This is a genomic window from Nocardia nova, assembly GCF_002933465.1.
GTDB lineage: Bacteria > Actinomycetota > Actinomycetes > Mycobacteriales > Mycobacteriaceae > Nocardia > Nocardia nova_B.
Genome location: NZ_PSZE01000024.1, coordinates 1 through 57,671, shown reverse-complemented (window position 1 = coordinate 57,671; position 57,671 = coordinate 1). Strand labels below are relative to the sequence as shown.

Genomic DNA, 57,671 nt, shown 5'->3' with positions numbered 1-57,671 from the left:
TGGCCTTCGCCGAGCGCTGGCTGGGGACGTTGCGCTGGATCATGGTCTTCGCCTGCGGCCACGTCGGCGCCTCGATGATCGTGGTCACCGGCATCGCCTTCGCGGTGCGCCACGAGCTGATTCCGCTGCGCATCGCGGTGGCCTCCGACGTGGGGGCCTCCTACGGCTTCACCGCGGTGCTGGCCGCGCTGAGCTTCCATCTGCGCGGCACACCCCGTGCCGTGTGGCCGCTGGGGTTGCTGGCCTGGTTCGGCTTCGCCGCCTGGCACGGGCGCACGTTCACCGATTACGGCCACCTGACTGCACTGGTCATCGGCTTCGTGGTCGCCGCGATCGCGGTGGCGTTGTCGCGACGGCTCGAGCGGATCCGCGACCAGCGCCCCGCCGACACCCGCCGCGCACCGGGCGATACCGCACCCCGGCCGATCGACCATCCCGCGGCAGCCCTGGTGCGCGAGAACGAGCCCTCAGCCGACGGCCGGAGCGAGCCGACGCTGCATTGAGCGCACCACGGGTTCGACCACACGCGCCGCGACCGGTCCGAGGATCGCCATCAGCAAGACGTAGGCCGAGGCCAGCGCCGCCAGCTTGCCCGGTACCGCACCCACCGAAACGGCAAGTCCCGCAATGACGATCGAGAATTCACCGCGTGCCACCAACGCCGCACCGGCGCGCGCCCGGCCGAGACGGCCGATACCCTGCCGCTTGGCCGCGTACCAGCCGGTGGCGATCTTGGTCAGGGTGGTGATCACGGCCAGCAGCACCGCCCAGCCCAGGACCTGGGGGATTTTCCCCGGATCGGTGCTGAGGCCGAAGGCGACGAAGAAGATGGCGGCGAACAGATCCCGCAGGGGTTCCAGCAGTTTCGCGGCGCTCTGGGCGGTGGATCCGGAGATCGCGATGCCCAGCAAGAACGCGCCGACCGCGGCCGAAACGTTCAGCGCCGAGGCGACGCCCGCCACCAGCAGCGCCGCCCCCAGCAACTGCAGCAAAAACACCTCGCGATCCTTGCTGTCCACGATCGAGGACACGAAGCGCCCGTAGCGCAGCGCGATGACGAGCACCACCGTGATCACGAGCAGGGCGATCGCCAGCGAGCGCAATCCAGCCAGCCAACCGACCCCGGCAAGGATGGTGGTCAGGATCGGCAGGTAGATCGCCATCGCCAGATCCTCGAACACCAGAACCGACAGGACAACCGGCGTCTCCCGGTTACCGAGCCGTCCGAGATCGTTGAGCACCTTCGCCGCGATGCCGGAGGACGAGATGTAGGTGACGCCGGCGAGTGTGATAGCGCCGGTCGGTCCCCAGCCGAGCAGCAGCGCCACCACTGCCCCGGGCGTGGCGTTCAGCACGATGTCGAGCAGACCCGCGAGCCAGGACTTGCGCATGCCCGACATCAGTTCCGGCGCGGTGTATTCCAGGCCCAGCAGCAACAGCAGCAGCACGACGCCGATTTCGCCTGCGAGATGGCCGAATTCGGAGGCAGCCTTGACGGTGAGCACACCGCCGTCGCCGAAGGCCAGGCCGCCGAGGAGGTAGAGCGGGATCGGGGACATGCCGAAACGCCCTGCGACGCGCCCCAGGACACCGAGGGCGAACAGGACCGCTCCGAGCTCGAACAGGGCTAGTGCGGTCGACTCCACCGGCTCACCCGCCGGTCAGAATCTCGAGCGCCTCGTCGAGGCCCTGCGGGGTTCCGACCACGACCAGCAGGTCGCCCGCGACGAGCACGAAGTCCGGACCGGGCGAGGGATAAATCTGCCCGGCCCGCATCACGGCGACGATCGACGCCTTGGTGCGGGTGCGCATGCGGGTGTCGCCGAGCGCACGCCCCGAATACGGGGATTCGTCACCGATCGGGAGCTGGCGGGTCGTGATGCCCGGCAGATCGCGATGATCGTCCTTGAGCTTCTCCACCAACTGCGGTGCGCCCAGCAGATTGGCGAGTACGGCCGCCTCGTCGACGGTCAGCGGCACCTGGGCGGCGCAGTCGTCGGGATCCTCGTGTTTGGCGACGATGAGGTCGATACCACCGTCCCGACGCGCGACAACTCCGATCCGGCGTCCGGACCGCGCCTCGAAGTCCTTGCGGACGCCAATCCCGGGCAGCTGTGTCACATCGACGTTCACGAAATCCAGCCTAGATCAAGCACTTCGAGAGGCCGGCCACTGATCCGGATCGGCTGTAAGTGCCGGAAATGTCCCTTTTTCATCAGGGAGATAATAACTGGTGCGCACCACCGCCGTGACGGGGAGTGGGCCGTAGAGGTGCGGAAAGCGCATCGAACCCGGATCGTCGGCCACACCCGGCTCCCAGCGCAGCGGCGCGCTCAGGCGGGTGAGGTCGATCCAGAGCAGCAGCATATCGTCGCGCCCGGCGAACAACCGGTTCGCCGGCAGATGCACCTGGTGCGGCGCGGACAGATGAAGGAACCCCTCGGTCTCCAGCGAGGGTGCCACACGTTCGCCGATTCGCTGCGCCTGCTCCCATTCCGCGGGCGTACAGAGATGAACCAGCATGCGCCCGTTGGTGTTTTCGGTATTCGCGGCGGCGGGGGCAACATTGTCGGCAGTCACGGCTGCACCATACCCAGCGTGGCGCGCGCGACCCGCCGAACAGAACGAAGCGGACGGTTGATTGAGCGGTTGATTGTCGGTGGGCGCGGGTAATCTGCGAGCAGACAACTGGATCGGCCTTTTTCCGAAGTGTTGAACCACAGGTGGTGAACCGAGGTTCCCAAGGATGGCCATGGTGTTCGCCCACAGCGAAATACCTGGTCATGTTAGGGAAAACACATACAAACATCTTCGGGAACAAAGCCCCCGTCCCGAACGTCTGACAGAGTAGTCATCAGCCACTGCTGGGAAGTAGCGGTAGCGAGCCCGCGGAAGGGACCGCGGGCCCCACACCAGGTGAACGGCTTTCTGCGCCGGGAGCCAGGACGGAGGAGTCATGCCAGGAACACTGACAAGCACCCCACTGACTGCGGTCGATCGTTGCGACCGCTGCGGCGCGGCCGCGCGCGTGCGCGCGACACTTCCCGCCGGTGGCGAGTTGCTCTTCTGCCAGCACCACGCGAACGAGCACATGGAGCGTCTGCGCGAACTGGAGGCAGTCATCGATACCGAGTCGGCACCGGCACTGTAGGCCGGCTCCTCACGTCCCCTGTCAGCCAAGGGCGGCCTCCGGGCCGCCCTTTTCGTGTCTCAGATCACAGGCGCTGGGGTGCCAGCCCGTCCAGCAGGCGGGCCAGTCCGTACTCGAAGGCACCCTCGGGATCCCCGGGGGCCTGATACTGCTCCCCCACCGCGCTGCCCACCCGCTCCGCCAGCGGAAACCACTGCCCCGTCATGGCCTCGGTGAGAACCGGCCCGTGCGCCTCCCACCACCGCGCATCGCTCATCTCCTCGGCGCCGCGCCGGGCCGCGACCGCCGTGCGAGCATTGCCGGTGGCGAAGTCCGACAGCACAGCAATGGTCCGATCCATGTCGATATCGGACAGCCCCGAACCTTCCAGCGCCCCCAGCTGCCGTTCGTAGCGTCGCAGCCGCCCCGGACCCAGATCCAGCCGCCACGGCGGTACCTCCAGTAGCCACGGATGGGTGAGCAGTTCCGCGCGCACACCGCGAGCAATGGCCGCCAGACGCTCACGCAGGGGTGCGGCCGGGTCGAGCGGCACGTCCTCGCCGGCCACCCAGTCGACCATCGCGATGATCAGCGCCTGCTTGTCCGGGACGTAGGTGTAAAGACTCATCGGCCGCAGCCCGAGCGCCGCCGCCACCGCCCGGACGGAGACCGCGCAGTAACCGTCGCGGTCGGCGATCCGGACCGCGGTGCGAATCACCTCGTCCACCTCGACCGTCTGCTTCGGCCCGCGCACGCCCGGGCGGGCCGGAAGTTCGCGGCGCCACAGCAGGGCGATCACCTGTCGCGCCCGGTCGGAGGCTGATTTCTGGGCCACAACGCTCCTCGGGGAATCCATTACACCGTACGGGGTTATAATACTCCGTACGGCATACGTAGATAAGCGAGGGTCCTCTGCACACGACACACGCGACCTATCTGCCCGACCGCCATGCGTTCGCCCTGTGGAACTGGGACGGCGCGGCCACCGAAGCCCCGCCACCCGGTGTGCGCGATACCGTCCGGCTCGCCCTCCCGGATCCCGGCGGCACCGCTATCGGGGTGAGCGAGGTGGCCTGCACCGTGGTCGACGGCGACCGACTCGGCGGGGTCGAGGTGGGCCGCGCCGGTTCCTCACTGTCGGCCTGGCAGCGCGTCGCACGAGAGGCAGGCGGGCCGGAGCTGTTGCCCGCCGCCGCCCACGCCGTACCCAATGCCGCGGCCACCGCGATCATCTCCGCCGACCGAGCGGTGCGGGCCTACCGTGAGACCGAGGGCATCGTGCGGGCGTTGCGCGAACCGCTGCACACGCGGTTGCGGCCCTATCAGGCGCGCGGGATCTCCTGGCTGCACCGCACGACCGCCGACTACGGCGGCGCGGTGCTCGCCGACGAGATGGGACTGGGAAAGACCGTGCAGGCCATCGGCTTTCTTCTCGGACGCGCCGCATCCGGCCCGCAAGTGGTGGTCTGTCCGACCTCGCTGGTCGGCAACTGGATACACGAGATCACCCGCTTCGCGCCCGGACTGCGCCCGCTCGCCTGGCGCGGCGGCGAACTCGGCGAGCCCGGGCCCGATGCGGTGCTCGTCATCGGATATCCGACGCTGCGCGGCCACGGGCCGGCACTGACCGATATCGACTGGGCCACCGCGATATTCGACGAGGCGCAAGTGCTGAAGAATCCCCGCACACAGGTCTCACGAGCGGCGCGCGCCGTGTCCGCGCGAGCGCGGGTCGCCTTGACCGGCACGCCCGTGGAGAACCATCTCGACGAACTCTGGGCACTGCTCAATCTGGTCACGCCCGCGGCGTTCACACACAAGGCGCAGTTCCGGCGGCGCTTCGTCCGTCCCATCGAGGAGGGTTCCACCGCCGCCGTGCAGCGACTGCACGACACCATCGAGCCGATCGTGCTGGCCCGCCGCAAGATTCAGGTGGCCGCGACCTTGCCGCCGAAGATCCACACCGACCTGGTCTGCGATCTGACCGCGGAACAACAGCGCCTCTACGACGAACTGCTCGACCGCGCCGAGGCCGACGGATTCGGTGTGGGCGCCGAACGCAACGCGCGCGTCCTGGCCGCGCTGACCGCCCTGAAGCAGGTGTGCAACCATCCCGGGCTGGTCACCGGCGATCTCGACGAACTCAGTGGGCGTAGCGGAAAATTCGACGTCTGCTCCGATATCCTCGCCAACAACCTCGAACTGGACTGCCCGACATTGGTTTTCACCCAGTATCGGCGCACCGGGGAGTTACTGGCACGCCACTGCGCCGAGCGGTTCGGAGTCGAGGCGCCGGTATTCCACGGCGGTCTGTCGCAGGGCGAACGCGGTGCGATCGTCACCGCTTTCCAGAGCGCTCACGGCCCGCCGATCCTGATATTGAGCCTGCGAGCCGCCGGAACCGGCCTGACCCTGACCCGCGGCGCGGACGTGGTGCACTACGACCGCTGGTGGAATCCCGCGGTCGAAGCGCAGGCGTCGGACCGCGCACACCGCATCGGGCAGACCCGCCCGGTCACGATCACCACACTGACCAGCGCTACCACCGTCGAGGAACATATCGCCGGCATGCACGATCGCAAATCCGCGCTGGCCGGACTCGGCGCCGGCGACGGACGTTCGGCGGTGGCCGGGCTGGCCCGGTTGGACGACGACCACCTCTTGGCCGTATTGCGCCGGAAGCGAGGTAATTGACATGCCCGACAGCGAATTCGGTTACACGCCATGGGGTATGGGGTGGGTGCGGCTGGCGGAGCCGATCCGGACGGCACGCCCCGAGCCGCTGCTGCCCCGTGCACGCAGTATCGCCCGCAACGGCGGCGTGCACCTGAAGATCGACGGCACCACGGTCGCTGCGCACATCCATCGTGGCGGGCAGGCATCGGTGACGCTGCTGGAGATCGCACCGCTGCCGGCGTCCGTAGTGAGCGCCATGGCCGCGCACATCCCCGCGCAGCTGGTCCAGCTCACCGATGAGGTGCACGCCGCCCTCACCGCCGCCGGCCTGGCCCCGATACCGCGACTCGGTGCGACCGACTGCTCGTGTTCGGCCCGCAACCCACGCTGCCTGCACCTGCTGGCCAGCTGCTATGCCCTCGCCCGAGCTGTGGACGAGAACCCTTGGCTGTCACTGGATCTGCAGGGCTACCGGTCCGGGGGCGCGGCGGAAAGCGGAACGGCGGACGCCCCGCCCGCGCGGTGGACACCGCTCGATTCTCTCGACCCCGCTACGTTTTTCACCGGCGTGCCGACGGGTGAGCGAGTGCGGCGACGCTCCTCCACCGGTTAGGCGGCGCCGCTGCCGTCCGGCTCGGGGCAGGCACCGTCGTGCGGACCCGCACAGTCCGGCCCGCACGACGGGAGTTCAGGCGTTGGTGCCGCCGTCGACGGTGAGGGTCGCACCGGTCAGGCGGGCGCCGGACGGGCCGGCGAGGAAGGCGACGACACCCGCGACGTCGTCGGCCTCGCCGAACCGGCCGAGTGCCGAATGCCGTAGCTGGTTTTCGGCCTGGGACGACGCGGCCGGATTCATATCGGTGTCCGTGGAGCCCGGCTGTACCAGGTTGACCGTGATCCCGCGCGGACCCAGTTCCCGTGCGAGGGCTCGGGTGAATCCGTTGAGTGCGGATTTGCTCAGGTTGTAGAGCGTCAGCCCCTCGAACAACGCGCGTTCGGACAGGTTCGACCCGATGCTGATGATGCGCCCGCCGCGATCCATGTACGCCAACGCGGCCTGTGCCGCGACGAAAGCGGCGCGGGCGTGGATGTGCAGCGCCTCGTCGATCTCGGCAACGGTGAAGTCGGTGAACGGCCTGGCCGGGAAGATGCCCGCGTTGTTGACCAGGATGTCGACCCCACCCAGTTCCGCGGCGGTGCGATGGACCGCCGCGGCGACCTGCGCGGCATCGGCGCTGTCGGCTCGCACCGCGATCGCGCGCCGCCCGAGAGCCCGGATATCGGCGGCCACCGCCTCGGCCGACCGGGCCGCGCCGCGGTAGGTCAGCGCCACATCCATGCCGTCGGCGGCCAGGCGCCGCGCGATCGCGGCGCCGATGCCCCGGCTTCCTCCGGTCACAAGAGCCACGGCGGTCGACTCGCTCATCTGCACTCCAATTCTGTGTTGATCAATATAAAAATAGACAAGCAGTTCGGCAGACGGGCGTCAAGAGATATATTTAGTGATCGACACAGAAAGAGGATTCGATGGCCGAACGCGGACGACCGCGCGGATTCGATCGCGACTTCGCGCTGCGGCGCGCCATGGAAGTGTTCTGGGAACACGGCTACGAAGGCGCCGCGATGAGCGATCTGACGTCCGCGATGGGGATCAATTCCCCCAGTCTGTACGCCGCCTTCGGATGCAAGGAGCAATTGTTCCGTGAAGCCGTCGAGCTCTACGGCCGCACCGAAGGCGGATACACCGCCCGTGCGCTGCAGACCGCGCCGACCGCTCGCGCGGCCGTCGAGGCGATGCTGCGCGACAACGCGGCCGCCTACTGCGACCCCGCCACGCCGCGCGGATGTTTGGTGGTGGTCGCGGGCAATACGGCGGGCCCCCGCCACGGCGCCGTCCGCGATCTGCTCGCCGAACGCCGTCGCCACACCACCGAGGCGGTGCGGCAGCGACTAGAGCGCGGCGTTCACGACGGCGATCTGCCGGCCGACACCGACATCGACGGTCTCGCCGATTTCTACACCGCCGTGCTGTTCGGACTGTCGGTGCAAGCCGGTGACGGCGTGGACCTGCACCGGCTCGGCCGGACCATCGACCGGGCACTGCAGGCATGGCCGGAATCGACCCGCATAGAACAGCGCTGAAGCCGCAGCGTGCTACATGCGCCGCAGTGCCGCGATGCGCTGAGACAGCTGATCGGCGGTCGCCAGCGCTGTCGGCGGCCCGCCGCACTCGCGCCGGAGCTCGCCGTGGATCACCCCGTGCGGCTTACCGGTGCGGTGATGATGCATGGCGACCAGCGAGTTGAGTTCGCGCCGCAGCTCCCCCAGCCGATCGGCGGTCGCGACGCGTTCAGCCGCCGCCGCCGCGGAGGGGCCGGCGTCGGGCGCCTCGGCCACCGAGACGGCGGCGCTGCGTTCGCGGATCTGGCGGCTCTGGCGGTCGCGCAGCAGGGCGCGCATCTGATCGGCGTCCAGAAGGCCCGGAATGCCGAGGTAGTCGGCCTCCTCGTCGCTACCGGAGAACGTCGCGGTGCCGAACGAGTCGCCGTCGTAGATCACCTGATCCAGTTCGGCATCGGCCGCCAGCGCGACGAAGGCGCGTTCCTCCTCGCCCGGTTCGTCCTTCTGCTTGTTGGCGTCGATCAGCAGCTCGTCGTCGAGGGCGTTCTTCTCCCGATGCGGTTTGCCGATGACGTGGTCGCGCTGCACCTCGAGCTGGGCGGCCAGATCGAGCAGCACCGGCACCGACGGCAGAAAGACGCTCGCGGTCTCCCCGGTCCGGCGCGCACGCACGAAACGGCCGATGGCCTGGGCGAAATACAGCGGGGTCGACGCGCTGGTGGCGTAGACGCCGACGGCCAGGCGCGGCACGTCCACACCTTCGGACACCATGCGCACGGCGACCATCCACGGGTCGGTGTTGTTGCTGAACTCCCCGATCCGCTGGGAGGAGGTGGGGTCGTCGGAGAGGACCACCGCCGGTTTACTGCCCGAAATATGTTCCAGCAGTTCGGCGTAATCGCGGGCCTTCTCCTGATCGGTCGCGATCACCAGGCCACCCGCGTCGGGTATGCCGGTGGCCCGCAGCTGCCGCAGCCGGGTGTCGGCGGCGGTCAGCACCTTCGACATCCAGTCACCGGCCGGATCGAGGGCAGTGCGCCAGGCGCGTGCGGTCTGTTCGGCGCTCAGCGGTTCGCCCAGCCGGGCGGAGTACTCCTCGCCCGCGCTGTCGCGCCACTGCGCCTCACCGGAGTAGGCGAGGAAGACCACCGGCCGGACCACACCGTCGGCCAGGGCCTCGGAATAGCCGTAGGTGTAGTCGGCACTCGACCGCGGAAATCCGGACTCGTCCGGTTCGTAGTTGACGAACGGAATCTGCGAATCGTCACTGCGGAAGGGGGTACCGGTGAGCGCCAGGCGGCGGGTGGCGTCGCCGAACGCCTCGGCCACCGCATCACCCCAGCTCTTGGCGTCACCGGCGTGGTGGATCTCGTCGAGAATTACCAGGGTCCGGCGATTCTCGGTCCGCACCCGGTGCTTGAACGGGTGCGAGGCGACCTGGGCGTAGGTGACCACGACGCCGTGGAAATCGCCGGAGGTGCCTCCGGTGCTGTTGGAGAAGTTCGAATCCAGCTGAATGCCGATCCGTGCCGCCGCCGCCGACCACTGATGCTTGAGATGTTCGGTGGGCGCGACCACGGTGACCTGGTCGACGGTGCGGTCGGTGAGCAGTTCGGTCGCCAGCCGCAGCGCGAACGTCGTCTTACCCGCCCCGGGCGTGGCCACGGCCAGGAAGTCGCGTGGTTTGGTCGTCAGATATCTGGTGAGTGCTCTGCGCTGCCATGCTCGTAACGAACCGCCACCACCCGAAGTCACTCGACAGAGAGTAGCGACCGGCACCGACACCTAGCCAATTCGACACCACCTCATCTGCCCGGAATCCGATGGCCGCCCGGCTCACCTCGCAGATCACCGCGGGCCTGTGCGACAGAACACTGACGACACGTTCACCGCCCGTTGCTGCCGTCGCGCCCTCGGTGGGCAATGCTGTACTGACGATGTGTTCCGACCGACCGGCCTCGACCTCCGGCGCAGCGCGATCCCGGCAGCGGCTGCGCGGTCGAGTCGTGGCCGCGCTCCGGCGCATCTGGCGAGTGATCACGCGAGTCGCCGAGAAGGCGTGGGCGGATTCGATCTTCGCCAAATCCGCCGCCGCCGCGTTCTGGCAGACCCTCTCGCTGGCGCCGCTGCTACTCGGACTGCTGGGCAGTATCGGTTATGTCGGCGGCCTGTTCGGTCCCGACACCGTCCACATCGTGGAGGGCAAGATCGTCAGCTTCAGCCGCAATCTGTTCAGCGCCAACGTCGTCGACGAGATGATCGCGCCGACCGTGCGCGACGTGCTGCAGCGCGGCCGCGGGGCGGTGGTCTCGGTGGGGTTCGTGCTGTCGCTGTGGGCGGGGTCCTCGGCCATGGCGACCTTCGTCGATTCCATCGTCGCCGCGCACGGCCAGGCCGATGCCCGCCATCCGGTCTGGCAGCGCATCTTCGCGCTCGGGTTGTATCTGCTGTTCCTGGTGGCGGCGGTGTTCGTGCTGCCGCTGGTGGCGTTGGGCCCGACCCTGATCGGCCGCGCGCTGCCGCCGAACTGGCGCGAACCCGGGTTACGCCTGATCGACAACTTCTACTATCCGGCGGCCGGACTGCTGCTCATCGTCGGCCTGACCACGTTGTACAAGCTGGCGCTGCATCGGTCGCTGCCGTGGCACCGGCTCTTCGGCGGGGCCCTGGTGGCCGGCATCTTCTTCATGGCGGCCAGCGACATCCTGCGCCGCTACCTGACCTACGCGGCGCGCGCCGGCGTCAGTTACGGGGCACTCGCGACGCCGATCGCCTTCCTGCTCTTCACGTTCTTCCTGGCCTTCGCGGTGATCCTGGGCGCGGAATTCAACGCCACCGTGCAGGAGTTCTGGCCGGCCCGCGCGACCCGGTTCGAACAGTTCAAACAGTGGTGGGCCCGGCGCAAGCACCGGCACGACGGCCGTGGCGACGAGAACGAGACCGCGGGGAGCGAAGCCGAGCCACCCGCGGATCTGCCGTGGACTGAGCTCGGTGACCCGCGAGCCGCGAAGGCGCAGCACTCGGAGAATCCCCAGAACTCGGAAGACCCCCAGCACTCTGAAGACCCCCAGCACTCTGAAGACCCCCAGCACTCGGAAGACCCCCGACACCCGGAGCGCCCCCAGCACGCGCGACATTCGGAGGGTGCGCCGTCGACCAGGCAGTCCGACGAGCCCGCCGGTGGTTCCGCCTACCACGCCGACACCCGCCCACCGTCCGTCCGCGATCAGGGCCGGATCCGCCCCGCCGGATAGCCGCACCGGCGATGATCGAGCCATCGATGGACGTCGGTAAGCCGGTCCGCTCGCTCGATGCCGTTCGGCGCGTCGCCTACTCGCCGGCGCGCGCAACGGGTGGTCGCGGAAGAAGTCCCAGCGGATCCGGTTCGCGCTGATCGCTGTCGTGGTGCGGCCGACCAGCGGTTCGGGGAATCCACCCCCCATCGACAGCGCGGTCACAGCGCGGTCACATAGACGCGGCGTTCGTCCACGCACCGGGTGGCTTCGACATGTGTCAGCACTTCGGACAAGTAGGCGATATCGGCGCTGTGCAGAGCGAAATCCCATCGCGGCAGACCGGATTGGTCCAGCTGCGGCATGACCGTCGCGAATCCGTTCGCCATGCCGAAGGCGCCCCGGCCCGTGCCGACGTACTCGAGTGCGGCCGGTTCCAGATAGCTGTGCAGATCGACCAGCGGCAGCGGCACGGTGGCGGCGGGGACGTCGAGAATGTAGGTCCCGGATTTCCCGGCCGCCGCGAAGTTCTCATTCGAGGTGCCGGTGGGATGCCGCGCCGAACATCCCGGCGACGGCCGCGCCGCCACATTCTCCGGCTCGCCGGCGCGGGCGGTGGTCGCGGTCGAGAAAAGCGGCAGCCGTCACGAGAGCCGCCACGAGGCAGGAGACGGTGCGAAACCACCGGGACGTCGCGATTTTCGTACACTGCCCACCTCGCGGAAAACATCGTTCTCGTCAGGGAGAACAATGATCAAACAAGCGGGGCGGACGCAGACGCAGACGAACGAGACAGCCGGAAACCGCCGCTGGCCTCGATCCCTCCTGCGGCTCGATCCTTCCTGCGGCTCAGTCCTTCTTCATCATTTCGTAGATGCGCTTGCAGTCCGGGCAGACCGGCGAGCCGGGCTTGGCCGAGCGCGTCACCGGGAACACCTCGCCGCACAGCGCCACCACATGGGTGCCCATGACGGCGCTTTCGGCGATCTTGTCCTTCTTCACGTAGTGGAAGTATTTGGGAGTATCGCTGTCGGTCGTCTCGTCGGTGGTCGTATCCGGACGAACCAGGGTGTCGGTGCTCACCTCATCGATTCTGCCATCGCCGCGCGAGGGTGGTGAGCGGGTGTCGCCAACCTCATCGAATACCCGCGGCCCGGCCGTGCTTGCGCAGCGCAAGGCGCGTGTGCATTCGATCATGCGGAGTGGAAGACTCGACATATGCAGCGTGACGGCGACTCCTCCGACCTACCACCCGAGTCCCGGACGTCGGGCCCCGGACGGGTCGGTTCGGAGCACCACGACGCACGCGCGGCCGAGCCCGCCGGCTCCGCGAACACCGCCGAGGGGAACACCGCCGAGGGCCCGGAGGTTTCGGCGCCGGCGGACGACCCGCGGCCTTCGGGCGCGACGTTCGAGCGCCGGCCGCCCGGCTCGATCCCCCGGCCCACTCGCGCCTCCACCGGCTATTTCCCCGGTGAGGACAAGCATCCGGTGTTGATCACGGAGGCCGCGCCCTCCCTGGACCAGCAGCACCGCGCTCGCGTCAAGCGCTACATGATCCTGATGGCCTTCCGCATTCCCTGCCTGGTGCTGGCGGCGGTGGCCTACGGCCTGTGGAGCAATGCGCTGATCTCGCTGGTCATCATCGGTGTCTCCATCCCGCTGCCCTGGATCGCCGTCCTCATCGCGAACGACCGGCCGCCGCGAAGCAAAGACGAGCCCAGCCGCTGGGACGAGCGCCGCGCGGCGAAAGCGCTCGAATCGGGACAGCATCGGTCCATCGACGGCTGAACGACGCGAGCGACCGCCCGGACCCGGCGAGCACGGCACCCCGTACCAGGTGGCAGAGTTCTCGTGTGCCTGCCGACCGGACCACCGCCTCCCTGCTCACCGCTCTCGCACCCACGCTGCGCACCGCGCTGACCCGGGTCCGCTACGACGCCGACACCGTGCTCGAGGCCATCGGCGCCGATGCCCACACCGCCCTGGGACGCTCCGAACCGGTGCCGGTACGCCGGGCCGCGCGCGACGCCGGTGAACTCGGCACACTGATCCGGCTACTGCTGCTCGGTGACGCCCTGCCCGAACTGGAGGTGGCCGCGGCTTTCGCACCGCTCGATCTCGACCGAGCCGTCGCCGCCGGTCTGCTCGAGCGCGACGGCGATTCGATCCGCGCCGCCCTGGATCTGCGCCCACTGGACCTGGGATCGGGCACTCGCTGGGTGCTGTCGGATCTCGACGACTCGATGCGGCGCCGCACGCTCAGCGCCGACCACGTCCTGGGCGTGGGCCAGGCGTCGCTGTCGCTCCTGCGCGCCACACCCACCGAACCCGTCGGATCGGTCCTGGATCTCGGCACCGGATGCGGTGTGCAGGCAGTGCACGCCGCGGGCTATGCGACGACGGTGACCGGGACCGACGTCAGCAGCCGGGCGCTATGGCTGGCCGAGGCGACCGCCGCGCTCAACGACCTGGAGATCGAATTCGCCGAGGGCTCGTGGTTCGAGCCGGTGGCCGGGCGCCGCTTCGATCAGGTGGTGGCCAATCCTCCGTTCGTGGTCGGGCCGGCCCGGATCGAGCACACCTACCGCGATTCGGGCCTGGCCCTGGACGGCGCCAGCGAACTGGTCGTCTCCCAGGCGCCCGGCCTGCTGAATCCGGGCGGTATCGCGGCGATGCTTGCCTCCTGGGTGCATGCCGGCGGTGCGGACTGGCGGACCCGGGTGGCGAGTTGGCTGCCCGACCACGGGGTCGACGCCTGGATCGTGCAGCGCGATGTGGCCGATCCGGCGCTGTATGTCGGCACATGGCTGCGCGACGCCGGCCTCGATCCGCGCGATCCCGAAGCGCAGCAGCGGGCCGAACAGTGGCTGGCCGCCTTCGATGCGGCGGAGGTGGAGGGTATCGGCTTCGGCTTCGTCTATCTGCGCGCGATCGACGGGCCCACCGAAGTGCTCGCCGAGGATCTCACCCATGGTTTCGACGACCCGCTCGGCGCGGAGGCACCGGCCTACTTCCACCGCTCGGCGTGGCTGCGGACGGTTCTGGCGGACAACGACGTCGCGTGGCGTGCCCGATTCACCGTCGACGCCGCCACCGCGCTCGAACGCGTGCTGCTGCCGGGCGCCGAGGGCTGGCAGCAGCGCGTGGTCCGGCTGCATCGCGGTGACGGCCCCCGCTGGCAACACGAGATCGACGACACTCTGGCGGCGCTGCTCGCGGGAATGCGGCCCGGCGGACTGCCGTTGGAAGAACTGGTCGAATTGCTCGCGATCGGCCACACCGGCGATACCGCCACACCGCAATTCCGAGCCGAGGCGTTGTCGGCGGTCACCGGACTGGTCCGGCACGGACTGATCACACCGGAAGAACTCGACGCGACCGCGACCGACGCCGGACGTGCGTCCGCGTCCTCCCCGCAGTCCTCGGAGTTCCCTTCTTAAGAACTTCTCAGACGGAGGATGTGAAAGCCGCAGCTCAGCACGGTTTATCGGTGCCAAGCCGGGGAACTTTCCCAGTGTCGGGTCCGTTGTTCGGAGTGAGACACCACCGACAGGAGGCAAGTCATGACAAGCCCCGCCACCACTGGAGTGCGCGCCATCGATTCGGACCTCGACGCCCAGAGCCCCGCAGCCGACCTGGTACGTGTGTACCTGAACGGGATCGGTAAGACCGCGCTGCTCACGGCCGCCGACGAGGTCGAATTGGCCAAGCGCATCGAGGCGGGCCTCTATGCCCAACACCTGTTGGAGACCGGCAAGCGGCTCTCGGCGACCCGCAAGCGGGATCTTGCGATCCTGGTCCGCGACGGCCAGGCCGCCCGTCAGCATCTGCTGGAGGCCAACCTCCGCCTGGTCGTATCGCTGGCCAAGCGCTACACCGGCCGCGGTATGCCGCTGCTGGATCTGATCCAGGAAGGCAACCTGGGTCTGATCCGCGCGATGGAGAAATTCGACTACGCCAAGGGTTTCAAGTTCTCCACCTACGCCACCTGGTGGATCCGTCAGGCCATCACCCGCGGTATGGCCGATCAGAGCCGCACCATCCGCCTTCCCGTGCATCTGGTGGAACAGGTCAACAAGCTGGCCCGGATCAAGCGGGAACTGCATCAGCAGCTCGGCCGCGAGGCCAGTGACGAGGAACTGTCGGCCGAGTCGGGTATTCCGGTGGAGAAGATCGCTGATCTGCTCGACCACAGCCGCGACCCGGTGAGCCTGGACATGCCGGTCGGCAACGACGAGGAAGCCCCGCTGGGCGACTTCATCGAGGATTCGGAAGCGACCTCCGCCGAGAGCGCCGTCATCGCCGGGCTCATGCACCGCGACGTGCGCAGTGTGCTGGCCACCCTGGACGAGCGCGAACAGCAGGTCATCCGGCTGCGTTTCGGCCTCGACGACGGCCAGCCGCGCACTCTCGACCAAATCGGCAAACTGTTCGGTCTCTCGCGTGAGCGAGTGCGCCAGATCGAGCGCGAAGTCATGGCCAAGCTCCGCAAGGGTGAGCGTGCGGACCGCCTGCGCGCCTACGCCAGCTAGGTCACACAGACGCTGGGCCGCCCGGAATCCGGCCCAGCACCACCACGGTGACTGGATAACGTGGTCACCTCCGCTGCGCCGGCCGACGCCGGTGTGCCCTCCCCCTCCGGGGCACATCCGTCGGCCGGCGTGCTGTATCGCGATCCGCCACGAAAGTCGTTGCGCTCCTGCGAATCGCGCAGGCTATCCCGAATTGCGCAATGCGGTGGCGAGGCCGTTCATGGTGAGCAGAATGCCGCGCTCGATCAATTCCGATTCGTCCCCGGCGCGCCTGCGCCGCAGCAAGTCCACCTGCATCTGGTTCAACGGTTCCAGATACGGGAACCGGTTGTGGATGGACTCGGCCAGCGCCGGATTGTCCGAGAGCAACCGATCGCTGCCGGTGATCGCCGCATGCACCTCCACGGTCCGATCGAACTCCTCGCGAATCATGCCGAAGATGGTGGTGCGCAACGTCGCATCGTCGACCAGCTCGGCGTAGCTGGCGGCGATATCCATATCCGCCTTGGCCATCACCTGCGCCAGATTCGACATCACGGTGCGGAAGAACGGCCACCGCCGGTACAGGTCCCGCAGGGTCTGCCAGCGATCGGAATCCGTACCGGCCCACTCCTGGATGGCGGTGCCGGTGCCGTACCAGCCCGGCAGCATCACCCGCGACTGGCTCCACGCCATCACCCAGGGAATCGCCCGCAGATCCGACACCGAGTTGGTGGGCTTGCGCGAGGCGGGCCGGCTGCCGAGATTGAGGTCGGCGACCTCCGCGATGGGCGTGGAGGCCCGGAAATAGTCGACGAAGCCGGGCGTCCGATGCACCAGCCGCGCGTAGGCCTCCCGCGCGGCGTCCGCGAGCTCCTCGAAGACTTCGTATGCCGCCTCGGCGCCGGACCCCAAACCCTCGACATCCAGCAGCGACGATTCCAGCGTGCCCGCGACCAGCGATTCCAGATTGCGGTGGGCCGAACCGGATTCGGCGTACTTGGTGGAGATCACCTCCCCCTGTTCGGTCAGGCGCAGCGAACCGCGCACCGCGCCCGCCGGCTGGGCGAGGATCGCGTCGTAGCTGCGGCCGCCGCCGCGACCGACGGTCCCGCCCCGGCCGTGGAACAGCCGCAACCGGATTCCGGTCTTGCGCGCGGTTTCCACCAGATCGAGTTCGGCGCGGTACAAGGCCCAGTTCGCCGCCAGATATCCGCCGTCCTTGTTGGAGTCGGAATAACCGAGCATCACCTCCTGCGCCATCGCGCGGGCGGCGACCAGCCGGCGGTACGCCGGAACCTCCAGTGCCGCGGACAAAGTCGCCGCACCACCGCGCAGATCGTCGATAGTCTCGAACAGCGGGACCACGCCGACCGGGGAGTGGGGTGGGGTCTGTTCGTCGCCGGGATCGAGAATTCCCGCCTCTTTCAACAGCAGCGCCGCCTCGAGCATGTCACTCACCGAGGTGCACATACTGATGATGTAGTTGGGCACGGTATCGGGCCCCAGCGCGTCGATCGCGGCGCGGGCCGCGCGAACCACACCGAGTTCCTTGGTGGCGAGTTCGCTGAGCCGGGCGTGCGGGCCCAGCAGCGGGCGGCGCGTACTCAATTCATGTGCCAGCAGCTCGATACGTTCCGGTTCGGAGAGGCTGCCGTAATCCGGGTGCACGCCCGACCACGCCAGCAGTTCGGTCACGACCTGCTCGTGCACCTCCGAGTTCTGGCGCATGTCCAAGCCCTGCAGGTGGAACCCGAACGTCTCCACCGCGCCACGCAGCGCGGCCAAGCGGTCGTCGGCCAGCAGGCCGTCACCGGATTCGCGCATGGAGGCGTCGATGATGGTCAACTCGTCCAGCAGCTGCGCCGGGCCCTCGTATGCAGCGACGCGGGCTAGCTGCTCATCGGACAGTTCGAGCACCGAGGGGAATTCGGCTGCCGAGCCGAGCGCGCGCTGCGCGGTCACGGCCACCCGAAGCCGAATGCCGCGGATCGCGCGACGGTACGGTTCGTCGGCGCGCTGCGGCGAATCGTCATCCGCGGCATCGGCCAGCCGGGACATTTCCGGGCTGATCGCGACCAGCCGGATCGACTGCGACAGCGACTTCTCCAGCGCGACAAGCTCTTTCAGATAGTGGCCGAAGATCACCGTAGCGGCCCGGCGGGTGGCGCGTTCCACCACCTCGCCCGTCACGTTCGGGTTGCCGTCGCGGTCGCCGCCGATCCAGGAACCGGGCCGCAGGATCGGCCGGGCGAGCAGATCGTATCCGGGCCACCGCGTCCGTAGCGCCTCGCGCACCTCGGCGTTGATGCGCGGAATCACCTCGAGCAGGGTGAGGTCGTAGTAGCGCAATCCGACCTCGATCTCGTCGGAGATCCGCAACCGCGCGAGGCGGATCAGCGCGGTGCGCCACAGGGTGAGGATCTGGCGGCGGATGTCGTGGTCGATCGCGGCGTACTCGGGTTCGTCCTCGCCGTAGCGCGCCCGCCGCCGCATCAGTTCGGTGATGCGGGCCTGGACGTCGAAGACGGTACGGCGCCGCGTCTCGGTCGGATGAGCGGTGATCACCGGCGAGACCAGCGCGTCGTCGAGGACGTCCGCGGCGACCGCGCCATCGACGCGGGCGTGGTCGAGGGCCTGATAGGTCGCGGCCAGGCTGGATTCCTGAGGGGGCTCGCCAGCGGCGACGTGGACCGCGCGGCGGCGGTCGCGCTGTAAATCCTCAGCGAGATTGGCCAGCAACAGGAAATGGCTGAACGCCCGGATCAGCGGGATCGCCACCCGCAGCTCGGTATCGCGCAGCATCTCCGCGACCGCGCTGCGTTCCACTTCCGATCGCCGCACCCGGAAGGCCTCGACCCGCACCCGTTCGACGAGGTCGAACACCTCGGGGCCTTCGTGGTCGCGGATGGTCTCGCCCAGGATCGCGCCGAGAAACCGAATATCGTCCCGCAGGGGCGCCGTAGCGCTCTCGATCTGATCTTCGCGCATACGGCCAGTATCGACCATGCCGCCCGACCGGCCGCGGTGGCGCTGGTCACGGCGGTATGGCGGGCCGGGCACACAACGACTCACACCAGGCGGCGCGGCCCGTTGTCGAAGCGGCTCGGTTCCGGCCCGATCCGCACCCGCGCATACAGGATCTCGGCGCCCTCCGGTGAGGCCAGCACCGGTTCCACCGACAATTCCCGCACCTCCGGCAGATCGTCGCACAGCGCCGAAATACGTTGTGCCAGTGCGGCCAACGCGTTCTTGTCCACCGGTTCGCCGATCGTGCGGCCCGATCCGGCCTGCCCGTCGAGCAGCGGGGCGGCGCGCGGCGCGTCGATCAGTTCGACCGCCTCGGCCTCGGTCAGCGGCAGGGCCCGGTAGGCCCGATCGCCGAGCAGGTCGATGATGGTCCCGGAGAGGCCGAATCCGATGACGGATCCGAACGACGGATCGTCCTGGACCCGCAGCACACACCCCACCCCCTTGGTCGCCATCTTCTGGATGTGGACGACCGTGTTTCCGGTCAGCTCCGCAAGGTCGGTATAGGCCCGCCGGACGGCGGTGGCGCGCCACAGATCGAGGCGGACACCGGTGAAATCGGGCCGGCTGCGCCACATTTCGCCGGTGGCCTTGGCGGCGACGGGATATCCCAGTTCCGCGGCCGCCGCGGCCGCTTCCTCGGGATCACGGGCTTCCCGGAATTCCACCACGCGAATGCCGTAGCAGGCGAGTAGTTCCACGACCTCCAGGTCGCCGAGCCACTCCCCGTCGGGACTGCGAGACATCCACTGTTCCACCAGCTCTCGCGCCCGCGCGACCTCGAGACCGTCCGGCCTTACCACCAGGGATGCCGGACGCGTTCGCCACGCCGCGTACCGCCGCACCCGCGCCAGCGCCCGCGCCGCGCGTTCCGGATCGGGATAGGACGGAATGGAACCGCGGTCGACGATGCCGCCGGCACCGCGCACGGTGAGCAGATTCGGCATTCCGTGATCGGCGACGAACGTGGTGAGCACAGGCTTGACCGCATCCTGTGCGCCGGCCCGGATCGCCTCGGCGAAGGCGGTGACCGCCGCCGGTACCGGCGGCGCGAAGATCACGATGACCGCGTCGACCTCGGCGGAATCCATCGCACTCGCGACGGCGGTCAGATAGTCGGCAGGTTCGGCCAGCGGCCCCAGATCGGTCGGTCCCCCCACCTCCAGCCCCTCCCCACGCGCCGCGTCCACCGCCAGCCAGCCCAGAGCCGCGCTGTTGCCGATCACCGCGAGCCGCGGACCGTCCGGTAAAGGCTGATAGGCCAGCAGCATGGCGCAGTCGAACAGTTCGGCGATCGTATCGACCTGCACGATTCCGGCCTGGGCGAACAGATCGCGTTCCACCGACCGTTCCAGACCGCTGACCGGCACGTTCGCGGCGTTGCGGCCGCTACTCACCGCCACCACCGGCTTGGTGCGGGCCACCCGGCGCGCGATGCGGGAGAACTTGCGCGGATTGCCGAACGTCTCCAGATACAGCAGCACGACGTCGGTGTCGGGATCGGTATCCCAGTACTGCAGCAGGTCGTTGCCGGACACATCGGCGCGATTGCCGGCCGAGACGAAGGTCGACAGGCCGAGTTTGCGCGCGGCCGCCTCCCCCAGGATGGCCGCACCCAGGGGTCCGGACTGGCAGAAGAAGCCGACTCGGCCCCGGCCCGGCAAGACCGGCGCCAGCGTCGCGTTCAGTGAGACCGCTGGATCGGTGTTGGCGATACCGAGTGCACTCGGGCCCACCACGCGCATGCCGTGGCGGCGCGCGGCGTCGACCAGATCGCGTTCGGCGCGAAAGCCGGCCGGCCCGGTTTCGGAGAATCCGGCGGTCAGCACGACCAGGCCTTTGACCCCCTTGGACATACAGTCGTCGAGGACGGATTTGATCTCCTCGGCCGGTACGGCGACCACCGCCAGATCCAGTTCGTCGGGGATGTCGTGCACGGTCGGGTAGGCGCGCACACCGCGGACGGAGGTCCGGTTCGGATTCACCGGGTACACCGGGCCCTGGAACACCCCGGACAGCAGATTCGCCAGCGCCGCCCCGCCCACCCGGCTCGCCGCCGGGGTGGCGCCGATGACCGCGATCGACCGCGGGGCAAGCAGATTGCCGACACTGCGCGCCTCCGAGGCCCGCTCCCGCGAATCCCGCACCGACAGCAGCGCTTCGGTGGGGTCGATGGCGAATTCGAGGTGCAACACCGACCCGTCGCGGCTGCGCTGTATCTGGTATCCGGCCTCCCGGAAAACCGTGACCATGGTGTGGTTCTCGGCGAGCACCTCGGCGACGAAGGTCTCGATGTCGTTCTCGGCGGCCGCGCCGGCCAGATGCTCGAGCAGAATCGACCCCAGCCCGCGGCCCTGATGCTCGTCGGCGACGACGAACGCCACCTCCGCCGCCCGGGGGCCTTCGCGATCGGTGAGCAGTTCGTAGCGGCCGACCGCGATGATCACCGACCCCAGCTCGACGACCAGCCCCACCCGATTGTGGTAGTCCACGTGGGTGGTGCGGTACAGATCCTTCGATGTCATCCGCGGATAGGGACCGAAATAGCGCAGATAGCGGGTGCGATCGGATAGCGCCGCGTGGAAGGCTTGCATCGGCTCCGCATCGGCGGGGGTGATCGGGCGCAGCCGGACCACACCGCCGTCGGTGGCGAGCACGTCGGCGAACCAATGCTGCGGAGGCGGCGGCGGATCGGCGGGAGTGTTCTCGGCGTCCGGTGTGGTCGCGGATGATTCAGTCACGGGGGTCCTCCGGGTCCAGGCCCAGCAATCCGTAGGTCGCGCGGCGGGTGGCGAGCACCGAAGTGTCGATCGCGCGCTGCGCGCGGTCGATACGGGTGTCGCCGGTGTCGAGCGCACCGCCCGGCCCCTCCCACGGGGTGAATGCGGTGTCGCCGCCGTCGCCCATCGTGGCCGGCGCCGGCACGGTCGGGGCGTAGGCGCGCACCAGCTCACGCCACTCGTCGGGGATGACGGTCCCCGGATCGATCTCGCGATCCAGCGCTGTCGCCAGCAGATGGGTCCACGCCCGCGGCACCACCCGGACCACCCCGTAACCGCCGCCGCCCACGGCCAGCCAGCGCCCTTCGGCATACCGGTCCGCGAGTTCACGCATGGCGCGAAACGCCGCGCGCTGACCGTCGACGGTGAGTTCGAGATCTGCGAGGGGGTCTTCGCGATGGCTGTCGACTCCACACTGACTGACCACCAGCTGCGGCCGGAACGCGGCCAGCGCGCCGGGCACCACGGCGTGAAATCCGCGCAGCCACTGCGCATCCCGGGTACCGGGCAGGACGGCGAGGTTGATCGCGGTGCCTTCCGCCGAGCCCGCGCCAATCTCCTCGGGCCAGCCGGTGTTGGGCCACAGCGTCGCCGGATGCTGATGCAGCGAAATCGTCAGCACGCGAGGGTCGTCGTAGAAGGCGCGCTGCACGCCGTCGCCGTGGTGCACGTCGACGTCGACGTAGGCGATACGGTCGAATCCGTTGTCCAGCAGCCACGAAATGGCCACCGCCACATCGTTGTAGACGCAGAACCCCGATGCCGCATCGGGCATGGCGTGATGCATACCACCCCCGATGCTCACTGCCCGCTGGGTGCGGCCTGCCGCGATTTCCCGGGCGGCGGCGAGGGTTCCGCCGACGATCACCGAGGCGGCCTCGTGCATATGGGGGAAGACGGGGTTGTCCATCGAGCCCAGCCCGTGCGGGGGCGCGGCCGGCGGTGTGGTGCCCGGGGGCGCGGGAACGGCGTGGCGTACCGCGTCGAGATAGGCGGCGGTGTGGATACGCAGCAGCTCACCGTCGCCTGCCGGGCCGGGTGCGAGGGTTTCGATGCCGTCGAGCAATCCGAGACTGCGCGCGAGTGCCATCGTGAATCGGAGCCGTGCCGGCTTCATCGGGTGCTCCGGGGTCCAGGTGTAGTCCAGGAAGCGGTCGGTCCACACCACGGCGGCGTCGTCTGCCATAACGTCACGCTAGCTCACCGCGGCCCGTCGCCGTGGCGTTGCTCGCACCGGCGGGTGACACGGGAAGCAGACCACCCGAGTTGTCGTTGTCATGCAGTAGAAATGCAAGACGATGCCGGGCGCGCCTGTCGCCCGCGCGCATCCGGTCGCGCGCGCAGGTATCGGCGACGTTCGTGCAGGACGTGCGAAATATGCTGAGGCCGATTGTGCAGCCGGGCGTGGGTAGAATTCGTGCCGACGAAGGGGTAACAGGTGAAGGATCTGGTCGACACCACGGAGATGTATCTCCGTACCATCTACGACCTCGAGGAGGAGGGCGTGGTGCCGTTGCGGGCGCGTATCGCCGAGCGCCTCGAGCAGAGCGGCCCGACGGTGAGTCAGACGGTCGCGCGGATGGAGCGCGACGGCCTGCTGATGGTCGCCGGCGACCGGCACCTCGAACTCACCGACAAGGGCCGCGCGATGGCCGTGGCGGTCATGCGTAAGCACCGGCTGGCCGAACGGTTGCTGGTCGACGTGATCGGGCTGGACTGGCAGAACGTGCACGCCGAAGCCTGCCGTTGGGAGCACGTGATGAGCGAGGAGGTGGAAATGCGTCTGCTCGAGGTGCTCAACCACCCCACCACCTCCCCCTACGGCAACCCCATCCCCGGCCTGGACGAACTCGGCGTCAACTCCATCCATTCCGGTGAGGAAACGCTGGTCCGGCTCTCCGATCTGCCGCCCGGCCAGGTGTCGGCGGTCGTCGTGCGGCGGTTGTCGGAACATATCCAGGCCGATCCGGATGTAATCGGCCAGCTGCGGGAGGCGGGGGTGGTCCCCGACGCCCGCGTGACCGTCGAGACCAAGCCGGGTGTGGTGATCATCTCGGTGCCCGGGCACGTCGGTTTCGAACTGTCCGACGAGATGGCCCACGCAGTCCAGGTCAGGCTGGCCTGACGGATGAAACTTCTGGTGACCGGCGGTGCCGGATATGTCGGCGGAGTATGCGCCCAGGTACTGGTTCAGGACGGCCACGAGGTCGTGGTGGTCGATGATCTGTCCACCGGCAACGCCGAGGGCGTGCCGGCCGGGGCGAAATTCGTCGACGGGGATATCGCGACCACCGGCGTCGAGCTGATCGAGTCCGAATCCTTCGACGGCGTCCTGCATTTCGCGGCGCAGTCGCTGGTCGGTGAATCGGTGCAGCAGCCCGAGAAGTACTGGTACGGCAATGTGGTGAAGACGCTGACGCTGCTGGAGGCGATCCGCCGCACGCAGACCCCGCGGCTGGTGTTCTCCTCGACCGCGGCGGTCTACGGTGAGCCGGAACAGGTCCCGATTCTCGAGTCCGCCCCCACCCGGCCGACCAATCCCTATGGGGCCTCGAAACTCGCGATCGACCACGCGATCACCTCGTACGCCATCGCGCACGGTCTGGCCGCGACGAGCCTGCGGTATTTCAATGTCGCCGGCGCGTACGGCGGGCTCGGCGAGAACCGTGTGGTGGAAACTCATCTCATTCCGCTGATCCTGCAAACGGCTCTGGGACATCGGGATTCGATTTCCGTCTTCGGCACCGACTATCCGACGCCGGATGGCACCGCGGTGCGCGACTACATCCACATTCGTGATCTCGCCCACGCGCATGTGCTGGCGCTGGCGCAGTCGCGGCCCGGTGAACATCGCATCTTCAACCTCGGCAGCGGTACGGGTTTTTCGGTGCGCGAAGTGATCTCTGCCTGTGAGCGTGTCGTCGGCCGGCCCATTCCGGCGGTGGACGCGCCGCGGCGCGCCGGCGATCCGGCGGTGCTGATCGCGTCGAGCGCGAAGGCGATCGACGAACTCGGCTGGCAGCCCGAACACAACGATCTCGACGAAATCGTCTCCGACGCGTGGGATTTCCTCACCTCGCTCGGCGACCGCGCGCACAGCGCTCGCTGACACGCGCGGTCCCCGCGACCGTGGCCGGACGAGTGTCATCGCGACTCCGCTTCCGAGGGTGGTTTGCCGGGATCGGCGATGACCAGGTCGACACCCAGGCCGGCGGCGATATCGCGGCCGCTGACGGCGAGTTTGCGCACATCACCGGGGCGCATGCCGGTACGTAGCGCCGCGTCCAGCAGTCGTGCGATCCGGTGCGCCGGGTCGGCCTGCAGTGCCGCCTCGAAGGCCACACCTGCCAGCGGTCCGTCGCCGCGGGTGTAGGCGCTGTAGCCGAACAGGGTGGCCAGTTCGGCGCGGTCGGGCCCGGTGAGGCCGCGGCAGGCGCGAGACCACAGCGCTTCGGCCGCGGCGGCATGTGCACCCAGCGCCACCGCGAACAGGGAATCGCGCACCGCGGTGTCGCGCACGGCGACGGCCAGATCCGCGAGTTCGCGTGGATCGAGTTCATCGCCCGATTCGACGGTGCTGATCTGCCACAACACCATGTCCAGGGCCGCGCGGCTGTAGGAGCGCGGCTCGCCGGCCCGCAGTGCGCGCCGGAATCGCAGCCTGGCGGCCTCCGCTGCGCTGCCGATCACCGCGTCGACCTCCACGCGCAGCGGCATGTCCTCCGCCACCGCGGCCGTGAGCTCGGTGCGCGAGCCCCGGATGGGACGGCCGTCGAGCACCTGGGCGAGCGCGACCGGCGAGGCCGCCGGATCCGCTTGTGTCCCGGCACTGTCCGGATCGAGCACACTCCACCAGTCGGCGCCCGGGGTGATCTCGCCCACCGCCCATGCTTCCGCGAGGAGTACGTCCTGGCTCTGCAGCGCGCCGTCGAGCACCCGCACCAGGTCGCGATGCCGGGCCGCGCGCCGCCCGGCCCGGCCCGGCCGCGGCGCCGTAGCACGATCGTCGACGATCAGCGTCACCACACCGACCGCCTGCTCCTGACCACAGATGGCGGCCAGCTGGCCGGCCAGTCGCACCCAGGCCCCGCATCCCGCCACGTCGAGATCGTGGCGGGCCACCGCTCCGAGATAGACCGCGCCCGGATACTTCTGCGACCGCAGCAGCAGACATGCCACCAGCGAACGCTGCGGGCGAAATCCCAGCAGTGCGGGCACGGCCGCGATGAACTCCGCCGGTTCGTTCATGGCCAACGCCGTCGCCGTCCACAGCTGTTCGACGCCTTCCGCTCCCGGGTGGTGCCCCGCCGCGTCTTCGACTCGGTCACCGGACTTGCCACCGTCGCCCGGGCCGGACACACCCGGTTCGGCCTCGCTGGCGAGGCCATCCGGGCCGGGCGGTGTCGAACCAGGTCCGGCGATCGGCGCGTCCTCCGCACTCTCCTCGGGGGCCGGCGGCGTACCACTGTGTGACGGCAGCGGTTTCGCCGTGCGACCACCGGCGTCCACCATGTCGTCCGGGTGGTGCGCAGCACCGTATTCCTCGTCACCGCTGTCGCTTCCGTGGATGTCCGCACGCGGCCGCAACACCTGGTCGGCCTCACAACGCACACGCCGCTTCGGCCCCATCGAGTCGCCGCAGCCGTATTGGCTGCCGACGCATTCGCGCAGGGCCACGCACCGAGTGCCGGCACACGCGTCTCGCGGCGCGGCCACCGGTCCGTTCCTGCGAATAATGCCGCAGCGCAACGGAACTGGCTCCCGATCGGCCGTCGGCCCGGCGCCCGACGTTCCGCCCGCCGTGCGAATTACTCCGACCTGTGAGCGACAGATCCGGTTCGCGCGTGCGGCGATGCACCGCGAAGTCGGCGGCGACGCGGTGCCGCACTCACTATCCGTAGCGGCGTCGTCCTCCGCGTCCTCCGCGTCCTGCCCGGCCTTCGTGGCCGCCGAGGCCTCCGCGACCTTCCGCGCATGGCCCGCGGTGGCAGAGGAGCCCTCCCGGCCCGAAGTGCCCTCCCGCACCGCCGACTCGGGCAGCGGCGGGCTGCCGGGATCGGTCACGGTTCGTATCGTGTCGGCCTCCGGCGAGGCCGCGTCGGGGCGCGCAGCAGTGTTCGAGGGCGAGGGCGTCCGCACGGCATCGGGGCGGTCGGTGCCGGGCCGATTGGGGTCGGTGTGTGTGGTCATGGCATTCACACTGCCCGTGCGTCACCGCCGGCCCACCGGGCTGAGCTGGGCTTTTATTTCGTCTGGGGAGCCCGTCGAGAACTGGGGATCGCGGCGGCGACACGCGGTGGAACCGGGCAGAGATGTCGGTGCCTGCTGTTACGGTTGCGCCGGGGAGAGCACATTCGCCAGCGGCGTCAGCGGGTACGGACCTTGGCGACCGCGGCCGTGAAGACCTGGTCCAGACCGGTCGTATCCGGCGCGTCGGCACCGAAAGTCATTGCCGTGGTTTCGATTCGGATATCACCCACCTGCGCGAACAATGTGCGCAGTGCCGGGTCGGCGGAGCTGCCGGGCGGCGAGCCGGTCACCGTCCGGCCGAAGGCCACGGTGTCGTCGGCATCGACCGGCGGAGGCGGCAGGAGCCGCGTGGTGATCGTGCGATCGATCGCTGCGTGCCGGGCGTGCACCGTGGCGCAGCGCGAAAGCTGGTCGCCCAGACGGGACAACGGCTCGTTCGTGCGGCTGAGCACGACGGTGATCGTGGCTCGCGTCCGATCGTCGGTGCCGACCACCACGGCGATCCGGCCGGGATCGAGCGGATCGGGTGCGCAGTCCGGCGGATCGATCCGTGCCCCCGGCGGGATCGCGCTGAGGTCCGCGGCCGCCGCCGCGGCGCGATCACCAGAGGCGACGACGGTCGTATATCCCGCCGGGAATCGGTCCTGGCCTGGCAGCATCGCCGTCAGATCACCGTCGACATGCCGGGTGACCGCACTCTGGTGCATCGCGGTCGGATGCCCGGACACCGTGGAACCGCACGCGGACAGCAGACAACTCAATGCCGCGTACCCGACGGTGCGGCCGAACCCGCGGCGCCTCCGCGAGGCCGACGGATCCGGGACGCTCACTCCCCCACTATGGCCGATACCGCCGCCCCCGCGGATCTGCCACGCCGACCCGCGGGAATACCGGCCGCCGATCCGGAGTTGTGTTCTCCGGTAGGGCAAGAGCGTGGCCTACCTCCGCCGGGTACGCTCCGCGACCGCTACTCTGCGGGGGTTACATCCCCCGGTGGACCGGCGGTTTCCGCCGGATGTCACCGCCCGCACGCCGACCGGTACGCGACCCCCGCGCGCGTACCCTGGACGGTGGCGAGGTGGCGAGATCCGGCACCGGGCCACCACTGAAAACGACTGAGGCGGACAGGGCTTGACCAGGGAGTTTGGCAAATGAGCAGTATGTACGAGCTGGAGTTCCCCGCTCCGCAGCTGTCCTCGGCCGACGGCGAGGGTCCGGTGCTGGTGCACGGCCTGGAAGGCTTCACCGACGCGGGTCACGCGGTACGGCTGGCAACGACCCATCTGCGCGAAAGCCTCGAATCCGAGCTGGTCGCCTCGTTCGATGTCGACGAATTGCTCGACTATCGCTCGCGGCGGCCGTTGATGACGTTCAAGACCGACCACTTCTCGGACTACGCCGATCCGGAACTGAACCTGTGGGCGCTGCGCGATACCGCCGGCACCCCGTTCCTGCTGCTGTCGGGCATCGAACCCGACCTGCGCTGGGAAAAGTTCGTGACGGCGGTGCGCCTGCTGGCCGAACAGCTCGGCGTGCGTCGCAGCATCGGCCTGAGCGCCATCCCGATGGCGATTCCGCACACCCGGCCGCTGGGTGTCACCGCCCACGCCAGCGACCGCGATCTGATCGGTGAACATCAGCGCTGGCCCGGAGAACTGCAGGTTCCCGGCAGCGCATCGTCGCTGCTGGAGTACCGCATGGGACAGCACGGCCACGAATCCGTCGGATTCTCGGTGCACGTCCCGCACTATCTGGCGCAGACCGCGTATCCGGAAGCCGCGCAGACACTGCTGGAGAATGTCGCCGACAACGCCGGGCTAAAGCTTCCGCTGGCGGCGCTCGGCGAGGCCGCGGCCCGCGTGCGTGAACAGGTCAACGAGCACATCGCCGGAAATGCCGAGGTGGAGACGGTGGTACAGGCGCTCGAACGTCAGTACGACAGCTTCGTCACCGCACAGGAGCGCCGCTCCAGCCTGCTCGCCGGCGAGGCCGACCTGCCGACCGGTGAGGAACTGGGCGCGGAGTTCGAGCGCTTTCTCGCCGAGCAGACCGAATTCGGCGACGGCGACGACTCCCGGGACTGACCCGCACCACATCGCCCGGCGCGCACGGTTCACCGCCGTGCCGCCGGGCGATGCGGTACCCGCGACGGTTCGTCGGTAACGTGGACGCACGTGCAGCTGTCCGAACTGGTTCCCGACCGTGCCGTGCCCGACGTGGATGCCGACTGGCTGTACGAAACCTTCGCCGAATGGAGCTCTGCCCAGGGTTTGACGCTGTATCCGGCGCAGGAAGAGGCCCTGCTCGAGCTGATGACCGGGGCGAACGTCATCCTCGCGACCCCCACGGGCTCCGGAAAATCGATGGTCGCGGTCGGCGCCCACTTCGCCGCACTGAACCGCGGTGAGCGCAGCTACTACACCGCGCCGATCAAGGCACTGGTCAGTGAGAAGTTCTTCGCGCTCTGCGAGGTGTTCGGCGCCGACAAGGTCGGCATGGTCACCGGCGACGCCGCGGTGAATCCGACGGCCCCCATCATCTGCGCGACCGCCGAGATCCTCGCCAATCTCGCGCTGCGGGAAGGCGCGGACGCCGATATCGGCCAGGTGGTGATGGACGAATTCCATTTCTACGCCGATCCCGATCGCGGCTGGGCCTGGCAGGTGCCACTGCTGGAATTACCGCGCGCCCAATTCCTGCTGATGTCGGCCACTTTGGGTGAGGTGGACCATTTCGCCCGGGATCTGGAACGCCGCACCGGCCGCTCCACCGCCGTCGTCACCGGCTCCGAGCGCCCGGTGCCGCTGCTGTTCTCCTATGTCCGCACTCCCATCACGGAGACCCTGGAAGAGCTGGTGACCACCAGCCAGGCCCCGGTCTACGTCGTGCACTTCACCCAGGCCGCCGCACTCGAGCGCGCCCAGGCGCTGACGAGTGTGAATTTCGCGTCCAAGGCGGAAAAGGACGCGATCGCCCAGGCGCTGGGCGGTTTCCGGTTCGCGACCGGATTCGGCAAGACACTGTCGCGGCTGATCCGCCATGGCATCGGCGTCCACCACGCCGGGATGCTGCCGAAATATCGGCGACTGGTGGAACGCCTGGCCCAGGACGGGTTGCTGAAGGTCGTCTGCGGCACCGACACCCTCGGCGTGGGCATCAACGTGCCGATCCGCACGGTGCTGCTCACCGGATTGACGAAATTCGACGGGGTGCGCACGCGGCGATTGAAGGCACGCGAATTCCATCAGATCGCGGGCCGGGCCGGGCGCGCCGGGTACGACACGGTCGGCACGGTGGTGGTGCAGGCACCCGAGCACGAGGTGGAGAACGCCAGACTGGTCGCCAAGGCCGGCGACGACCCGAAGAAGCTGCGCAAAATCCAGCGGCGTAAACCGCCGGAGGGTTTCGTGTCCTGGTCGCAGGACACCTTCGACCGGCTCGTCGCCGCGCAGCCGGAACCGATGGTGTCGCGCTTCCGGGTCACCAATTCGATGCTGCTCAATGTCATCGCCCGGCCCGGCAACTGTTTCGACGCGATGCGCCATCTGCTCGAGGACAATCACGAGCCACGTCCCGCGCAGCGCAAACACATCCTGAAGGCGATCCGGCTCTACCGCGCGCTGCGCGATGCGGGCGTGGTCCAGCAACTCGACGAACCCGACGCCACCGGCCGCCGGGCGCGGCTCACCGTCGATCTGCAGCGCGACTTCGCGCTCGACCAGCCGCTGTCACCGTTCGCGCTGGCAGCGCTGGAGCTGCTTGACAACTCCGCTCCCAGCTACACACTGGATGTGGTGTCGATCATCGAATCCACACTGGAGGATCCGCGCCAATTGCTGCTCGCCCAGCAGCACCGGGCGCGGGGTGCGGCGATCGCCGAGATGAAGGCCGACGGCATCGAGTACGACGAACGCATGGAGCTGATCGAGGAGATCACCTGGCCGAAACCGCTGACCGAGCTGATCGAACCGGCCTTCGAAACCTATCGCGCCGGCCATCCGTGGGTCTCGGAATTCAGCCCCTCCCCCAAGTCCGTGGTGCGCGAAATGATCGAGCGCTCATTGACTTTCGCCGAACTGGTCTCCCAGTACGAGCTGGCACGGTCGGAGGGCCTGGTGCTGCGCTACCTCGCCGACGCCTATCGCGCGCTGCGCCGGACCGTACCCGAATCGGCGCGTACCGAGGAACTCGAGGACATCACCGAGTGGCTGGGTGAGCTTGTCCGCCAAGTCGATTCGAGCCTGCTCGACGAATGGGAACAACTCACCAATCCGGGCGCCGAGACCGACGACGACCAACTCGCCTTCGGCGCCGACACCGTGCGGCCGATCACCGCGAACGAACGCGCGTTCCGGGTCATGGTGCGCAACAGCATGTTTCGCCGGGTCGAGCTGGCCGCCCGGCGACGTTGGGACGAACTCGCCGAATTCGACGACGGTCCGGACTGGGCGAACGATCTGGCCGCGTACTTCGACGAATACGGCGCGATCGGCACCGGCCCGGACGCCCGCGGCCCGGCGTTGTTCGCCGTCGAGACCGAACCGGGCTTCTGGCGGGTGCGCCAGGTGCTCGACGACCCGGCCGGTGATCACGGCTGGGCGCTGGAGGCCGTGGTGGATCTGGCCGAATCCGATGCCGCCGGCGAGGTGGTCTTCGACGCGATGACGGTGCGTGCGGGATGAGCGCGATCGTTCTCGACCTCCGTCGCGATCCGGCCACGGCGCTGGTACGCCGTCGAAAACCCGGTGCCGACGCGCTGATCTGATCCGGCCACCGCCCCCGGTGCGGGCCGCGGTCAGCCGAGCGTGATCAAGCTGACCCTCGTTCCGGTTCGTTTCTCGTGCCCCCGCGCTGATACTCTCTCGCTCGCTGCCTGCAGCGGGAGGCTGCCCAGAAGAAAGAGAGTTCCCTTAGATTGATCGGTACAAACGCGCCCGAGTCGCCCTGTCTCGTCATCGACCTCGATCGGGTGCGCGGCAACTTCCACGCTTTCCGTGCGGCCTTTCCGTCAGCACGAATTCGCTTCGCTGTCAAAGCATCTCCGATGCCGGAGATCATCCGGCTGCTCGATTCCGAGGGCGCCGAATTCGACGTCGCCAGCATCGGTGAGATCGAGATGTGTGTGGCGCTGGGTGTCGACCCGGCAGTGCTCTGCTACGGCAATCCGATCAAGAAGGCCGCCCACATCGCCACCGCCTACGCCGCGGGCGTGCGCCGGTTCGCCTTCGACACCGAGGACGACCTGGAGCGGATCGCCGAACTCGCGCCGGGCTCGGAGGTGGAGTGCCGGTTCCTCGCCGCCGCGCCGCAGTCGCAGACCCCGTTCGGCACCAAGTTCGGCTGCGCGCCCGGTGAGGCGGTGCGGCTGCTGGTGCGCGCTCGCGACTTGGGCCTGCGGGTGGCGGGCCCCTACTTCCACGTGGGCTCCCAGCAGCTGGATCCGGTGGCGTGGCAGATCGGCATCGAGCAGGCCGCGGCCATCACGGAAGCGCTGGCGGTCAAGGACATCTCGGTGGCGTCGGTGAATATCGGTGGGGGCCTGCCGATTTCGTACGCCGACCCGGCGCCGGCGTTGTCCGAGCTGAGTGTCGTGATCGCCGAGTCGGCGACGCGGCACCTTCCCGAGCACACCGACCTGGTGGTGGAACCCGGCCGCGCCCTGGTGGGCAATGCCGGCGTGATCCACGCCGAGGTCGTGAACGTGCGCATCGCGCCGGACGGGCGGCGCTGGGTGTATCTCGACATCGGCCGCTACAACGGTATGGCCGAGACCGAGAACGAGTACATCGCCTACCGGATCGAAACCGACCGCGACGGCGACCTCGCCGACGAGGCGGTGATCGCGGGCCCGACCTGCGACGGAGACGATGTACTGTATCAACGCACGCGAGTCCTTCTGCCGACCACGCTGCGAGCCGGTGATCCCGTTCGGATCCTCGATACCGGCGCTTATACGGCGAGCTATTCGTCGGTGTCCTTCAACGGTTTTCCGCCTTTGACTGTGCATGTCATCGGCGCTGAGCGAGAGTGAGTTTGCCCATGACGGCAGAATTCACCGGCTGGCACGTGCTGGCCGAGTTCGGTGGTGTCGACGTAGCCCTCTGCGACGATCTCGAACGACTCGAAACAGCGCTTCGACAATCGTTGCTCGCCGCGGGAGTGACGATCTGCGAGGTGGTGCACAAGAAGTTCGAGCCCCACGGCGTGACGGTGCTGGCGCTGCTGTCGGAATCACACGCGTCGATCCATACCTATCCGGAATCCGGCGACATCTTCGTCGACGTGTTCACATGCGGCAGCATCGGCGCCGGCGCCACCAAGGCGGTCGAGTTGCTCCAGGATGCGCTGAAGCCGGAATCGGTGCACATGGAGGTCGTGCAGCGCGGACATCACGCGCGCCGGGTGCACGAACCGGTCGGCGAGGGACTGACCCGCGTCTGGGATCTGTCGGAGGTGATCGTGGATGCGCGAACTCCGTTCCAGCACATGGTGATCGCGCGCACGGCGCAGGGCGTGTCGCTGTTCTCCGACGACGATCGGCAGTCCACCGAGTTCTCCCAGCTGACCTATCACGAGGCGATGCTGGTCCCGGCCTACGCGCTGGCGGCCAAGCTCGACAACGTGCTCATCATCGGTTCCGGCGAAGGCGTGGCCAGCCAGATGTCGGTGGCGGCGGGCGCGACCCGGGTCGACCACGTCGATATCGACCGGATGGAGGTCGAACTGTGCGCCCGGCACCTGCCCTACGGATACACTCCCGCCGATCTGGAGGCCGCGGTGCGCGGTGACGGCGCGATCCGGATGCACTACGCCGACGGCTGGGACTTCCTGGCCGAGGCCGAGTCCGCCGGTGTGCGCTACGACGTGATCGTCATCGACCTCCCCGACGAGCGGGTCGAGGACGCCCAGCACAACCGCCTCTACGAGGAGGAGTTCCTCACCCGATGTCGGGCGCTGCTGGCCGAGGGCGGCGTTCTGGCCGCTCAGGCCGGTTGCCCGACGATGTGGCGCAACGAGACGCTGAAGCGTTCCTGGCAGCGGTTCACCGATCTGTTCGCCACCGTGGTGCCCTACGGCAGCGACGAGCACGAGTGGACGTTCCTGTTCGGTGTCGCCGAGCGCATCGACGACCCGGTCGCGGCGATGTGCGAGAAGCTGCCGAAGTTGCCCTACCGCGCGGAGACGGTCGACGAACGCGCGCTGGTGCGCGGCGCCATCGAGCCGTACGCACTGCGGGAGATCGCCGCTCGAGCCTGATACGGCCGGCGGTCGCGTGGCCGTGCGGCCGCGGCGCCGCACGCGGAACGGCTGGCATAGCAATCGAATACGAGAAGGACCGCCCGGCACAACCGTCCCGGGCGGTCCTTCTCGTATCGCGCTCTGTGGCCGTCCACCGACGCTCAGGCGCGCTCCTGCCGCCACTGGGCCGTGCGCTCGACATAGCGGTCGAGGTGGTGGGAGACGAACACTTCGGGCAGCCAGTCGTTGCCCGTGACCGCCGACGACCAGACGAAGGTCCGCACGGGTTGCTCATATCCGATCAGCTCGATCGGGCGCAGATCGTATTCCGGATCCTCGAAGGCTTCGATGATTCGCCAGTCGGCCGCGGTCAGCCCGCGCAGGACCAGCCCGCCCGCCATTCGCCCCGGCTCGGCCACCAGCCCCGGATAGAGCCGCTGCGGCAGGGCCGCGACCCGCCAGCCCCGCGCGACCGCGACGTCCATCTCGGGCGTGCGGCCCAGCAGCACCTCGAGCACGGGACCGAATTGCAGGGTGCCGTAGGCGAACAGGTCCGGACCGGGATCGTCGGGACGCGCGCGGCGTTGCGGTGCGGGCTTCTTCGCCGCGGTCACCGGATCACCCGTCCGGCATGTGCGGCGCCGCCCTCCGCGCGCCTATCCGTCGTTACGTCGAACCATCCGTTCCTACTCGCACACCCGTATCGCATCCCTCCACTGTGCCGAATGGCCCGGCGGCGAATCACACCGGGTAAACATGACCTAAATCACAGCTTGCGTCGCCGCTGGTCACAGATTGCCGAGAAGTCGCCACACCAGGAAAACCCTGCTTCCACAGCATGCCCGCGGTAGCTCTCGCGGCGCTATCCGACAGGCCGCACCGAATTTCCGGTGACCCGGGCGAACAGATCAGGGTCGTGGGAGTTGACGATGGTGATCGCATCGCCCTGCGCGCGGCCCAGTTCCACCAGTCGCCGCCGGTTCTCCAGATAGGCCCCGCGCACGATCGAGCCCAATTCGAACGTCCACCAGAACAGCGGTGTCTTCGGCCCGGCCGGGTCGATCTCGCTCGCGACATAGAACGCGTCACCGGCGTGCAGCAGCCAGCCCGACCCCGTGTCGACGGCGACCCCGACGTGGCCGCGCGTGTGGCCGGGCAGCGGGACGACCAGGATTTCCGGCGGCACTCCCGGCAGATCGCGCACCGCGCGGAAACCGAACCACTCGTCGGTGCCGTCAAGTTCGTTGACCATCCAGCGCGGGCCGTGCGACCACTGCGCCGCGCGGTAGCGCAGTCGCTCCAACAGCGTCCGCCCCGCGGTCGCCGCGCGGAATTCGGGCCCGTGCACGTGAATCGTGGCTTCGGGGAAATCCGCCAGTCCGGCAGCGTGGTCGAGATCGAGATGGGTAAGGATGATGTGGCGCACATCCGCGGGGTCGTAGCCCAGCGCCTGGATCTGCCGGATGGCGGTGTGGTGCTCGGCGGGCCGGATGCCCAGCAGAAAGCGGCCGGGGCCGACGAAGTGGCCGGGATCGCGCACACAGTCGAGCCCGAATCCGGTATCCACCAGCACCAACCCGGTCCTGGTCTCGATGAGCAGGCAGTGGTCCACCATGCCCATGGCCATGGTGCCGCAGTTGAGGTGATGAATCCGCACGCGACGAGCGTTCCAGACGCCCACCGGGCGGTCAATTGGGATGGGAGACCATGGAATTTCTCATATCGGGCGTTGTGCCCGAATGATTTCCGCCAGCTGCTCGTAGTCCTCCACGCGTGCGGTCGAACCTCGGAAAACCAGGCCGATGGTGCGCCCCGGCGCCGGCGCGGTGAAACGGGCGATATCCAATGTGCCACGCGAGGTTTCGACCGCCACGGCCATCTCGGGAATCAGCGTCACCCCGAGACCTCCGCCCACACACTGCACCACCGTCGTCAGCGAGGCCGCGCGGGTATCACCGACCGGTCCCGGGCGCACGTCCTGCGACCGGCACAGATCCAGCGTCTGGTCACGCAGGCAGTGCCCCTCGTCGAGCAACAGCAGCGGCAACTCGTCCAGGGCCGCGGGCGTGATGTCGGTCCGCCCGGCCAGTTCGTGTCCGAGGGGCGTGACCAGGACGAATTCCTCGGTGTAGAGCGGAATTTCGACCATGCCGGTAGCCTCGGACGGCAGTGCCATCATCGCGACATCGAGTACGCCGCCGCGCAATCCGTCGAGCAGCCGGGCGGTCTGATCCTCGATGACATGCGGCACCAGCGCGGGCAGCCGGCGGCGCAGTTCCGGCAGCAACGCGGGCAGCACATAGGGCGCGACGGTGGGGATGATGCCCATGCGCAGGGCGCCGCCGAGGCTGTCGCCGGCCGCGGTGGCGACGAAGCGATCGGCAGCCTCGAGCGTCGCCATCGCTTGCGGCAGCAGCCTTTTCCCCGCGCCGGTGACCAGCACCCGGCGGGTGCTGCGCTCGATCAGCTGCAGACCCAGTCCGTTTTCCAGTGATGCCAGCGCCTGCGATAATGTGGGTTGGCTCACATTCAGATGGGCCGCGGCGGCCCCGAAGTGGCGATATTCCGCAATCGCCACGAACGCACGCAGCTGTGACAGGGTGGGCTGATAAGTCTGATCAGTCACGCCTATCAGTATAGTGCAACTGATCACCTTTACCTTTTACTGAGTTTTGGGCATGATCGACAACGAAATGCTTCGACGGTGTCCCGCACGAGGGCGACCCGTCACCCGTGTCCCACTACGACGAAGGAGACAACATGGCTCTGCTGACCATCGGCGACCAGTTCCCCGCCTACAACCTGACGGCGGTCATCGGCGGCGATCTGTCGAAGGTGAACGCGCAGCAGCCCGACGACTACTTCACCCAGGTCTCGAGTGACGACTACGCCGGCAAGTGGCGCATCGTCTTCTTCTGGCCGAAGGACTTCACCTTCGTGTGCCCCACCGAAATCGCCGCCTTCGGCAAGCTGAACGACGAGTTCGCTGATCGCGACGCCCAGGTCCTGGGTGTATCGGTGGACAACGAATTCGTGCACTTCCAGTGGCGTGCCCAGCACGAGGATCTCAAGACCCTCCCCTTCCCGATGCTGAGCGACCTCAAGCGTGAGCTCGTCACCGCGACCGGCGTGCTGAACGCCGACGGTGTCGCCGACCGCGCCACCTTCATCGTCGACCCGAACAACGAGGTCCAATTCGTCTCGGTCACCGCCGGTTCGGTCGGCCGCAATGTCGACGAGGTGCTGCGTGTGCTGGACGCGTTGCAGTCCGACGAGCTGTGCGCCTGCAACTGGAAGAAGGGCGACCCGACCATCGATGCCGGTGAACTGCTGTCCGCGAGCGTCTGATCACCGAAAAGGAAGTTCCTGCCCGTGTCTGTGGAAAACCTGAAGAATTCGCTTCCCGAATACGCCAAGGACCTCAAGCTCAATCTGTCGTCTATCGCACGGTCGACCGTGCTGAACGAACAGCAGCTGTGGGGCACCCTGCTCGCCGCGGCGGCCGCCACCCGGTCGGCAACCACGCTGCGCGAGATCGGCGAGGAGGCCGCCGACACTCTGTCCGCGGAGGCCTACAACGCGGCACTGGGCGCCGCCTCGATCATGGGTATGAACAACGTGTTCTACCGGGGCCGCGCGTTCCTGGACGGTCGTTACGACGATCTGCGCGCGGGGCTGCGCATGCAGATCATCGGCAATCCGGGCGTCGAGAAGGCCGATTTCGAGCTGTGGTCGTTCGCGGTGTCGTCGATCAACGGCTGCCAGCACTGCCTGGAGGCCCACGAGCACACTCTGCGTGAGGCCGGTGTCTCGCGCGAGGTGATCTTCGAGGCGCTGCGCGTCGCCGCGATCGTGGCCGGCGTCGGCCAGGCCGTGCAGGCCAGCGAGACGCTGGCCGCCGCGGCGGTCTGAGGCACAGTCGACACGCATTCCATCGGATGCCCCGTCCCGTCCATCGGGGCGGGGCATCGCGGATGTTGCTGCGGGTACGCTGGGACAGCATGAGTCAATGGGAAAGCGACGGCACACAGGTCGAGGTGGTTCGGGTCTTCACCGACGTCACAGGCCGGCTCGGTAACCCCCTGGGCATCGTGCGCGCGGGGGCGGTGGCCGCGGTCGATCATCAGTTGCTGGCGGCCCGAGTCGGCCACAGTGAGACGGTAGTTCTCGACGATCCGGTGGCCGGCCGCGCCCGCATGCGCATCTACACCCCCGCACGCGAGCTGCCGTTCGCGGGACATCCGACCGTCGGCGCGGCATGGTGGCTGGCCGATCAGGGGAATCCCGTGAAGATCATCGACGTGCCCGCCGGTCCCGTCGAAATCCAGATGCTCGACGACGGCCTGGTCTGGATTCGCGCGCGCGCCGAGTGGGCGCCCGAATTCACATTCGACGAATTCTCCGATGCCGCCTTCCTCGGCACGGTCGATCCGCGCCACTTCACCGACGGCCAGCACTACGTGTGGGCCTGGACGAACGAGACGCGCGGCGCCGTGCACGCGCGAATGTTCGCTCCCGCTTTGGGAATCGCCGAGGACGAGGCGACGGGCGCGGCCGCGATCGCACTCACCGCGAAATTGCGCCGCAGCCTGATCGTCACCCAGGGCGCGGGTTCACAGCTGTTCACCGAATGGGATTCCGACGGCTGGGTGCGCCTGGGCGGACGCGTCGTGGCCGATCACCCCGTAGTCCTCTGATCAGGCGACGGCGGCGATCAACATATAGGCGGTCCCGAGGTCCATCACGACGTGCGGAATGGCGCCGAGCGCACCCGGAGTGCCGGATGGATGCGAAATACTGTGCCGCAGTGCGGTTCTCGTACGCGGGAACATCAACAGTAGCCCGTCGAGCGCGAACAGTGCGGCCACGATCGAGACAGGTACGACCGGCGGGCCATCCGCACCGCCCATATCCGGATGCGCCATACCGTGGTGATGTCCGGCCATCACCCACAGCATCGCTGCGGCCGCGACCAGGTGGTAGACCACCGCCGGGAGGCGGAAATCGGCACCATCGCCGCCGGATGCTATGCGCCAGTGTGTGATTCGCACGAGCGACAGGCCTGCGTACACGACGATCATGGCGATGAGCACCGCGCGGATCGCATCGGGCGCGGCAGCCACCGGGAACAGCAACATCGCGAGCATGACCAGGCACATCACAAGATGGGCCGCATCGGATTCGTGCGCGTCGACCTCGGCCGGCCAGGTCCCCGGCCGCTGTCGGCTCGCTTGTCCCGGCGTCACCGGCACCGCCACGTGCCGTACCAGAACGATGCCCGCCGCGGCGACGAACGCCACGACGACGCCCCAGCGCAACACCTCGTGCTCGGTCACGAAAGACCCCACACCCCACCACCTTCCGCCGCGGCGCGTTCGCCTTCGCACCCATGCTCGCACGGCGCGGCGGCGGGCGCCGCCCATCCGGCGGCCCGGAGGCACCGAAGAGGCAGCCGACGGGCAGACCGTGTGCTCAGCCCAGCGCGCGACCGATCGCCGCCGCGAGTTCGGCGATCTGCTCGCCGGTCATGACGAACGCCGGTGAGATCTGCAATGCGCCCTGTCCAGCGGACCGGGTGGAAACACCTTCGGCGCGTAGCGCTTTCACCATCGCCGGTCCCTCGGACGGATCGGCGAGCTGTACCCCGGCCACCGCGCCCAGTCCACTGCGAACCTGCGCCACGCGTGGATGTCCGGCCAGCGGCGTGAGGTGTTCGTGCAGTAGCGATTCGATGTTCTTGCTGGCGTCGAGCAGATGCTCGCGTTCGATGATGTCGAGATTGGCCATCGCCGCGGCGGCCGATCCGGCGTGGCCGCCGTAGGTGTAGCCGTGCCGGAACCACACTCCGCCCCCGAAGAACGGCTCGGCCACCCGCGGTGCCACGAAGACCGCACCCATCGGCAGATAGCCGGACGTCAGGCCCTTCGCGGTGGTCATCAGGTCCGGTTCGAGTCCGAAACGAGTGGAGGCGAACCACGATCCGCCGATCCGCCCGAAGCCGGTGACGACCTCGTCGGCGACGAACAGGATGTCGTTGTCACGGCAGAGGCGGCGGACCTCGGTGAGATAGCCCTCCGGTGGCAGGTACACCCCGCCCGCCCCGATGATCGGCTCACAGAAGAACGCCGCGATGCGATCGGCGCCCACCTCGTCGATCAGCGCCCGCAGCGCCTGCGCCCGATCGAATTCCACCGTGCGGGTATCGGCCATCAGCTCGCCGTAACCCTCGTGATTGACCTCGATGCCGGCCAGCGCCGTTCCGGCGACGTGCATTCCGTGATAGGCCAGCCGACGGCCGACCAGCAGCGTCTTGTCCGGATGGCCCTGCTCACGCCAGAACCGGCGGGCGAGTTTGGCGGCCGTGTCGACCGAATCGGATCCACCGGAGGTGAACATGATCTTGCTGCCGGGCACCGGCGCGAGCTCCGACAACCGCTCGGCCAGCCGCTGCGTCACCGGCGCGGTCAGATCGCCGAAGTTCGAATAGTGTGCGAGCGTCGACAATTGCGCCGCGACCGCGTCGGCGATCTCGCGGCGGCCGTGACCGACGTTGGTGAACCACAGCCCCGCCGTCGCATCGAGATACCGCCGCCCGGCCTCGTCCCAGATGTAGGCGCCCTCACCGCGGGCGACCACGAAGGCGCCGTCGCGCTCCACCGCGCCCATATCCGCGAATCCGTGCCACAGCGCACCCATGCTCGGCTCCTCTCCCCGTCGTCCGGGGCGATGGGCATACCCGATCGCCCGCGCCGCCAGACTACCCGTGTGGCGCCTGGAGAGGTGGGGGCGTCCGACCCGCGCAATCGAGCGGCAACCGCGCGGTCAGACCGCAACAGGGGCGTCGCGACGGTGGTGCAACGACCCCAGCCACGCCACCGCGATCGCCAGCAGCGTGATCACCGCGGCCAGCATCACCATCCCGATCCGCAGCGAGGGGTACCCCTGCACTCGCGGGTCCAGAAACGGATACGGATACCAGTCCACGATCTCACCGCGGATCACGCTGTAGCCGCAGTAGACGATCGGGTAGATCAGCCACCCGCCGACAAGCGCCGCCGAGACCCGCAGCCGCGCCGCGCACCACCTGCCAGCGCCGCGCCGGATCCAGCAGACCGCCGATCAGCAGAACCAGCACACCGGCGATATTGGATTCGATGGTGAAGTAGCTGACGTAGTTGCCGATCGAGAATCCGGGCGATTGCCCCGCGCGGAGCGGAATCCACAGCAGCGCAACAATTCCCAGCACGCCGAACGCGATCCGCAGGATCCGGATCCACACCGGCGTTCCCGCGCGGGCGATCATCGTACGATCCTCGCATACCGGTCGGCCCGCCAGGCGATTTCAGCCTCGGTGCCCCCGGCCGCAGCATCCTGCCGTCGGCGTAATCCGCGGGACGGAAAGTCTTTCGGTCTAAGCGGAGCCGACCGGCGACGTACGCTGCCTCGTCGCGGGCTCCGCTGCCACCGGCCGGCGCAGCGTATTCGACGCGGTCGTCGCGACCGCGCGCACCCCGTCGCGGACCAGAGCGGCGATGCCCAGCAGCACCGACACCACGCGCAGTCCACGGACCCACATCGGCGTTCCGGAAACAGCAGTCATGACCCGATGGTGACATATCCGGCCCCCGCCAGGGAACCAAGATCATCCGATAGCAACGATCCGGTTATCTTCACCGTCCGGGGCCCCGACCAGCGCGGGAACCGGCCGGACGGCCGGTTTCGCTACGCTGGTCGATGCAATGACCTCGACTGCCACCACCCGCGAGCTGCGCGCTCGCCTGGCCGACCTCTCCCTCCGCGACGAACACCGGCTGCGCCGACGGCTGGACAAGGCACACGGAAACGACGGCGAGATCGAACGGCTGGAGCGTGAGATCGCCGCCGCGCAGGCTCGTATCGAGACCCGCCGCGGCGCGGTCCCAGCGATTCGCTATCCGGAACAACTGCCGGTCTCCGCCCATCGCGACGATATCGCCGCGGCGATCGCCGCCCATCAGGTCGTCGTGATCGCTGGTGAGACGGGGTCGGGGAAGACCACGCAGATCCCGAAGATCTGCCTCGAACTCGGGCGCGGGATCCGCGGCACCATCGGCCACACGCAGCCGCGGCGGCTGGCGGCCCGCACCGTGGCCGAACGCATTGCCGCCGAACTCGATACCGAACTCGGCGACGTGGTCGGCTACACCGTGCGCTTCACCGATCAGGCCTCCGATCGCACCCTGATCAAATTGATGACCGACGGCATCCTGCTGGCCGAGATTCAGCGCGACCGCCTGCTGCGCCGCTACGACACGATCATCATCGACGAGGCGCACGAGCGCAGCCTCAATATCGACTTCCTGCTCGGCTATCTGAGGTCGCTGTTGCCGAAACGTCCGGATCTCAAGGTGATCATCACCTCGGCGACCATCGACCCGGAACTGTTCGCCCGTCATTTTGCCGATCCGGACTCCGGGGAGCCCGCGCCGATCGTCGAGGTGTCGGGACGGTCCTATCCGGTCGAAATCCGGTATCGCCCGCTGGCTCCGGAGATGGCCGGCACCGACGACGAGGACGATTTCGACGAGGAGCCGGCGCCGCGTCGCGCCCGGCAGAGCGGGCGCGGCAGCGCCGAGAACGCTCGCGACCAGACTGATGCCATCGGTGACGCGGTCCGCGAACTGCTCGCCGAGGGCGACGGCGACGTGCTGGTATTCCTGTCCGGTGAGCGCGAGATCCGCGATACCGCCGACACGCTGCGCGATCTGAAACTGCCGCGCACCGAGGTCGTTCCGCTGTACGCACGCTTGTCGGCGGCCGAACAGCATCGAGTGTTCCAGCCGCACACCGGCCGTCGTGTGGTGCTGGCCACCAATGTCGCCGAGACCTCGCTCACCGTGCCGGGTATCCGCTACGTGGTGGATCCGGGCACCGCGCGCATCTCCCGCTATTCGATGCGCACCAAGGTGCAGCGCCTGCCGATCGAGCCGATCTCCCAGGCCTCCGCACGGCAGCGTTCCGGGCGCTGCGGGCGCGTGGCCGACGGTATCTGCATCCGGCTCTACTCCGAGGAGGACTTCGAGGCGCGCCCAGCGTTCACCGAACCGGAGATTCTGCGCACCAACCTGGCCGCGGTCATCCTGCAGATGACCGCACTGGGCCTCGGCGACATCGAGAGCTTCCCGTTCGTCGAGGCGCCGGACCGGCGGGCGATCCGCGACGGTATCGCGTTGCTGCTGGAACTCGGTGCTCTCGGGCGCCCCGCCGAGGCGCCCGCGCCCGCTCGCGGTGCGCGCCGGCGCCGCGGACGCGAAGGCGCCACCGGGGGTCACGTGCGCGCGCCGGAGGGCGGGGACGAGCTGGCACTCACCGCGGTGGGACGGCAGATGGCCCAACTCCCGGTCGATCCGCGAATGGCGCGCATGCTCGTCGCCGCCGAGGCGAACGGCTGCCTGTCCGAGGTGCTGGTCATCGTCGCGGCGCTGTCGATCCAGGACGTGCGGGAACGCCCGGCCGAATTCCAGCAGGCCGCAGACACCAAACACGCCAGGTTCACCGTCGAGGGCTCGGACTTCCTCGCCTATCTACGGTTGTGGGACTATCTGCGCGGACAGCGGAAATCGTTGTCGTCCAATCAGTTCCGGCGACTGTGCCGCGACGAGTTCCTGCACTATCTGCGCATCCGGGAATGGCAGGATCTGCAGGGGCAGCTGCGCACCATCACGAAAAGCCTCGGCTGGTCGGCCGCGGAATCGATCGCGCCGCAACAGAATCCGGAAGCCCTGCCGTGGGACGGGGACGCGATCCATCGCGCGCTGCTGGCGGGCATGCTGTCGCATATCGGGGTGCGCGAGGCCGAATCGCGGGAGTTCCTCGGTGCGCGCGGCGCGAAGTTCATGATCTTCCCCGGTTCGGCTCTGGCGAAGAAGCCGCCGCGCTGGGTGATGGCGGCCGAGCTGGTGGAAACCTCTCGACTGTGGGGCCGGATGGCCGCGCGGATCGAGCCGGAATGGGCCGAACGGCTCGCCGGCGATCTGGTGAAACGCAACTACTCCGAACCGCACTGGTCCTCCCGGCGCGGCGCGGCGATGGCCTACGAGCGGGTCACCCTCTACGGCATAGCGCTGGTCACCCAGCGCCGCGTCGATTTCGGCCGCATCGATGCCCAGCTGTCGCGGGAACTGTTCATCCGGCACGCACTGGTCCAGGGCGAATGGCAGACCCGGCACCGGTTCTTCCACCGCAACCGCGAACTGCTCGACGATGTGGCCGATCTGGAGCATCGGGCGCGCCGGCGCGACATCCTCGTCGACGACCAGGTGCTGTTCGATTTCTATGATCAGCGCATCCCCGCCGACGTGGTGTCGGTCCGGCATTTCGACAGCTGGTGGCGCAAGGCCGAGCGCGCGGATCCGCACCTGCTGGACTTCTCGACCGCCACCGTGGTCAATGCGCAAGCGGCCCAGCTGGATCCGGCCGCCTACCCGGACAGCTGGCGGCAGGGCGAGCTGACTTTCCCGCTCACCTACCAGTTCGAGCCGGGACAGGCCGACGACGGCGTGACCGTGCACATACCGGTCGCCCAGCTCGCCCATGTGCGTGCCGTGGGCTTCGACTGGCTGGTTCCCGGCATGCGCGAGGAACTCGCCGCCGCACTGATCAAGACCTTGCCGAAACAACTGCGCCGCAGTGTCGTTCCCGCGCCGGACTTCGCGAAGGCCGCGTTGGCGCGGCTGACTCCGCGCGCGGAACCGCTGCGCACCGGACTGGCCCGCGAATTGTCAGCTCTGGCGTCGACCGCGATCGCACCGGCCGACCTCGACCCCGCCGCTCTGCCCGATCATTTGCGGATGACGTTCGCCGTCGTCGGGCCTGACGGCGCGCACCTCGCCCGCGGCAAGAGCCTTGCCGCCTTGAAAACTCAACTCGCCCAGCAGATTTCGCAGTCCGTCGCGAAGGCGACGAGTGCGGCCGAGAAAGCGCCGGCGACGGTGTGGACGGCGCAGACGCTGGGCACCGTGCCGCAGACCGTTCGGCGTGAGGTCGGCGGCCAGACCATCACCGGTTATCCCGCGCTGGTCCGCGAGGGAGACGGTGTGGCGGTGCGAGTGTTGTCCTCGCCGACGGCACAGCGTGCCGCGATGCGCACCGGCACCCGGGCGCTGCTACTGCGCGAGATGCCGGCCGCACAACGCTCGATCACCTCGGGGCTCTCGGCCGCCGATCGCCTCGCGTTGAGCCAGAACCCGTACGGATCGATGGACGCGCTGCTCGACGACTGCCGCGCCTGCGCCGCCGACGAACTGATCGCCGCACACGGTGGCCCGGTGCGCAGCCCGGAGCAGTTCACTCGGCTGGTCGAGCAGGTTCGACCGGAGTTCGCCGGTGCGGTCGCGCGCATTCTCGCGCTGGTGGTTCCGGTGCTGGCGGCCGCGCACCGGGTGCGCACCGCCTTGGCCGATACCGCCGATCGCGATATCGCCGACGATGTGGCCGGGCAGCTCGACGACCTGGTCTTCGCCGGTTTCGTCAGCGAATTCGGCAGTGCCCGGCTGCGCGAGATTCCGCGGTATCTGCACGCCGCCGAGGCACGTCTGCTCGCGTTGCCGGCCTCGGCCGATCGCGATCGCCACGGCGCGGCTGAACTGGACCGGGTGCACACCGCCTACGCGCGATTGCTCGATCGCCTCCCGGAGGCCCGTCGCACGGCCGCCGACGTCACCGAGATCTGGTGGATGATCGAGGAACTGCGGGTGAGCCTGTTCGCCCAGCAGCTGGGGACGCCGTATCCGGTGTCCGCCAAGCGAATCGTCAAGGCCATCGACAGCATCGGCGCGGCGCCTCCTGGCGCCCGGCCCCGCTGATCAGTCGGCGCCGGCGGTCACCGATCGTTCGGCGCGATGGCGGCGCAGATCGGCGATCTCACGTTCGAAATCGTCGGCGGAGCTGAAGGACCGGTAGACCGACGCGAAACGCAGATAGGCGACCTCGTCGAGATCGCGCAACGGCCCGAGGATGGCCAGACCGACCTCGTGGCTCGGCACCTCCGGAGAGCCCTTCGCCCGCACCGCATCCTCGACCTGCTGGGCGAGCAGGTTCAGGGCATCGTCGTCGACCTCACGCCCCTGACAGGCGCGGCGGACGCCACGGATCACCTTCTCGCGGCTGAACGGTTCGGTGACACCGCTGCGTTTGACCACCGAGAGGATCGCGGTCTCGACCGTGGTGAAGCGGCGACCGCACTGCGGACACGCGCGGCGGCGCCTGATCGCGCTGCCTTCCTCGGCCTCACGCGAGTCGACCACCCGCGAATCCGGGTGCCGACAGTACGGGCAATGCATCCGGGATCCTTCGTCGATGCCTGCGTCGGTTCGCGACGAGCTGCCTGCCCTCGACCTTGTTCCGCCGATACAGCCGCACTCACCACGTATGTCCTGAGCGTCTTTCAGAATACCCGGACAGGGTTCGCCCCGGCCCATGCGGACCCGCGACCGGGATAGCTCACGCCATCAGTTGCCACTGACCCGCCAGGTCGGTGAGCAGATCCGGCAGGCGATTCAGCAATCGTCCGGCGGCGAGATCACCAGCGAACGGCACCGACAGCACCTGGCGGGCCAGCAGCGGAGTGGCCTGCACCCGTTCGTAGCACGGCACCAGATCGCCGGTGGTGTAGGTCCAGCGAGGGTCGCGGTCGGCCCAGTTGAAGTCGGGCAACGGGGTGCGCAGCGTCACCGTGCGACCGTCGACCTCCGCCGATCCGGTGGTCGGCGCGAACACACCGGGTGCGCACTCCGGGCACCGCCGGCTTCGCCGCCAGAGTGCTGACGTAGGTCATCACCTCGTTCAGGCCCGCGACCACGGTTTATCGTGATGCCGGAACCACGAGAGTGCGTCCGGCGGCCACCTCGGCGCCGCGTAATCCGTTCAGTTCCACGATGCGAGCCACCGTGTCGCGCACCGGATCGCCCGGCGCCACCCGCCGCGCGAGGTCGGACAGCGACTCCCCTGGCTGCACCTGGACGGTCTGCGTGGACGCCGGGGCACCCGCATCGCGCAGCTGTGCCACCCCCATCAGCCCGCAGACCGCCGCCGCGGTCAGCAGGGCGGTCACCGCGAGAGTCGCGAGCCGAATCCGCGCCTGTTCCACCCGCCGGAGCGGATGCGGCCCGCGGGCCGGCGCGGCGGCCGGCACTCGGTCGTAGCCCGCCACGGCGTGCGGGCGATACCGGCCGCGGGGACGCCAAAGGTCGGCCCGGCCGTGGCGCCGGACCGGCCGCACGGTGCGGACGGGGGCACCGCCGGCCGAACCGGTCCGGGGGCCGATCGTGCTGTATTCATCGACCGCGGTACGCATCTGACGACCTCCATGAATGCTGTGACGAATGCTGAGCCGAGGGATCACAGGGATATGAGAGTGGTGGCGTATTCGCTCATCTGTTCGACGAACTGATGTTCGAATTCTTACCACGCCGGACCGACAATGTCACCAGCCACGCCGACATGCGTCGAACAGATGTTTGAAACCTGGTCGCGGGCGGACTACATTCGAAACACGCGATCCGGCGGCGCCGGCACAACCCGGCAGACACACGCCCCGGCAGACACACGCCCCGGCAGACAGACGAACGGAGGACGGCGAGCGTGAGCGAACGTACGGTGGTCGGACACGAGGAGGCGGCCGGAAGCGGCACGGTCTCCCCCGGGGGCGCCCCGGCGCCGGCCGGTGACACCGAAACCCCCGGCAACGGAGCGGATCTCACCGTCCGCCAGCGCAAGGTACTCGAGGTCATCCGTACCTCGGTGAACGACCGCGGCTATCCCCCGAGCATCCGCGAGATCGGCGATGCGGTCGGACTCACCTCCACCTCATCGGTCGCTCATCAACTCCGGGCACTCGAACGCAAAGGGTATCTGCGCCGCGATCCCAACCGTCCGCGTGCGGTCGACGTCCGCGGCCTGGACGAGACCGCCGTGCGGGCGGCCGGCGCCGCGCCGGTGCTGCGCGCGGTGGCGACCGAAACCTCCGATGCGACCCCGGCGCCCACCTATGTGCCGGTGCTGGGCCGCATCGCCGCCGGTGGGCCGATCCTCGCGGAACAGGCCGTCGAAGACGTGTTCCCGCTGCCGCGCGAACTGGTCGGCGAGGGTTCGCTGTTCCTGCTGAAGGTCGTCGGCGAATCGATGGTCGAGGCGGCGATCTGCGACGGTGACTGGGTGGTGGTGCGCCAGCAGAACGTCGCCGACAACGGCGATATCGTCGCCGCGATGATCGAGGGCGAGGCGACGGTCAAGACGTTCAAACGCACCGGCGACCAAGTATGGCTGATCCCGCACAACCCGCTGTTCGATCCGATCGACGGTAACGACGCCCAGATCCTGGGCAAGGTCGTCACGGTGATCCGCAAGATCTGAGCGCGCGAGATCCGGGTGGAGTAGCCCGGCCGGCGGCAGGAAGCGGCAACCGTCCGGACGGGCGCATCCGTCAGCGCCGGAAGCGGTCGCGCAGCACGGGATCGTTTTCCCACCACAGGCCGCTCTGGACCGGCGCCTCCGCGCTCGCCGTTGTCGCCGCGGCGGGCGCGGACGAGGCCCGCGCGGCCGCGTCGGCCGGTGCCGCCGAACGTTCTTCGGTCGCGTCGAGTTCGGCATCCATCCGCTCGGCGTTGCGTCGTTCGTCGGCCGCCCACGACCGCATCAGCGTCAGCAGGTAGGGCAGGCCGAGCACGTCGCCGAGCACCCAGATGATGCCCGCGCCGATGATCTGATCCATGCGCAGATCCGGGCCCCACGTCCGGCCCACCTCGGTGTAGTAGTCCACCGCGACCAGCGGCCCGAACCACAGCACCAATCCCAGTACCCCGTCTGCCAGTGACTCGAAAACCGTGATCAGCAACGAGAGGGCCTGCGAATAGCGGTGCGGCACCGGATCGGTCTGCAGCCGCGAATAGAAGTACAGGAATCCGACGGCCACCAGCAGCAAACGAGTGAGCGCGTCGACCAGGCCGTGCCGCAGTACGGCTTCGTACCACGGGGTCAGTATCAGCAGCCAGGGAGTGGCGAGGATGGCGATCGAGGAAACCAGCGGATAGGTCACCACCCGCGCCGGCGCCGAGGCCAGCATACGTTCCATCCGCGCTCGTCCGGCCGGGCCGAGCGAATCCCGCGCCACGGTCAGCGGGCGCCCGGTCGCCAGGCCGAACGGCACCACATAGAGCAGCAGCAGGATTTGCAGTGCCCGCATCCAGAAGAGGGTGCCGGAGTACACACCGATCACGCTGATGCCGGTCAGCAACCACACTCCGAGGCCGACCGCGCCGAACGCCCAGCTGCGTCCCGCCGACTCCGCGCTACCGCGCCGATCGGCGCGCCGGCGAGCCAGGCCGTAGCCGAGCCCCAGCGCGGCGGTCACCACGATGGTCGAGATGTCCCAGCGCCATTCCTCGATGACGGACTGCACGGTCAGCGGCGTGTCGATCCATCCCACGGCAGCCAGTATCCACCCGGTGTCCAAGGGCGTTTGCGCCGGTCCGACGGGATGTCCGGTTAGTTCCCATTACCGGGTTCGTGGGCGTGCGCGACGTCTTGCGAGCGGTGCGCGGGTCCGTGCGACTGGGCGCAATGGCCGCTCGGCCCGGCCCCGAGTTCGATCAGCTCGGGCTGTGCGTGATCCACCTGCAGCGTGGCGTGCTCGATGTGGTGGTCGGCGGCCAGCCACTGCGCCAGATCCTGACGCACCGCATGACAGTCGCGGCCGGGCTCGACCAGCACGTGTGCCGAGAGCGCGGGAGACCCCGAGGTGATCTCCCAGATGTGCAAGTCATGCACTTCCACCACCCCGTCACGGGCGGCCATTCCCACACCCACCACCGCGGGATCGATATCGGCCGGGGCGGCCTCGAGGAATATCCGACTCGACGCGCGGACCAGGCCGACGCCCGCCTTGACCATCAGCGCGACCACCACCAGCGTCGCTATCGCGTCGGCGCGTTCGAATCCGGTGACCATGATGATCACTCCGGCCACCGCGGTCGCCAGGAAGGCGTAGAGATCGGTGAGGATGTGCTGGAACGCGCCCTCGACATTCAGGCTGCTGCGATTGGCCCGCGAAATCATCCAGGTGGCGGCGAGGTTCACGACCACGCCCACGAGCGCCGTGGCGAGCACGAGCCCACCGGTGACCGACGGCGGCTGGATCAGGCGGCGGATCGCCTCGTAGAACAGCCAGGCCGACAACACCAGCAGCGTCAGGCCGTTGGCTTGCGCGGACAGGATTTCGACCCGCTTCCAGCCGAAGGTCATCCGCCCGGCCGGGGGTCGCGCCGCGAGGCGAATCGCCCACAGCGCCAACGCGATCGAGGCCGCGTCGGTGAGCATGTGCGCGGCATCCGACAGCAGGGCGAGCGAACCGGCCACCACACCGACGACCACCTCGCCGAGGAGGAAGACCACGATGACCGCGAGCGCCCCGGCGAGCCAGCGCCGATCGCCGTCGGGAGTGGCGTGCGCATGACTGTGCGCATGCCCGTTGCCCGAGCCATGTGTCTGTCCGGCGCCCATGCCCGATACCCCTCTCCGTCGCTTCGCCCGTCATCATATGCATACATCGCTATGTATGCAATATCCCCTGCTCTACGCGCCGCCAGGCCCGGCAGCCGGGTACCCACGCAACCCCTCCGTATATCCGAACCGCGCGATCCGAACTCCCGAGCGGTGTCCGAAGACCGCGAGCATTCCGATAATCTTTGCCGCGCCCGCACTAAATGCGTCCCGCCGATTCTTTTCGCATTCCGGGAACAATCACGATCGAAAACGCCCGAATAGCACGGGATTCACTACGGCCGGTCGCACTACGGTACGGTATACACAATCCCAGTTGCTCCGTGTCAGTGCGAAAGGGCTCGATCATGGCCAAGAAAGTCACCGTCACACTCATCGATGATTACGACGGGAAGTCCAAAGCGGATGAGACCGTGCAGTTCTCGATCGACGGTGTGGCGTATGAAATCGACCTGTCGACATTGAATGCCGGGAAGCTGCGCGGCGCACTCGAACCCTGGACGGAAAAGGCCCGCAAGGTCGGCCGCTTGAAGTCCGGCGGCGGCACCCGCACGAAGTCCGCGGCCGACCGCGAGCAGACGGTGGCGATCCGGGAATGGGCCAAGAAACACGGCTATAACGTCTCAGCGCGCGGCCGCATTTCCTCCGAGGTTGTCGCCGCCTATCACAAAGCGAGCAAGTAGCCGGCACCCGATCTTTCCAGCGAGATCGCACACCGTACATACCGAGCGGGCCCGCAGCATCACGCCACAGCCGTGATCTTGCGGACCCGCTCGGCGCGGTAATCTGGTTCTCTGGTTCGGCGCCGCGCCGTACTCACAAGTCGCTGGGAGTAGTTCCGAGGCGGGGTTGGTGTGCATGACAGGGGAAACCGGGGTCGGTGAACTGGCTCGGCGATGGCGCATCGCGATCGCCGACACCGGTTTCGTTCCCATGTCCATGCGCGAGCTCGAGCGCCTGCTGCTGGGTTTGCTCCAGCAGCTGGTCACGATTGTGCAGGCCGAACCGTTCGATGCGGCGCCCGCGGCCGCGATCGGCGCCGCGCTGGTGCGCGCAAACCTCACCGATCCGCAGGTCGTGCCCCGCTCCGCCCGTGCGCTGACGCCGCTGGCCACCACCGCCTTCCCCCCGGGTGATCGGGTGCTCGCCGTACTGGGCGAGATGGCCCGCGGATATACCGAGGAGTTACTCGCCACCCGGGCGCGGCATCAGGAAATGTTGCACTCGGCGATGGCCGATGCCCGCAATGCCGCCGAAGCGCGATTCCGGGTGGTATTCGACAATGCCGCCATCGCCCTCGGCATCGGTGACGCCGAGGGCCGGGTGGTCGATGTGAATCCGGCCATGGCCGCGATGCTGGGCGTGAGCCGCGAGTATCTGCTCGAACGCGGGGTCACCGATCTGATCCATCCGGACGACCGAGTGGAATTGCGGCGCCGCGTACTGGGCGAGCTTTTGCACGCCGGCTCGGGCACGGTCCGGATGGAATTGCGCTATCCCCGGCCCGAAGGTGTCGACGGCTGGGCCACCTGGGCGATCACCCTGGTGCCGGCGACCGGCGGGCGCGCGGCCTATCTGCTGGTGGTCGGCGAGGACACCACACAGCGGCGGGAATTGCAGGCCGAATTGCATCGCCAGGCCCGCCTGGATCCGCTCACCGGCCTGCCCAATCGACGGCAACTGGTCGAAGTGCTCTCGGCCATCATCACCGACGCCGAGGCCGAGGACTGCATCGGCCTGTGTTTCATCGACCTCGACGGATTCAAATCGGTCAACGACACCTACGGCCACGGCGTAGGTGATCGACTGCTCGTCGCGGTCGCGGACCGGCTCTCGGCGGCCGTGCCGGCGATCCTGCTGGCTCGGGTGGGCGGCGACGAATTCGTCGGGCTGGTGCGGCCGACCTGCGATACCGAGCACATCGCCACGGTCGCCCAGCGCCTGCTCGACGCGCTGGCCGAACCCATCCCCGTCGACAACCACGACCTTATGATCTCGGCCTGTATCGGCGCGATCGTCACCCCTGTCACCGGTACCGATGCCGAGCGACTGCTCGATGCCGCCGACGCCGGGCTGTATCGCGCGAAGGCCGGCGGACGAAACCGCTGGGTCCTTCATGCGACAGATGTCGCCGCCCGGGTGCGCGGCCTAGGATGAGCTGCGTGCAACCTCTGTTACCCGACTGGGCGGCCGACGAGATCGACCCCAGGATTCCCAGCCCGGCACGGGTTTACGACTATCTGCTCGGCGGATTCGCCAATTTCGAGGTGGATCGGTCGGTCGCCGCGCAAATGATCGAGGTCATTCCCGAAGTCCCGCGCACAGCCCGCGCCAACCGCGCATTTTTGCAGCGTGCGGTCGGTTTTCTCGCCGAGGCTGGTATCGACCAATTCCTCGATCTGGGCTCCGGAATTCCGACGGCGGGCAACGTGCACGAGATCGCGCAGCGCGTCGTCCCGGACGCGCGAGTGGTCTATGTCGATATCGATCCGGTCGCGGTGACCATGAGCCGCAAGCTGCTGGCCGACAATCCGAACGCCACCGCGGTGCACGGCGATTTCACCGATATCGACGGGATACTGGAGCATCCGCAGGTCCGGGAGCTGCTGGATTTCGACCGGCCGGTGGCCGTCCTGCTCGTATCGATGCTGCATTTCGTCGCCGACGATGCGCTGGCCGCGACGGTTTTCGAGCGACTGCGCGCCACCATCGCCTCCGGGAGTTATCTGGCGCTGTCGCATCTGACCAGTGAGGGGCCGCCCGAGCAGATGGACCGCATGCTCGCGGTGACCGCACGCGTCACCGGCCGGGGCGATCGACTGCGCACCCGCGCCGAGATCATGGAACTGCTGGGTGATCTGGTCCTGGTCGAACCCGGCCTAGAATATCTGGCCCGGTGGCGACCGGATCCGGACGAGCCCCTGCCGGATGTCCGGCCCCTCGACGGCTATGCGGGTGTGGCCCGCAAACCCTGATCCGGGCTGCTAATCTGCGAGCGCCCGCGCGAAACTCGGCCACGCCTCGTGCAGGGACCGCTCCCAATACGGCCAGTCGTGCAGCCCGCCCGGCGGGTAGCGGTAGATGGCGGGAATCCCGAGAGCCTCGGTCGCGTCCTGCAGGCGCCGGGTGCACTGCGCGACCACCGATTCCAGCGCGCCGCCACCGGCGGGATCGGCAACAGCCGGACCGTTCGTCGCACCGCCGGGGCGTGGCACCCCTGCGGTGACGAAAAGTTCTGTCCCCTGCAGTTTTTCCAGATTCGCCGGCGTGCTGGGGTCAGCGTCGAGCCACCTGTGCGAACCGTCCGGGCCCCACATGTTCCCACGGATTGCCGCCACCGGAAGCCACCACCGCCTGCACGAAGCGACGGCCCGGATCGGTTCCCGTCTGGGCGCAGCCACTGAACGACCCCAACGCGGCGTACAGTCCGGGAGTAGCCTGCGCCAGCGCGAGCACCGACGTCGCCGACATCGACACTCCCGCAATCGCGTTGCGGCCCGACGTGTGCAGCGTGGCGTCGAGGAGCGGCGGAAGTTCACGCGTCAGGAAGGTCGTCCGTTCGTTGCGGCCCAGCACCGGAGCCGGCCGCGAGGTCTCGGCCGGCCGCAGTACCCGCATGCTGATCGTGCGGTCTATGGCCGCCGAGTACACGACGAGCGTGGTGTGGCGGGCATCGGTGTCGACAATCCGGTCGATCCGGGATCCGTCCGCCGACGCCGATCCGTCGGTCGCGGCGGCGACGCCGGTCGACAGCGCCACCACGGCCGCCAGCGCCAGGCACAGCACCGCCGGACGCCGGTACAGCAACCCGAATCGCCTGCTCATCCAGCTCACACATCCTTTTCCGGCGGGGTCCGGCACCGTCGTGACGCGGGACAGCCGCTGGCTCGACAATCGGGGCGGCGGACGACGTTCCGCTCCGGGCTGCGACGCATATCACGCGACGGACGATCGGCGGCGAACTCACAACCGTGTCCCCGCGCCCTCCGGGAATTGTCACAAGGCATCTTCTGCGCGAAATCAATCCCGGTTACAAAGGAATTCCCGCCGGTGTGCTCGAAGAACCGGCCCGCGAGAAGTGTAAGAAGTTGGCTACCGAGGTTTTCGACACCGCCGTCGAGCTGCCGGTCGAGCGCAGCGCCGTCTGGGAGCTGCTCACCGACCCGCAGCTGTATCCGCGCATCTTCACCGGGATCGGCGCCTGTGAACGGCTCGAGACCGTCGCCGGCGAGCCGCTGTGGCAGCTACGCATCGGAACCACCGACACCGAGATCCGGACGCTGTCGCTGACGGTGCGGGTAGGCCCCCGCAAGGAGGCTTTCGAGTTGTACTGCGCGGCGACCGGAAGTTTCGCCTCCGTGCGGCTGCGTGATATCGAGGGCGGCACCCGGGTCGTGATCACCTGTTTCGCCGCCGGCCGGATACATCCGGTCGCCGCGCGCGCCTCGACCGCCGGCGCGCTGGCGTGGCTGGACGCCGGGCTGCGGCGACTGCGTGAACTGGTTACGGCCGCACCGACTTCGGTCGTGATCAACCGCGAGAACAGCCCGCTGCGGCGGCGCGCGGACGTGGCTCGCCACATCCTCGGAGCGGGCGTGGTACACACCGCGCGGCCGGATCGCAGTGTCGGGCAGCTGCGCGGACTCGCCCGGTGGGGTTTCAATCTCGCCGGCGGCTACGCGGCCGCGGCCGCGCATTCCCCCCACCGGATCGCCGTCGTCGACGATCGGCGCAGTCGCACCTTCGCCGACATCGACCGGCGCAGTACCGCACTGGCGGGCGGGATGGCCGGGCTGGGCCTGCGCACCGGCGATGCGATCGGCCTGCTCGCCCGCAATCACGCCGGCATGGTCGAAACCATGGTCGCGGCGGGCAAACTCGGCGTGGACACAATCCTGCTCAATGCGGGTCTGTCGGCCCGCCGGATCGAGGAAATCGTGCAGCGGCACCGGCTGGCGCACGTCTTCGTCGATGCCGAACTGGAAGGACTGATCCACTATCTGCATTCCGACATCGTGCGCGTCGCCACCGACGACGGCGTCCCCGGCCGCATCACCATCGATGATCTGATCACCCAGGGCGACAACGGTTTCGACAAACCGGCGCGGCCGGGCCGGTTGATCGTGCTGACCTCCGGGACCAGCGGGACACCCAAGGGCGCGCGCCGCCCGCACGCCAAGGGCTTCGCCACGGTGGCGGCTCTGCTGTCGCGCATTCCGTTGCGCATGAACGACACCATGCTCATCCCGGCACCGCTGTTCCACACCTGGGGTCTGGCCGCCCTGCAGTTGAGTACCGCGCTGCGCGCCACCGTGGTGCTGCCGGAGCAGTTCGACGCCCGCGACACCCTGCGCCGGATAGCCGAAAACCGGGTCGGCACGGTAATTCTGGTACCGACCATGGTGCAGCGGATCCTGGACCTGCCGACCCATGTGCGGGCCCGCTACGACACCTCCAGCCTGCGTATCGCGGCCAGTTGCGGGGCGCCGCTGGCCGGTGCCACCGTGCTGCGCTTCGCCGACAACTACGGCGATGTGCTCTACAACGTCTACGGCTCCACGGAGGTGTCGTGGGCGACCATCGCCACCCCCGAGGATCTGCGGACCGCCCCGACCACCGCCGGGCGGCCACCGCTCGGCACCAAAATCGCTGTGCTGGGCCCGGATCGCACCCCCGTGCCGGTCGGCGCGACCGGACGCATCTACGTCGGCAATCACATGCTGTTCGACGGATACGTCAATTCGGCGCCGCCGGACGAGACCGACGGCATGCTCGATACCGGTGACCTGGGGTATCTGGACGCCGACGGCCGGCTGTTCATCGCCGGGCGCGACGACGAGATGATCATCTCCGGCGGTGAGAACGTCTTCCCGCGGCCGGTGGAGGAGGCGCTGTCGCGGCTGCCGCAGATCGCCGATGTGGCCGTGGTCGGGGTGCCGGACCACGAATTCGGGCAGCGGCTGGCCGCGTTCATCGTCAAGCGCGAGGGTTCGGGCCTGGACCCGGACATGATCCGCACCTACATCCGCAACCGGCTGAGCAGGTTCTCGGTGCCGCGCGATGTCACCTTCCTGTCAGCACTGCCGCGCGGTGAGACGGGGAAGGTGCTCAAGCGCCTGCTGATCGGCGGGAGCGCGGACCTGGCCGGCCCGTTCCAACCGGCGGCCGAGTTGTGATCGCTCACCAGGCCACACCCCGGTGGCATCCTCATTTGTCACGAGGATGGGCGAAATACATCCATCGGGGTCTCGTTACGGTTACGTTATAAAGGCAGCGCAGTAAACGGGCGGGGAAGGAAGTTTTCGCCAATGTCTGTTGCCACGCCGGGTTCTGTTGCCACGCCGGGTTCTGCCGCCACGCCGGGGTCTACCGCGTCCCGGGGGCCCGCCGCCGCACCGGCCGCCTCCGGCGAGGCCACCGCCGGCTCGACGCGCCCTAGCCTGACCATGTCCGGGCAATTGCTGTCGTCGCCGTTGAAGGATGTGTGGTCGCTGTCGCGGCACATGGTCGGCCACTTCGTCGAAAACGTCGCCCCCTGCGGCACCCTCCCCGGCGACGCCATCCACGGCGACATCACCACCATCACCCGCACCTGCCTCGAACTCGCCATCAGCCTCCTCGACGGCCACGACATCCCCGAAAAAACCGAACGCCTCAAAGACGCCGCCGCCGCCTGGGCCCGCGAAGGCGTCCCCATCGACACCATCCACCACGCCATCCACGAAGGCTTCAAAATCGGCTTCGACCTCATCGTCACCAACGCCACCACCAAAACCAACACCAACAACCACAGCGGCAGCAGCAGCGGCAGTGCCAGCAGCAGCGACAGCAGTGGCGGTGAACCCACACTCACCCTCACCCACACCGACTACACCAACCTCCTCCAAGGCGCCAAACTCCTCGTCGAAATCCTCGACACCATGACCACCGCCGTCTCCCACGCCTACGTCCGCGAACTCCGCGCCGTCGTCTCCGAACACCACAACGCCGTCCACACCCTCACCTCCGCCCTCCTCAGCGGCCACCCCACCAGCACCATGGCCCGCGAATGCGGCATCGAAATCGCCGACAACTACCACATCCTCGCCCTCCACATCCCCCCACACCCCGACCAAACCAACCCCCACCTCAACCCCACCATCATCGCCCGCCGCAAACTCCG

The 57,671-nt window shown here is 68.4% G+C and carries 52 protein-coding genes and 1 pseudogene (1 of these 53 running past the window's edge); 25 read left to right on the top strand and 28 right to left on the bottom strand.

What is annotated here, in order from left to right:
• On the top strand, positions 1-503 hold the 3' portion of the coding sequence (locus C5E41_RS24480) for a rhomboid-like protein (protein WP_181063403.1). It extends 358 nt beyond the left edge of the window; 503 of the gene's 861 nt are visible here — the last part of the coding sequence; its start codon lies beyond the left edge, outside the window; it ends in the stop codon at positions 501-503.
• On the opposite strand, the gene C5E41_RS24475 is transcribed toward C5E41_RS24480, so the two are convergent.
• The 3 genes from C5E41_RS24475 to C5E41_RS24465 are packed head-to-tail and all read right to left on the bottom strand — an operon-like array spanning position 468 to position 2,523.
• A complete protein-coding gene (locus C5E41_RS24475; RefSeq protein WP_104378102.1) occupies positions 468-1,646 on the bottom strand; it encodes a cation:proton antiporter in 1,179 nt (392 codons plus the stop codon). The genes C5E41_RS24480 and C5E41_RS24475 overlap by 36 nt on opposite strands.
• 4 nt (positions 1,647-1,650) lie before the next feature.
• Positions 1,651-2,133, bottom strand: coding sequence for a cation:proton antiporter regulatory subunit (locus C5E41_RS24470; protein WP_104378101.1), 483 nt, complete (start codon positions 2,131-2,133; stop codon positions 1,651-1,653).
• Between the two features lie 15 nt (positions 2,134-2,148).
• Complete coding sequence (locus tag C5E41_RS24465) at positions 2,149-2,523, bottom strand: DUF952 domain-containing protein (RefSeq protein ID WP_104378141.1); 375 nt, start codon at positions 2,521-2,523, stop codon at positions 2,149-2,151.
• A 433-nt stretch (positions 2,524-2,956) separates the two neighbouring features.
• On the opposite strand from C5E41_RS24465, the gene C5E41_RS24460 reads away from it, so the two are divergent.
• Positions 2,957-3,151, top strand: coding sequence for a DUF7455 domain-containing protein (locus tag C5E41_RS24460; RefSeq protein ID WP_030517230.1), 195 nt, complete (start codon positions 2,957-2,959; stop codon positions 3,149-3,151).
• Positions 3,152-3,215: 64 nt separating this feature from the next.
• Here C5E41_RS24460 and C5E41_RS24455 read toward each other — a convergent pair whose 3' ends face one another.
• Positions 3,216-3,986, bottom strand: coding sequence for a TetR/AcrR family transcriptional regulator (locus tag C5E41_RS24455; protein WP_104378100.1), 771 nt, complete (start codon positions 3,984-3,986; stop codon positions 3,216-3,218).
• 149 nt (positions 3,987-4,135) lie between these two features.
• Here C5E41_RS24455 and C5E41_RS24450 point away from each other — a divergent pair, with 149 nt between their 5' ends.
• Complete coding sequence (locus C5E41_RS24450; protein ID WP_308706096.1) at positions 4,136-5,824, top strand: DEAD/DEAH box helicase; 1,689 nt, start codon at positions 4,136-4,138, stop codon at positions 5,822-5,824.
• Position 5,825: 1 nt separating this feature from the next.
• Positions 5,826-6,419, top strand: coding sequence for an SWIM zinc finger family protein (locus C5E41_RS24445; protein WP_104378098.1), 594 nt, complete (start codon positions 5,826-5,828; stop codon positions 6,417-6,419).
• Positions 6,420-6,494: 75 nt separating this feature from the next.
• Here the strand turns inward: C5E41_RS24445 and C5E41_RS24440 are convergent, their stop codons facing one another.
• Complete coding sequence (locus C5E41_RS24440; protein WP_104378097.1) at positions 6,495-7,232, bottom strand: SDR family oxidoreductase; 738 nt, start codon at positions 7,230-7,232, stop codon at positions 6,495-6,497.
• 101 nt (positions 7,233-7,333) lie between these two features.
• Between C5E41_RS24440 and C5E41_RS24435 the strand changes: the two genes are divergently transcribed.
• The gene (locus C5E41_RS24435) at positions 7,334-7,948 is read left to right on the top strand and encodes a TetR/AcrR family transcriptional regulator (protein WP_104378096.1); all 615 of its coding nucleotides are present in this window, start codon (positions 7,334-7,336) and stop codon (positions 7,946-7,948) included.
• A 12-nt stretch (positions 7,949-7,960) separates the two neighbouring features.
• Here the strand turns inward: C5E41_RS24435 and C5E41_RS24430 are convergent, their stop codons facing one another.
• Positions 7,961-9,682, bottom strand: coding sequence for a DEAD/DEAH box helicase (locus tag C5E41_RS24430; protein ID WP_258081223.1), 1,722 nt, complete (start codon positions 9,680-9,682; stop codon positions 7,961-7,963).
• 182 nt (positions 9,683-9,864) lie between these two features.
• On the opposite strand from C5E41_RS24430, the gene C5E41_RS24425 reads away from it, so the two are divergent.
• Entirely contained in the window at positions 9,865-11,181 is a 1,317-nt protein-coding gene (locus C5E41_RS24425; RefSeq protein WP_104378139.1) for a YihY/virulence factor BrkB family protein, read from the top strand.
• Between the two features lie 200 nt (positions 11,182-11,381).
• On the opposite strand, the gene C5E41_RS24420 is transcribed toward C5E41_RS24425, so the two are convergent.
• Positions 11,382-11,750 carry a hypothetical protein gene (locus C5E41_RS24420; RefSeq protein ID WP_104378095.1) on the bottom strand — a complete coding sequence of 123 codons (369 nt, stop codon included), beginning with the start codon at positions 11,748-11,750 and terminating at the stop codon, positions 11,382-11,384.
• Between the two features lie 259 nt (positions 11,751-12,009).
• Entirely contained in the window at positions 12,010-12,243 is a 234-nt protein-coding gene (locus C5E41_RS24415; RefSeq protein ID WP_062962406.1) for a DUF3039 domain-containing protein, read from the bottom strand.
• 351 nt (positions 12,244-12,594) lie between these two features.
• Between C5E41_RS24415 and C5E41_RS35340 the strand changes: the two genes are divergently transcribed.
• The 3 genes from C5E41_RS35340 (at position 12,595) to C5E41_RS24400 (ending at position 15,695) form a co-directional block, all read left to right on the top strand.
• A complete protein-coding gene (locus C5E41_RS35340) occupies positions 12,595-12,951 on the top strand; it encodes a DUF3099 domain-containing protein (RefSeq protein ID WP_258081231.1) in 357 nt (118 codons plus the stop codon).
• A 65-nt stretch (positions 12,952-13,016) separates the two neighbouring features.
• Positions 13,017-14,603 carry a DUF7782 domain-containing protein gene (locus C5E41_RS24405; RefSeq protein ID WP_104378093.1) on the top strand — a complete coding sequence of 529 codons (1,587 nt, stop codon included), beginning with the start codon at positions 13,017-13,019 and terminating at the stop codon, positions 14,601-14,603.
• Between the two features lie 123 nt (positions 14,604-14,726).
• The gene (locus tag C5E41_RS24400) at positions 14,727-15,695 is read left to right on the top strand and encodes a sigma-70 family RNA polymerase sigma factor (RefSeq protein WP_030517242.1); all 969 of its coding nucleotides are present in this window, start codon (positions 14,727-14,729) and stop codon (positions 15,693-15,695) included.
• Positions 15,696-15,878: 183 nt separating this feature from the next.
• Here the strand turns inward: C5E41_RS24400 and ppc are convergent, their stop codons facing one another.
• From ppc to C5E41_RS24385, 3 genes are all read right to left on the bottom strand, one after another.
• Positions 15,879-18,665, bottom strand: coding sequence for a phosphoenolpyruvate carboxylase (ppc, locus tag C5E41_RS24395; protein WP_104378092.1), 2,787 nt, complete (start codon positions 18,663-18,665; stop codon positions 15,879-15,881).
• Between the two features lie 80 nt (positions 18,666-18,745).
• On the bottom strand, positions 18,746-21,445 hold the full coding sequence (locus C5E41_RS24390; protein WP_104378091.1) for a bifunctional acetate--CoA ligase family protein/GNAT family N-acetyltransferase: 2,700 nt from the start codon (positions 21,443-21,445) through the stop codon (positions 18,746-18,748).
• Positions 21,438-22,670: an acetoin utilization protein AcuC gene (locus C5E41_RS24385; RefSeq protein WP_104378090.1), complete on the bottom strand. Its 1,233-nt coding sequence runs from the start codon at positions 22,668-22,670 to the stop codon at positions 21,438-21,440. The genes C5E41_RS24390 and C5E41_RS24385 overlap by 8 nt, the downstream gene beginning before the upstream one ends.
• Positions 22,671-22,922: 252 nt before the next feature.
• On the opposite strand from C5E41_RS24385, the gene C5E41_RS24380 reads away from it, so the two are divergent.
• Both C5E41_RS24380 and galE read left to right on the top strand, forming a co-directional pair.
• Positions 22,923-23,609 carry a metal-dependent transcriptional regulator gene (locus C5E41_RS24380; protein ID WP_030517246.1) on the top strand — a complete coding sequence of 229 codons (687 nt, stop codon included), beginning with the start codon at positions 22,923-22,925 and terminating at the stop codon, positions 23,607-23,609.
• Positions 23,610-23,612: 3 nt separating this feature from the next.
• On the top strand, positions 23,613-24,593 hold the full coding sequence (gene galE / locus C5E41_RS24375; protein WP_104378089.1) for a UDP-glucose 4-epimerase GalE: 981 nt from the start codon (positions 23,613-23,615) through the stop codon (positions 24,591-24,593).
• 35 nt (positions 24,594-24,628) lie between these two features.
• Here galE and C5E41_RS24370 read toward each other — a convergent pair whose 3' ends face one another.
• Complete coding sequence (locus C5E41_RS24370; protein WP_104378088.1) at positions 24,629-26,674, bottom strand: DUF4192 domain-containing protein; 2,046 nt, start codon at positions 26,672-26,674, stop codon at positions 24,629-24,631.
• 176 nt (positions 26,675-26,850) lie between these two features.
• Complete coding sequence (locus C5E41_RS24365) at positions 26,851-27,564, bottom strand: DUF5642 family protein (RefSeq protein WP_104378087.1); 714 nt, start codon at positions 27,562-27,564, stop codon at positions 26,851-26,853.
• A gap of 321 nt (positions 27,565-27,885) precedes the next feature.
• On the opposite strand from C5E41_RS24365, the gene C5E41_RS24360 reads away from it, so the two are divergent.
• The 4 genes from C5E41_RS24360 to speD all read left to right on the top strand — a co-directional run bounded on the left by C5E41_RS24360 (position 27,886) and on the right by speD (position 33,991).
• Positions 27,886-28,818 carry a proteasome assembly chaperone family protein gene (locus C5E41_RS24360; RefSeq protein WP_104378086.1) on the top strand — a complete coding sequence of 311 codons (933 nt, stop codon included), beginning with the start codon at positions 27,886-27,888 and terminating at the stop codon, positions 28,816-28,818.
• A gap of 90 nt (positions 28,819-28,908) precedes the next feature.
• Positions 28,909-31,416, top strand: a complete 2,508-nt coding sequence (locus C5E41_RS24355) for a DEAD/DEAH box helicase (RefSeq protein ID WP_104378085.1) — start codon at positions 28,909-28,911, stop codon at positions 31,414-31,416.
• A 236-nt stretch (positions 31,417-31,652) separates the two neighbouring features.
• Positions 31,653-32,765: a type III PLP-dependent enzyme gene (locus C5E41_RS24350; protein WP_104378138.1), complete on the top strand. Its 1,113-nt coding sequence runs from the start codon at positions 31,653-31,655 to the stop codon at positions 32,763-32,765.
• Positions 32,766-32,773: 8 nt separating this feature from the next.
• Entirely contained in the window at positions 32,774-33,991 is a 1,218-nt protein-coding gene (speD, locus tag C5E41_RS24345; RefSeq protein WP_104378084.1) for an adenosylmethionine decarboxylase, read from the top strand.
• 143 nt (positions 33,992-34,134) lie between these two features.
• Here speD and C5E41_RS24340 read toward each other — a convergent pair whose 3' ends face one another.
• The 3 genes from C5E41_RS24340 to C5E41_RS24330 form a co-directional block, all read right to left on the bottom strand.
• The gene (locus tag C5E41_RS24340; RefSeq protein ID WP_146097668.1) at positions 34,135-34,587 is read right to left on the bottom strand and encodes a gamma-glutamylcyclotransferase family protein; all 453 of its coding nucleotides are present in this window, start codon (positions 34,585-34,587) and stop codon (positions 34,135-34,137) included.
• 248 nt (positions 34,588-34,835) lie between these two features.
• Positions 34,836-35,630, bottom strand: coding sequence for an MBL fold metallo-hydrolase (locus C5E41_RS24335; RefSeq protein ID WP_104378083.1), 795 nt, complete (start codon positions 35,628-35,630; stop codon positions 34,836-34,838).
• A gap of 60 nt (positions 35,631-35,690) precedes the next feature.
• Entirely contained in the window at positions 35,691-36,599 is a 909-nt protein-coding gene (locus C5E41_RS24330) for a hydrogen peroxide-inducible genes activator (protein ID WP_104378082.1), read from the bottom strand.
• Between the two features lie 134 nt (positions 36,600-36,733).
• Between C5E41_RS24330 and C5E41_RS24325 the strand changes: the two genes are divergently transcribed.
• From C5E41_RS24325 to C5E41_RS24315, 3 genes are all read left to right on the top strand, one after another.
• Positions 36,734-37,321: a peroxiredoxin gene (locus C5E41_RS24325; protein WP_062962408.1), complete on the top strand. Its 588-nt coding sequence runs from the start codon at positions 36,734-36,736 to the stop codon at positions 37,319-37,321.
• Between the two features lie 24 nt (positions 37,322-37,345).
• A complete protein-coding gene (locus tag C5E41_RS24320) occupies positions 37,346-37,885 on the top strand; it encodes a carboxymuconolactone decarboxylase family protein (protein WP_104378081.1) in 540 nt (179 codons plus the stop codon).
• Positions 37,886-37,974: 89 nt separating this feature from the next.
• On the top strand, positions 37,975-38,670 hold the full coding sequence (locus C5E41_RS24315; protein ID WP_104378136.1) for a PhzF family phenazine biosynthesis protein: 696 nt from the start codon (positions 37,975-37,977) through the stop codon (positions 38,668-38,670).
• On the opposite strand, the gene C5E41_RS24310 is transcribed toward C5E41_RS24315, so the two are convergent.
• The 5 genes from C5E41_RS24310 to C5E41_RS33435 all read right to left on the bottom strand — a co-directional run bounded on the left by C5E41_RS24310 (position 38,671) and on the right by C5E41_RS33435 (position 41,573).
• Positions 38,671-39,321 (bottom strand): DUF5134 domain-containing protein, encoded by a 651-nt coding sequence (locus tag C5E41_RS24310; protein WP_181063402.1) that lies wholly within the window; start codon positions 39,319-39,321, stop codon positions 38,671-38,673.
• Between the two features lie 124 nt (positions 39,322-39,445).
• Complete coding sequence (locus C5E41_RS24305; RefSeq protein ID WP_104378079.1) at positions 39,446-40,669, bottom strand: aminotransferase family protein; 1,224 nt, start codon at positions 40,667-40,669, stop codon at positions 39,446-39,448.
• A 126-nt stretch (positions 40,670-40,795) separates the two neighbouring features.
• Positions 40,796-40,996 (bottom strand): Pr6Pr family membrane protein, encoded by a 201-nt coding sequence (locus tag C5E41_RS35335; protein WP_258081228.1) that lies wholly within the window; start codon positions 40,994-40,996, stop codon positions 40,796-40,798.
• Positions 40,962-41,276 carry a hypothetical protein gene (locus tag C5E41_RS24300; protein WP_258081222.1) on the bottom strand — a complete coding sequence of 105 codons (315 nt, stop codon included), beginning with the start codon at positions 41,274-41,276 and terminating at the stop codon, positions 40,962-40,964. The genes C5E41_RS35335 and C5E41_RS24300 overlap by 35 nt, the downstream gene beginning before the upstream one ends.
• A gap of 108 nt (positions 41,277-41,384) precedes the next feature.
• On the bottom strand, positions 41,385-41,573 hold the full coding sequence (locus C5E41_RS33435) for a hypothetical protein (protein ID WP_146097667.1): 189 nt from the start codon (positions 41,571-41,573) through the stop codon (positions 41,385-41,387).
• A 139-nt stretch (positions 41,574-41,712) separates the two neighbouring features.
• On the opposite strand from C5E41_RS33435, the gene hrpA reads away from it, so the two are divergent.
• The gene (gene hrpA, locus C5E41_RS24295; RefSeq protein ID WP_104378078.1) at positions 41,713-45,816 is read left to right on the top strand and encodes an ATP-dependent RNA helicase HrpA; all 4,104 of its coding nucleotides are present in this window, start codon (positions 41,713-41,715) and stop codon (positions 45,814-45,816) included.
• Here hrpA and nrdR read toward each other — a convergent pair whose 3' ends face one another.
• The 3 genes from nrdR to C5E41_RS24280 form a co-directional block, all read right to left on the bottom strand.
• A complete protein-coding gene (gene nrdR / locus C5E41_RS24290; protein ID WP_030517264.1) occupies positions 45,817-46,293 on the bottom strand; it encodes a transcriptional regulator NrdR in 477 nt (158 codons plus the stop codon).
• 160 nt (positions 46,294-46,453) lie between these two features.
• On the bottom strand, positions 46,454-46,729 hold the full coding sequence (locus tag C5E41_RS24285) for a hypothetical protein (protein WP_104378077.1): 276 nt from the start codon (positions 46,727-46,729) through the stop codon (positions 46,454-46,456).
• Between the two features lie 85 nt (positions 46,730-46,814).
• Complete coding sequence (locus tag C5E41_RS24280) at positions 46,815-47,306, bottom strand: LysM peptidoglycan-binding domain-containing protein (RefSeq protein ID WP_104378076.1); 492 nt, start codon at positions 47,304-47,306, stop codon at positions 46,815-46,817.
• 287 nt (positions 47,307-47,593) lie between these two features.
• On the opposite strand from C5E41_RS24280, the gene lexA reads away from it, so the two are divergent.
• A complete protein-coding gene (lexA, locus tag C5E41_RS24275) occupies positions 47,594-48,364 on the top strand; it encodes a transcriptional repressor LexA (protein ID WP_258081221.1) in 771 nt (256 codons plus the stop codon).
• A gap of 70 nt (positions 48,365-48,434) precedes the next feature.
• Here the strand turns inward: lexA and C5E41_RS24270 are convergent, their stop codons facing one another.
• A complete protein-coding gene (locus C5E41_RS24270) occupies positions 48,435-49,427 on the bottom strand; it encodes a cytochrome c oxidase assembly protein (protein WP_104378134.1) in 993 nt (330 codons plus the stop codon).
• 68 nt (positions 49,428-49,495) lie between these two features.
• Positions 49,496-50,509: a cation diffusion facilitator family transporter gene (locus C5E41_RS24265; protein WP_104378075.1), complete on the bottom strand. Its 1,014-nt coding sequence runs from the start codon at positions 50,507-50,509 to the stop codon at positions 49,496-49,498.
• 347 nt (positions 50,510-50,856) lie between these two features.
• On the opposite strand from C5E41_RS24265, the gene C5E41_RS24260 reads away from it, so the two are divergent.
• From C5E41_RS24260 to C5E41_RS24250, 3 genes are all read left to right on the top strand, one after another.
• Positions 50,857-51,192 (top strand): histone-like nucleoid-structuring protein Lsr2, encoded by a 336-nt coding sequence (locus tag C5E41_RS24260; RefSeq protein WP_030517270.1) that lies wholly within the window; start codon positions 50,857-50,859, stop codon positions 51,190-51,192.
• Between the two features lie 175 nt (positions 51,193-51,367).
• Entirely contained in the window at positions 51,368-52,666 is a 1,299-nt protein-coding gene (locus C5E41_RS24255) for a diguanylate cyclase domain-containing protein (RefSeq protein WP_104378074.1), read from the top strand.
• A 5-nt stretch (positions 52,667-52,671) separates the two neighbouring features.
• Positions 52,672-53,484, top strand: a complete 813-nt coding sequence (locus tag C5E41_RS24250) for an SAM-dependent methyltransferase (RefSeq protein WP_181063401.1) — start codon at positions 52,672-52,674, stop codon at positions 53,482-53,484.
• Positions 53,485-53,493: 9 nt separating this feature from the next.
• Here C5E41_RS24250 and C5E41_RS35330 read toward each other — a convergent pair whose 3' ends face one another.
• Together C5E41_RS35330 and C5E41_RS24245 are read right to left on the bottom strand one after the other, a co-directional pair.
• Positions 53,494-53,724: a hypothetical protein gene (locus C5E41_RS35330; protein WP_258081220.1), complete on the bottom strand. Its 231-nt coding sequence runs from the start codon at positions 53,722-53,724 to the stop codon at positions 53,494-53,496.
• Positions 53,725-53,785: 61 nt separating this feature from the next.
• On the bottom strand, positions 53,786-54,334 hold the full coding sequence (locus C5E41_RS24245) for an alpha/beta hydrolase-fold protein (protein WP_258081219.1): 549 nt from the start codon (positions 54,332-54,334) through the stop codon (positions 53,786-53,788).
• Positions 54,335-54,561: 227 nt separating this feature from the next.
• Between C5E41_RS24245 and C5E41_RS24240 the strand changes: the two genes are divergently transcribed.
• Both C5E41_RS24240 and C5E41_RS24235 read left to right on the top strand, forming a co-directional pair.
• Positions 54,562-56,685: an AMP-binding protein gene (locus C5E41_RS24240; protein ID WP_439956489.1), complete on the top strand. Its 2,124-nt coding sequence runs from the start codon at positions 54,562-54,564 to the stop codon at positions 56,683-56,685.
• A gap of 270 nt (positions 56,686-56,955) precedes the next feature.
• Positions 56,956-57,671: pseudogene (locus C5E41_RS24235) on the top strand (PucR family transcriptional regulator); the annotation flags it as partial.

Bases quoted from the DNA above. Each gene is read 5' to 3' on its own strand.
- C5E41_RS24465 (WP_104378141.1), bottom strand. From the start codon at position 2,523: ATGCTGGTTCATCTCTGTACGCCCGCGGAATGGGAGCAGGCGCAGCGA.
- C5E41_RS24460 (WP_030517230.1), top strand. From the start codon at position 2,957: ATGCCAGGAACACTGACAAGCACCCCACTGACTGCGGTCGATCGTTGC.
- C5E41_RS24455 (WP_104378100.1), bottom strand. From the start codon at position 3,986: ATGGATTCCCCGAGGAGCGTTGTGGCCCAGAAATCAGCCTCCGACCGG.
- C5E41_RS24445 (WP_104378098.1), top strand. From the start codon at position 5,826: ATGCCCGACAGCGAATTCGGTTACACGCCATGGGGTATGGGGTGGGTG.
- C5E41_RS24440 (WP_104378097.1), bottom strand. From the start codon at position 7,232: ATGAGCGAGTCGACCGCCGTGGCTCTTGTGACCGGAGGAAGCCGGGGC.
- C5E41_RS24435 (WP_104378096.1), top strand. From the start codon at position 7,334: ATGGCCGAACGCGGACGACCGCGCGGATTCGATCGCGACTTCGCGCTG.
- C5E41_RS24425 (WP_104378139.1), top strand. From the start codon at position 9,865: ATGTGTTCCGACCGACCGGCCTCGACCTCCGGCGCAGCGCGATCCCGG.
- C5E41_RS24400 (WP_030517242.1), top strand. From the start codon at position 14,727: ATGACAAGCCCCGCCACCACTGGAGTGCGCGCCATCGATTCGGACCTC.
- ppc (WP_104378092.1), bottom strand. From the start codon at position 18,665: ATGCGCGAAGATCAGATCGAGAGCGCTACGGCGCCCCTGCGGGACGAT.
- C5E41_RS24385 (WP_104378090.1), bottom strand. From the start codon at position 22,670: ATGGCAGACGACGCCGCCGTGGTGTGGACCGACCGCTTCCTGGACTAC.
- galE (WP_104378089.1), top strand. From the start codon at position 23,613: ATGAAACTTCTGGTGACCGGCGGTGCCGGATATGTCGGCGGAGTATGC.
- C5E41_RS24370 (WP_104378088.1), bottom strand. From the start codon at position 26,674: ATGACCACACACACCGACCCCAATCGGCCCGGCACCGACCGCCCCGAT.
- C5E41_RS24360 (WP_104378086.1), top strand. From the start codon at position 27,886: ATGAGCAGTATGTACGAGCTGGAGTTCCCCGCTCCGCAGCTGTCCTCG.
- speD (WP_104378084.1), top strand. From the start codon at position 32,774: ATGACGGCAGAATTCACCGGCTGGCACGTGCTGGCCGAGTTCGGTGGT.
- C5E41_RS24325 (WP_062962408.1), top strand. From the start codon at position 36,734: ATGGCTCTGCTGACCATCGGCGACCAGTTCCCCGCCTACAACCTGACG.
- C5E41_RS24315 (WP_104378136.1), top strand. From the start codon at position 37,975: ATGAGTCAATGGGAAAGCGACGGCACACAGGTCGAGGTGGTTCGGGTC.
- C5E41_RS24305 (WP_104378079.1), bottom strand. From the start codon at position 40,669: ATGGGTGCGCTGTGGCACGGATTCGCGGATATGGGCGCGGTGGAGCGC.
- C5E41_RS24300 (WP_258081222.1), bottom strand. From the start codon at position 41,276: ATGATCGCCCGCGCGGGAACGCCGGTGTGGATCCGGATCCTGCGGATC.
- C5E41_RS33435 (WP_146097667.1), bottom strand. From the start codon at position 41,573: ATGACTGCTGTTTCCGGAACGCCGATGTGGGTCCGTGGACTGCGCGTG.
- hrpA (WP_104378078.1), top strand. From the start codon at position 41,713: ATGACCTCGACTGCCACCACCCGCGAGCTGCGCGCTCGCCTGGCCGAC.
- nrdR (WP_030517264.1), bottom strand. From the start codon at position 46,293: ATGCATTGCCCGTACTGTCGGCACCCGGATTCGCGGGTGGTCGACTCG.
- C5E41_RS24280 (WP_104378076.1), bottom strand. From the start codon at position 47,306: ATGCGTACCGCGGTCGATGAATACAGCACGATCGGCCCCCGGACCGGT.
- C5E41_RS24265 (WP_104378075.1), bottom strand. From the start codon at position 50,509: ATGGGCGCCGGACAGACACATGGCTCGGGCAACGGGCATGCGCACAGT.
- C5E41_RS24260 (WP_030517270.1), top strand. From the start codon at position 50,857: ATGGCCAAGAAAGTCACCGTCACACTCATCGATGATTACGACGGGAAG.
- C5E41_RS24255 (WP_104378074.1), top strand. From the start codon at position 51,368: ATGACAGGGGAAACCGGGGTCGGTGAACTGGCTCGGCGATGGCGCATC.
- C5E41_RS24245 (WP_258081219.1), bottom strand. From the start codon at position 54,334: ATGAGCAGGCGATTCGGGTTGCTGTACCGGCGTCCGGCGGTGCTGTGC.